This is a genomic window from Aquimarina sp. MMG015, from assembly GCF_018100855.1.
Taxonomy (GTDB): Bacteria; Bacteroidota; Bacteroidia; order Flavobacteriales; family Flavobacteriaceae; genus Aquimarina; species Aquimarina latercula.
This window is the reverse complement of sequence record NZ_JAGJEB010000003.1, coordinates 173015-230685: the sequence shown is the minus strand read 5'-3', so window position 1 is coordinate 230685 and position 57671 is coordinate 173015. Positions and strand designations below refer to the sequence as shown.

37 protein-coding genes (2 of these 37 running past the window's edge) are annotated in these 57671 nt (G+C 32.6%); 27 read left to right on the top strand and 10 right to left on the bottom strand.

The annotated features are described in order from the left end of the window. Both J8L88_RS07740 and J8L88_RS07735 read left to right on the top strand, forming a co-directional pair. Positions 1 to 1359, top strand: partial view of a GNAT family N-acetyltransferase gene (locus J8L88_RS07740; protein ID WP_247666440.1) — the 3' portion only. The gene continues 1092 nt to the left of window position 1, outside the view; 1359 of the gene's 2451 nt are visible here — the last part of the coding sequence; the start codon falls outside the window, past its left edge; the stop codon is at positions 1357 to 1359. A 19-nt stretch (positions 1360 to 1378) separates the two neighbouring features. Then, a complete protein-coding gene (locus J8L88_RS07735) occupies positions 1379 to 2479 on the top strand; it encodes a heparan-alpha-glucosaminide N-acetyltransferase domain-containing protein (RefSeq protein ID WP_211060420.1) in 1101 nt (366 codons plus the stop codon). A 30-nt stretch (positions 2480 to 2509) separates the two neighbouring features. On the opposite strand, the gene J8L88_RS07730 is transcribed toward J8L88_RS07735, so the two are convergent. Further along, on the bottom strand, positions 2510 to 3520 hold the full coding sequence (locus J8L88_RS07730) for a helix-turn-helix transcriptional regulator (protein ID WP_247666439.1): 1011 nt from the start codon (positions 3518 to 3520) through the stop codon (positions 2510 to 2512). A gap of 103 nt (positions 3521 to 3623) precedes the next feature. On the opposite strand from J8L88_RS07730, the gene J8L88_RS07725 reads away from it, so the two are divergent. The 3 genes from J8L88_RS07725 to J8L88_RS07715 all read left to right on the top strand — a co-directional run bounded on the left by J8L88_RS07725 (position 3624) and on the right by J8L88_RS07715 (position 8699). After that, on the top strand, positions 3624 to 6008 hold the full coding sequence (locus J8L88_RS07725; RefSeq protein ID WP_211060419.1) for a TonB-dependent receptor: 2385 nt from the start codon (positions 3624 to 3626) through the stop codon (positions 6006 to 6008). 26 nt (positions 6009 to 6034) lie between these two features. Beyond that, positions 6035 to 7318, top strand: coding sequence for a DUF4374 domain-containing protein (locus tag J8L88_RS07720; RefSeq protein ID WP_211060418.1), 1284 nt, complete (start codon positions 6035 to 6037; stop codon positions 7316 to 7318). A 193-nt stretch (positions 7319 to 7511) separates the two neighbouring features. Further along, positions 7512 to 8699, top strand: a complete 1188-nt coding sequence (locus tag J8L88_RS07715; protein WP_211060417.1) for a PepSY domain-containing protein — start codon at positions 7512 to 7514, stop codon at positions 8697 to 8699. Positions 8700 to 8900: 201 nt separating this feature from the next. Here J8L88_RS07715 and J8L88_RS07710 read toward each other — a convergent pair whose 3' ends face one another. Continuing rightward, positions 8901 to 9932: a LacI family DNA-binding transcriptional regulator gene (locus tag J8L88_RS07710; protein WP_211060416.1), complete on the bottom strand. Its 1032-nt coding sequence runs from the start codon at positions 9930 to 9932 to the stop codon at positions 8901 to 8903. A 122-nt stretch (positions 9933 to 10054) separates the two neighbouring features. Between J8L88_RS07710 and J8L88_RS07705 the strand changes: the two genes are divergently transcribed. The 6 genes from J8L88_RS07705 (at position 10055) to J8L88_RS07680 (ending at position 18448) form a co-directional block, all read left to right on the top strand. Further along, positions 10055 to 12718 carry a TonB-dependent receptor domain-containing protein gene (locus J8L88_RS07705; protein ID WP_211060415.1) on the top strand — a complete coding sequence of 888 codons (2664 nt, stop codon included), beginning with the start codon at positions 10055 to 10057 and terminating at the stop codon, positions 12716 to 12718. Positions 12719 to 12792: 74 nt separating this feature from the next. Further along, entirely contained in the window at positions 12793 to 14097 is a 1305-nt protein-coding gene (locus J8L88_RS07700; RefSeq protein WP_211060414.1) for a trehalase family glycosidase, read from the top strand. A 19-nt stretch (positions 14098 to 14116) separates the two neighbouring features. Continuing rightward, entirely contained in the window at positions 14117 to 14734 is a 618-nt protein-coding gene (locus J8L88_RS07695; RefSeq protein ID WP_211060413.1) for a GNAT family N-acetyltransferase, read from the top strand. After that, the gene (locus J8L88_RS07690) at positions 14731 to 16338 is read left to right on the top strand and encodes a sodium:solute symporter (RefSeq protein WP_211060412.1); all 1608 of its coding nucleotides are present in this window, start codon (positions 14731 to 14733) and stop codon (positions 16336 to 16338) included. Before J8L88_RS07695 ends, J8L88_RS07690 begins: the two co-directional genes overlap by 4 nt. 10 nt (positions 16339 to 16348) lie before the next feature. Beyond that, a complete protein-coding gene (locus J8L88_RS07685) occupies positions 16349 to 17476 on the top strand; it encodes a glycerate kinase (protein WP_211060411.1) in 1128 nt (375 codons plus the stop codon). After that, a complete protein-coding gene (locus J8L88_RS07680; protein ID WP_211060410.1) occupies positions 17477 to 18448 on the top strand; it encodes a type I phosphomannose isomerase catalytic subunit in 972 nt (323 codons plus the stop codon). It begins immediately after the preceding gene. Positions 18449 to 18590: 142 nt separating this feature from the next. On the opposite strand, the gene J8L88_RS07675 is transcribed toward J8L88_RS07680, so the two are convergent. Beyond that, positions 18591 to 20201 carry an isocitrate lyase gene (locus J8L88_RS07675; protein ID WP_247666438.1) on the bottom strand — a complete coding sequence of 537 codons (1611 nt, stop codon included), beginning with the start codon at positions 20199 to 20201 and terminating at the stop codon, positions 18591 to 18593. Between the two features lie 1230 nt (positions 20202 to 21431). On the opposite strand from J8L88_RS07675, the gene J8L88_RS07670 reads away from it, so the two are divergent. The 7 genes from J8L88_RS07670 to J8L88_RS07640 all read left to right on the top strand — a co-directional run bounded on the left by J8L88_RS07670 (position 21432) and on the right by J8L88_RS07640 (position 32719). After that, on the top strand, positions 21432 to 22391 hold the full coding sequence (locus J8L88_RS07670; protein ID WP_118387549.1) for an FHA domain-containing protein: 960 nt from the start codon (positions 21432 to 21434) through the stop codon (positions 22389 to 22391). Between the two features lie 40 nt (positions 22392 to 22431). Then, complete coding sequence (locus J8L88_RS07665) at positions 22432 to 26505, top strand: TOMM system kinase/cyclase fusion protein (protein WP_211060409.1); 4074 nt, start codon at positions 22432 to 22434, stop codon at positions 26503 to 26505. Positions 26506 to 26521: 16 nt separating this feature from the next. Next, complete coding sequence (locus J8L88_RS07660; RefSeq protein WP_118387545.1) at positions 26522 to 26938, top strand: hypothetical protein; 417 nt, start codon at positions 26522 to 26524, stop codon at positions 26936 to 26938. A gap of 6 nt (positions 26939 to 26944) precedes the next feature. After that, complete coding sequence (locus J8L88_RS07655; protein ID WP_211060408.1) at positions 26945 to 27742, top strand: phytanoyl-CoA dioxygenase family protein; 798 nt, start codon at positions 26945 to 26947, stop codon at positions 27740 to 27742. A gap of 39 nt (positions 27743 to 27781) precedes the next feature. Continuing rightward, positions 27782 to 29920 carry a TOMM precursor leader peptide-binding protein gene (locus J8L88_RS07650; RefSeq protein ID WP_118387541.1) on the top strand — a complete coding sequence of 713 codons (2139 nt, stop codon included), beginning with the start codon at positions 27782 to 27784 and terminating at the stop codon, positions 29918 to 29920. A gap of 37 nt (positions 29921 to 29957) precedes the next feature. Further along, a complete protein-coding gene (locus tag J8L88_RS07645) occupies positions 29958 to 31241 on the top strand; it encodes a lysine 2,3-aminomutase (RefSeq protein WP_118387539.1) in 1284 nt (427 codons plus the stop codon). A 1013-nt stretch (positions 31242 to 32254) separates the two neighbouring features. Next, the gene (locus tag J8L88_RS07640) at positions 32255 to 32719 is read left to right on the top strand and encodes a hypothetical protein (RefSeq protein WP_118387537.1); all 465 of its coding nucleotides are present in this window, start codon (positions 32255 to 32257) and stop codon (positions 32717 to 32719) included. Positions 32720 to 32785: 66 nt separating this feature from the next. Here J8L88_RS07640 and J8L88_RS07635 read toward each other — a convergent pair whose 3' ends face one another. From J8L88_RS07635 to J8L88_RS07625, 3 genes are all read right to left on the bottom strand, one after another. Further along, positions 32786 to 33535, bottom strand: coding sequence for a LytTR family DNA-binding domain-containing protein (locus J8L88_RS07635; protein WP_027395246.1), 750 nt, complete (start codon positions 33533 to 33535; stop codon positions 32786 to 32788). A gap of 7 nt (positions 33536 to 33542) precedes the next feature. Further along, positions 33543 to 36587: a two-component regulator propeller domain-containing protein gene (locus J8L88_RS07630; protein ID WP_211060407.1), complete on the bottom strand. Its 3045-nt coding sequence runs from the start codon at positions 36585 to 36587 to the stop codon at positions 33543 to 33545. Positions 36588 to 36869: 282 nt separating this feature from the next. After that, positions 36870 to 37436 carry a hypothetical protein gene (locus J8L88_RS07625; protein WP_027395248.1) on the bottom strand — a complete coding sequence of 189 codons (567 nt, stop codon included), beginning with the start codon at positions 37434 to 37436 and terminating at the stop codon, positions 36870 to 36872. Between the two features lie 197 nt (positions 37437 to 37633). Between J8L88_RS07625 and J8L88_RS07620 the strand changes: the two genes are divergently transcribed. Together J8L88_RS07620 and J8L88_RS07615 are read left to right on the top strand one after the other, a co-directional pair. Then, positions 37634 to 38104, top strand: coding sequence for an RNA methyltransferase (locus J8L88_RS07620; protein ID WP_027395249.1), 471 nt, complete (start codon positions 37634 to 37636; stop codon positions 38102 to 38104). A gap of 92 nt (positions 38105 to 38196) precedes the next feature. After that, a complete protein-coding gene (locus tag J8L88_RS07615) occupies positions 38197 to 39546 on the top strand; it encodes a sodium:alanine symporter family protein (protein WP_118387533.1) in 1350 nt (449 codons plus the stop codon). Here the strand turns inward: J8L88_RS07615 and J8L88_RS07610 are convergent. Beyond that, positions 39530 to 41470: an OmpA family protein gene (locus tag J8L88_RS07610; protein WP_211060548.1), complete on the bottom strand. Its 1941-nt coding sequence runs from the start codon at positions 41468 to 41470 to the stop codon at positions 39530 to 39532. The two genes, J8L88_RS07615 and J8L88_RS07610, sit on opposite strands and share 17 nt — an antisense overlap. Before the next feature lie 311 nt (positions 41471 to 41781). On the opposite strand from J8L88_RS07610, the gene era reads away from it, so the two are divergent. From era to J8L88_RS07585, 5 genes are all read left to right on the top strand, one after another. Further along, complete coding sequence (gene era / locus J8L88_RS07605; RefSeq protein WP_108805163.1) at positions 41782 to 42663, top strand: GTPase Era; 882 nt, start codon at positions 41782 to 41784, stop codon at positions 42661 to 42663. Between the two features lie 390 nt (positions 42664 to 43053). Continuing rightward, positions 43054 to 47865, top strand: a complete 4812-nt coding sequence (locus tag J8L88_RS07600) for a collagen-binding domain-containing protein (protein WP_211060406.1) — start codon at positions 43054 to 43056, stop codon at positions 47863 to 47865. A 155-nt stretch (positions 47866 to 48020) separates the two neighbouring features. Continuing rightward, the gene (locus tag J8L88_RS07595; RefSeq protein WP_211060405.1) at positions 48021 to 49547 is read left to right on the top strand and encodes a choice-of-anchor I family protein; all 1527 of its coding nucleotides are present in this window, start codon (positions 48021 to 48023) and stop codon (positions 49545 to 49547) included. 248 nt (positions 49548 to 49795) lie between these two features. Then, positions 49796 to 51103 carry a ribosome biogenesis GTPase Der gene (der, locus tag J8L88_RS07590; RefSeq protein ID WP_027395255.1) on the top strand — a complete coding sequence of 436 codons (1308 nt, stop codon included), beginning with the start codon at positions 49796 to 49798 and terminating at the stop codon, positions 51101 to 51103. 10 nt (positions 51104 to 51113) lie between these two features. Beyond that, positions 51114 to 51722, top strand: a complete 609-nt coding sequence (locus tag J8L88_RS07585) for a hypothetical protein (RefSeq protein ID WP_027395256.1) — start codon at positions 51114 to 51116, stop codon at positions 51720 to 51722. 22 nt (positions 51723 to 51744) lie between these two features. Here J8L88_RS07585 and J8L88_RS07580 read toward each other — a convergent pair whose 3' ends face one another. The 3 genes from J8L88_RS07580 to J8L88_RS07570 are packed head-to-tail and all read right to left on the bottom strand — an operon-like array spanning position 51745 to position 54178. Next, positions 51745 to 52074 carry a MerR family transcriptional regulator gene (locus tag J8L88_RS07580; protein ID WP_027395257.1) on the bottom strand — a complete coding sequence of 110 codons (330 nt, stop codon included), beginning with the start codon at positions 52072 to 52074 and terminating at the stop codon, positions 51745 to 51747. 2 nt (positions 52075 to 52076) lie between these two features. Next, positions 52077 to 53195, bottom strand: a complete 1119-nt coding sequence (locus J8L88_RS07575) for a CapA family protein (protein ID WP_211060404.1) — start codon at positions 53193 to 53195, stop codon at positions 52077 to 52079. Positions 53196 to 53200: 5 nt separating this feature from the next. Beyond that, a complete protein-coding gene (locus tag J8L88_RS07570) occupies positions 53201 to 54178 on the bottom strand; it encodes a M23 family metallopeptidase (RefSeq protein ID WP_027395259.1) in 978 nt (325 codons plus the stop codon). A gap of 174 nt (positions 54179 to 54352) precedes the next feature. On the opposite strand from J8L88_RS07570, the gene alaS reads away from it, so the two are divergent. Next, positions 54353 to 56983, top strand: a complete 2631-nt coding sequence (gene alaS, locus J8L88_RS07565) for an alanine--tRNA ligase (RefSeq protein ID WP_211060403.1) — start codon at positions 54353 to 54355, stop codon at positions 56981 to 56983. 50 nt (positions 56984 to 57033) lie between these two features. Next, a protein-coding gene (locus J8L88_RS07560) for a GSCFA domain-containing protein (protein WP_118389985.1) crosses the window boundary here: on the top strand, positions 57034 to 57671 show its 5' portion. It continues 310 nt past the right edge of the window; 638 of the gene's 948 nt are visible here — the first part of the coding sequence; the start codon lies at positions 57034 to 57036; the stop codon falls past the right edge of the window.

Below are 57671 nucleotides of genomic sequence, written 5' to 3'. Positions count from 1 at the left end.
TTTGTTGCAAATAACGGAAGAATAGGTTTTGATGGTCAGGATTATTTGCAATATGCTCCAGAAACCAATTTACCTTTTAAAATATATTGGTTAGCGGGTCATAAAAGTAAAACCACTTTTACTTCTGTACACAAATTTGAATACAAATCTTTAATGCGAAAAGAGTTAGGGGTTCAGTTAATTTCAAAATTTAATACCAAATTGGAATCCTTAGGATTAGATACCAGTTCTTATATTTTTATTCCTGTACATCCTTGGCAATGGAATAATAAAATACTTCAGGTGTTTGCTGCAGATATTGCGAATCAAAATTTAGTATTCTTAGGAGAAGGAGATGATTATTTCTCTGCGCAACAGTCGATTAGAACACTTTATAATAAAAGTAATCCTGAGAAAATGTATACCAAAACCGCCTTGTCGATTCTAAATATGGGTTTTATGAGAGGGCTTTCTCCATCTTATATGAAGAGCACACCACATATTACGGAATGGATAACGGATTTATTAGGTAGGGATGTATATCTAAAACAAAAGGGTTTTACTATGCTAGGAGAAGTTGCTACGGTTGGTTTCCAAAATACTTTCTACGAAGTGTTAGGAAAAACGAATGCTCATAACAAAATGCTTTCCGCTTTATGGAGAGAAAGTCCACATACTAAAATAAAAAAGAATCAACAATTAATGACGATGGCTGCATTTCTTCATTTGGATTCAGATGGAGATTCATTGATAGGATCATTAATCAAAGCTTCTGTTTGTGATGTTGGTGACTGGATTAGAAGATATTTAGAAGCATATTTAACACCATTACTACACTGTTTTTATACCTATGGGTTTGTTTTTATGCCGCACGGAGAAAATATTATCATGGTATTGGAGAATCATATTCCGGTAAAAATCTTAATGAAAGATATCACAGAAGAAGTAATTGTTTTTAACGAGGAATTAGAATTACCCGAAAAAGTAAAACGATTATATACAAAGACTTCTGATACAATGAAAGTGTTATCGATTTTTACAGATGTTTTTGATTGCTTTTTTAGGTTTATGGCTCCGATTTTAGAAAGAGATCTTGACTATATGGAGAATGATTTTTGGCAAGAAGTAGCCTTGTGTATCCATTCTTATCAAACAGAACATCCAGAATTGCAATCAGAGTTTGATCGATATGATCTTTTCGTTTCAGAATTTGACAGGTGCTGTTTGAATAGATTACAACTGAAAAATACTCAGCAAATGTTAAATCTAGCGGATCCCATGGCAAGCTTAATTCTAGAGGGAACCCTAGAAAATCCTATTGCTAAGTTTAAGAATACAAAATTGAATACTCGAAAGTCTGAACTTGTTGAAGACAATTAATATTACTAAAAAAAATCTTATGTCAACTATAAAACCAAATAGAATTTTAGCTATAGATTTTGGAAGAGGATTTAGTGTTATTGCTATGATTATGGTTCATACATTGTGGATTCATGCTAGACAAGATGTGCAATCCGATACTTTTCTAGGACATTTTATTCATTTTATTGGAAGAGGTACACCAGTTTTTTTAATAACAATGGGAGTATCTTTTATGATATCAAGGAATCAAGATGTAAAAAGCGCAGTAAAAAGAGGGATAACGATTCTTGGAGTAGCTTATTTAATGAATTTTCTCAAGTTTTTAGCACCTATACTCGTAGGGTTAATGCCTGATAGTTTTATAGTCGCTTATGGATGGGAAATGCCTTTGAAGTTAGAAGAATACACATATTTATTATTAACAGGTGATATATTACAATTAGCTGGAATATCATTGATTATATTAGCACTGATCAGAGCATATTTAAAAAATAAATTTATTCTATTAGGACTGGCTATTTTAATAGCATTCATATCTCCAGAATTAAGAGGTATTCAATCAGAAACATTCGGATTAAACTATATAACTCAATTGTTATGGAGCGATGGTTATTGGGTCTATTTTCCTGTTTTTCCTTGGATATCATTTATATTATTAGGAATGTTTTTTGGGAAATGGTATGTGGAAAAAGGATATAATCAAAATGAGTTATTTAAACGAATGGGTATCGTAGGATTACTATTTATTGCAGCTGGAGCCCCATTGGTATTTATGAATGAAGCATATCATTTTAATGATTTTTTTCATTTAGGACCTGGAGGAGTAATTTATCTCGCTGGATGGAACTTTTCTGTGTTGTCAATATTCCATTGGATATTATCGAAAACTAAGGACAATTTCTTATGTAAAACCTTTTATTATTGTAGTAAACATGTAACATCACTATATGTTATCCAATGGGTTTTGATTTGTTGGGGAATGGTGATTTTTGGTTTTCAAAGTAAAAGTGAACTTGGTACATTACTATTAATGCCAATATTTATGGGATTAACATTTGTTATTCACTTCTCCGTGGGTAAAATCAGGAATATTTATAGGTCAGGTAAAACAATTCCTAAAGGAAGATTGACATCATAGAAATAGAATGACTACTAGAGAACTGAATTTTCAGTTCTCTAGATTACTACGATACTTTTTTGGAGTAGTCCCTTCTATTTTTTTAAATGCTGCAGTAAAATGTGTAGAGTTTTTATAACCAACTAATTCTGATATCTCATAAATGGGTTTTTTGCTATGTAACAGGAGTTGCCTTGCTTTTTCCATTCGTAATTTGGTAGCATATTCAAAAATTGTTTTGCCAAATAGAGCTTTAAATTCTTTTTTTAATATAAAATCATTTAATCCAATTTCTCTGGATAACTGATGAATTGAATATTGAACAGAAAGATCTGAAGAAATCATATGCTGCACTTGGTATAGCTTTTTTACTAAATTATCAATGGGAGGAATGTTATTAGTTATAATATTAGTAGTTGCAGTGTCTATTTTTAAAGTTACTAATTCAAGGACTTTAGATTCTAAAAATAATCGTTTTAACAACCCTTTCCTTTGATCCGACAAAATTTCGGAAAGAATATTTTGAGTTTTTGAACATAATGGTTTTAAAAATTTGCTTTGTAGTTTTAACAAAGAATGTTTTTCTAAGATATTATATTCTTCATCTAGTTTATGCCTTTTTATAAAATCTGTACTCATTCTAATTTTAACTTCCTTAAGCCGCTTTCTTTTGTGATATGAGATAGAACCTTTTATATTTTCTAGATACAATAGATAACACTCTTGACTTTCGTAGATTAGATCTTTAGTTATTCCTTCAATTTTAATGATCTGCTCGCCTTCAATCAGGAAGGACATTTCTAAGAAATTGTCATAAAGCTTACCTTCTACTATTAGATTTTTTTCTAATAATACATCATAGATAGTAATAGATAGACCTTCAAACTTATGTGTCTGATAATAACCTATACCATATTGAGGTAAGAATTGGAATTTTTTAGTAATAATTCCGCAACGTTCGCCAGAACCTATTAGCTCTGTAACAGTAGATAAGCTAACTGTTTTTTTAGGGTCTTGTATTTCGGTTTTAATTGACGTCTTTTTGCGTCTTTTTTTATCCATAATGCGTCATTTTTCTCTTCCCTTAGATACTAATTTTGCACTTTAAATTTATTTAGACTAATTATAAATAATAAATATTTAGGTCGCAAAAATAAATAAAAAAATGTTACAGTCAGTGGTTATTTTAAAAAGAAAAAATAGTGTCTTTTTGATGCTTTTGATTACTCTATTTTGTCAGAGTCAAGAGGCAATAAAAGGTGTCATTGTGGATCAGAATTCTAATCCGATACCCGAAGCAGCTATCCAAGTAGTAGAATTAGAAAACGTAGGCGTAATTACTAATTTTGATGGAGAATTTACCCTTTCACTTCCAGAAGGAACATATACACTAAAAACTAGTTTTATTGGTTTTCAAACTCGTTTCTATAAGATTACTACGAATGCTTCTAAGGAACAATATATCCGTATTGTTTTAAAACAAAATGTAGAAGAATTAAATGATGTAATTGTTAAAGGGAAAACTGCTGCTCAAAAGGTAAAAGAAAAGGCTTTTGAAGTGGAAGTTATAGAAACCAAAGGATTAAAAAATAGTAGTGTAGATATCAATGCTATTTTAACAACGATACCAGGAGTAAATGTTCGTCAAAGAGGAGGATTAGGGGCTGCGTTTGATTTCTCTTTAAATGGATTATCAGGGAAGCAAGTAAAGTTTTTTATCGATGGTATTCCAATAGAGAATTTTGGGAGCTCTTTATCTCTAAATAATTTTCCTGCTACACTCGTAGAAAGAGCAGAAGTTTTTAAAGGCGTAGTTCCGATACATTTAGGAGCAGATGCACTAGGCGGTGCAGTTAATATTATTACTAATCAACGTAAAACGGATTTTCTTGATGTGTCTTATGATATAGGATCTTTTAATACACATCGTGCTACTATAAATGGACAACATTATAATAAAAATGGATGGATGTTTCAGTTGTCCTCATTTTATAATTATTCTGATAATAACTATACTATTGATGATATTGAGGTTAGGGATGAATTAGGAAATGATACCGGTATCCGCAGAGATAATGTAGAAAGATTTCATGATGCATATAATTCTCAGATGATACGGATACAAACTGGATTAGTTGATAGATCATACGCAGATAGATTAATTTTAGGTTTTACTGCATCTGCAAACGAAAACGAAATACAGCACCCTATTGATCCGCAGAATCCATTTGGGGAAGTATTTACTGAAAATGATATTATTTCGGGATCTATTGAGTTTGAAAAAAACAATCTTTTTAATGAAAAGTTGAAACTAAAAATTTATGGTGCTCTAACAGAAAATAATGAAAGGGTCGTAGATACTTCTTCTAGGAAATATGATTGGTTTGGAAATTTTATAGAACGAGGAGATCAAACGCTGGGAGAATTTGAAGCCAGTAAGACGTTATTTAAGTTTAAAGATAACCTACATTTAATAAACGCATTAGCCACATACACCTTTAATGACGTACATTCTCTAAGCGCTAACTATACCAAAAATTATATTCGCCGTAGAGGAGAAGATGATGCCAGAACTGGAAGAATTGCATTTCGGGACCCTCATATAGTTAATAAAAATATACTTGGTCTTTCTTACGATATTGATCTTTTAGATACACGATGGCGTACTTCTTTTTTTTCTAAAGGATATCTTCTAAACTCAGAAGGAATTTTGGAAGACCTATTTACCAATGTAGAAGAAGATCGGTTTACCAGGTTCGAAAATACTTTTGAAGAACTGGGATATGGCTTTGCTACTACTTATAAAATCCTTGATAATTTTCAGATTAAAGGATCTTTTGAAAAAACATTTAGAATTCCTGAAGGTTATGAGGTATTTGGGGATGGATTTTTATTGAAATCTAATCCAGCGTTATTACCAGAAGAAAGTTACAACGCCAATCTAGGAGCTCTTTTTAATACAGATATTAATGGGTTAAAACTTCAGATTGATACCAATGTATTTTTTAGAGAATCTGAGAATTTTATAGCTATTAGATCCGAAGGAATCTTTTCTAGATACTTCAATACTGCTGATGCTAGAAGTACAGGTGTAGAAGGAGAAATAAGAATGTTGTATGATGCATTCTTTTTGGATCTGAATGCCACCTATCAAAACATCATTGATAGAAATGCTGGAGAAAATGCAGGTGTTGATTTTTTGAAAAATCAACGAATAGCAAATATTCCATATGTATTTGGAAATGCTCGTATTGGAGGTAAATTCAATAATGTACTTGCTGTAAATGATCAGTTAAACGTTTCCTGGAACACCTATTATGTGCATGATTACCCGCTTACCTCTTTTGTAGAAGGAAATCCAGAAGATAGAGATATTATTCCCGAACAAATTTCGCATAATGTAGAGCTTGGATATTCATTTAATGAAGGGCGTTACAACATTGCTGTTTCGGCCAGGAATATCTTGGATTCAAAAATTTATGACAATTTCGAAATACAACAACCCGGAAGAGCCTTTTATGTAAAACTACGATACTATATATCAAATTAAATATTAAACATCAAAAATCATATAAAATGAAAACAATAAAATGGATGAAAAATGTAATGCTACTTTTAGCAATAACCGCAATGGTTATATCATGTAGCAGTGATGATAATGGAGATACACCTATTGATCCGGATCCGGATCCAATTGCAGTATCTAAATATGTTGTAGGATTTGAGGCATTTCCTGTTGGAGATGCAAGTCCTGTGGATTATATTTTGGAATTACCATCATTAGAATCTTTAACAACCGGTGAAATTTCGGTAGAAGGTCAAGGAATTCCATTAAAAGGTTGGAGATTCTTCCACGGAGCAGGTAATACGATATTTACCGCGGGATATTCTGATGATGATACTTGTATTGCTTATCATTTGAATGAAGAGGGAACATTAGAAGAAAAAGCAAATTTTGCTTTTCAATCTACACTAGATAATTATGCAGCATTAGACGAGAATACATTATTGGCTGTGGAATTAACATATGGAGGACTTTCTGATAAACGTTTTCATATTGTAAATGCAGAGACAGGTTTATTAGAAAAGATTGAAGAGCATCCTGTGGATATCGATATGGGTGATGGAACCGCAGAAAACCCTGGATCAACTCCTTGGGTGACCGGTATGGTACTTAGAGATGGAAAATTATTTGTTTCATATCATAAGTGGTTGGCTGATGGTTCTTTTATTACTCCAGATGTAGATCGTGCTTACGTGGCAGTATTTAACTATCCAGAGTTCGAATTAGAAAAAATAATTGAAGATGATAGAACCAGTCCAATTGGAGTAAACGGTCATAGTACAGGTATTGAACAAACAGAAAATGGAGATATTTATTCTTTCTCTACATCTGCATTGAGTGCTGGTTTTACGGCTGCTTCTAAGCCTTCTGGAATTTTAAGAATTAATAATGGAACCACTGAGTTTGATTCAAGTTATTTCTTTAATGTAGAAGAAGCTATTAATGGCGGAAAGTTGTTCTGGATGGATTATGTCGGTAACGGAAAGGCAATTGCAAGAATAATTGTAGATGACACTAATGGAGCTGGAGAATGGGGTGCATTCTTTAAAAAAGATGTATTTAAAATGGTTGTAATAGATTTAATAAACCAAACTGTTACGGATATAGCTGGAGTGCCAACTCACGGTCATCGATATACGTCTCCTATGTTTGTAGAAGATGGCAAAGCGTATATTAGTAGTTCTACTGATACAGATACGTATGTGTATATAGTAGATCCTGAAACCGCAACTGCAACACAAGGTGCTAAAGTTCTTGGACTAGGACTTAAAGGGATCTTTAAAATTAGTAATTAACTCAACTAGACTCTATGTAAATATGGGTTCTGAGAAATTTCAAAAACTTTTGTTCTGACGCTTATACCCCCATTTGAAGCTCAGAAAGATCAAAGTCAAATTAATAAGTAGTTGTGTTTTATTTAGTGATTTTGTTCAGAGTAAAAGGACTAAGTAGAGGTTTTTCAGACCCATGCATTTAATAAATCCATAAATGACAAGAAAAAAAAGAAATAATAGACGTAAAAGAATTTTACAACTTCATAAAATACTTGGATTAGTTACAGGTGTAGTGCTTTTTATTGTTTCTGTTACTGGTTGTTTATGGGTTTTTAAAGAAGAAATAGAAAGTCTCTATGATGATCATAAATATGTTACCCCTCAAGATCAAGAGTTCTTAGAAGCCTCTATGATTAAAGAATTGGCAGAAAACGTGATTCCTAAAAAGACGATTCATGGGGTTATCTATGGGAAACCAGATGAAGCGATTGAGGTTGTTTTTTATGAAGCAGAACCAGAAATATTTTACCAAAGTGTATTTTTAGACCCTTATTCTGGGAAGTTTATTAAAAAGATAGATAATCAAGCAGGTTTTTTTGGATTTATATTAAAAGGACATTTAAGATTATGGTTGCCAGATGCTATCGGATCTAGAGTTGTATCGTATTCTGTTTTATTGTTTTTAATTATTATAATAAGTGGTCTTTTTCTTTGGTGGCCACGAAATAATAAGAATTGGAAACAAAGACTAAAATTTGATTGGAATAAAAAAACCAGATGGAAAAGGAAAAATTTTGATCTCCATACGGTAACTGGGTTTTATATCTCATCATTTGGTTTGATATTAGCTTTTACCGGATGTGTGATGGCTTTTAACTGGTTTTATTTTATAGCTTATAAAGCTACAGGTGGCGATAAAGACCCTCGGTTTGTGATTCCAGAGAGCGAACAAGGAATAGTATCCAAGGAAACTACTAGTTTTGAATATGATAAGTTGATTCCTATTTTACAACGTAACTATAAGGATGCACATAGTTTTGAATTACATTATCCAGAAAATGATTCTACTTCAATTCTTGTTGAGGTTAGTAATTCAGAAGGATTGTATTATAATATGGATTATCTGTTTTTTGATCAAAATACTTTAGAAGAAATAGAAACAAATAGTATTTATGGTAAATATAAAAATACCAATTTTGCAGATAAAGTAATTCGAATGAATTATGATATCCATATTGGGGCGATCGGAGGAATAGTAGGCAAGATCATTGCCTTTTTAGTGAGCTTAATTTGTGCATCATTACCCGTTAGTGGGATTTTGCTTTGGTATGGAAGAAAGTATAAAAGAAAGGAAAAAACTAGATCTACATTCATAAAAAATGTTCCTAATTTAGGAGCGTAACCTGAAGTTAGTTTTAAATCTATTAAAGTATTTTTTTAAATCTATAGGTTTGCGGTATTACGTTAAATAATAAATCTTAGTTCATTTAACCCTGTAAAAGCTAATACATGGACTATGTTTTAACTTTTTTGTTAGTAAGAAATATTCTTTATTGAGAGGTCAGATAAAGCAAGATTTTTCTTGAATCATTTTTTTAGATAATTAAGAAATCTTGAAAGTAGATTCTCTTACAATTAAAGATGTTTTTATTTCTACAGTTTTGTTCATAGTGATATCGTTTGTATCGTCATTTTCAATTTCCCTAATTAAATATTTAATCGCAGTTTTTCCAATTGTATTGCCTGGTTGATCTACCGTAGTAAGTTTAGGCTCAATAATCGTGGAGTGCTTGGAGTTACTGAATCCAACGACTGCTATTTCTTCTGGAATTTTAATATTAGATTTATTTAATGTTTGAATTACACCTATAGCTGCACTATCTGTAATAGCAAAGATAGCGTCTGGTCTTTTTTTATTACTTAGTAAGGTATTAGTCATTCTTTTTCCTTGCTGCAATGAGATGTCATCAACGCTAATAATAATTTTTTCATCAATTTCTATTTGATTTGCTTTTAATGCTCTTAAATATCCCGCATACCTTTTTTCCGAAGTATAAGAAAATTCCCTTTCTTTAATTATAGCAATTCTTTTTTTTCCAGTATTAATAAGGTGTTCAACAACATTAAAAGCAGCCTCTTCATCATTGATCGTGATCTGTGTACACGGAATTTTATCAGATACTTTATCAAATAAAATTAAAGGAAGTGTATCAATAATAGGCAATATATTGTCTATGTCTCGGGTCATTTTTGTTAAAGAAGCCAATATACCATCTACACCAAATTGTATCATAGTATTAAGCATTTCATTTTGCTTAATGACATCATTATTAGACTCAGAAATAATAACACGATATCCTTGTTTAGACGCTTGTTCAAGTATTCCACGAACTATGGTAGCGGTAAAATAATGAGTGATATTAGGAACGATAACACCAATAATATTGGATTTGTGTTTTCTAAAACCTTTTGCAAAAATATTTGGAATATAGTTCATAGATTTTGCTAAACGTCTCACTTTGTCCTTGGTGTCAATATTTATGTCTGGGTGATCGTTTAGTGCTCTGGAAACTGTAGAAATTGACAGGTTTAAGTTTTGAGCTAACATTTTTAGAGTAGTAACTTCTTTTTTCATATCATAAAATTAAATTGCAATCGTTCCCGCAAACGTTTGCATACAAATATTGCAATTTTTTAGCATTTTTGTTAGTGATATAACAATAGATTTGACTTAAACATCACATAAATCTATTCGAAATGAAAAAATATATTATTACGCTATTATATGTATTTAGCACTTTCATAGCGTTCTCGCAAACTGAGATTTCAGGAACTGTAAAAGATAATGGAGGTTTACCTATACCTGGAGCAAATATTTCTATTCTAGATAGTAACTCGGGATCAATATCAGACTTTGACGGAAATTTTAATTTCTCATCAGATTTCATAGGTTCAAAAACACTACAGGTTTCTTATGTAGGCTTTAAAACTCATATGGAGTTAATAGAACTAAATGGATCACCAATAAATCTTCAGATTGTTTTACAAGAAGGTAATAGTTTAGACGAAGTTGTACTTACTGCCTCTTCTACTTTTAGGTCACAAAAACAGGCACCTTTATCTATTAGTTCTAAGGGAATTGAAGAAATCACTAAACTTTCGGCAAATAGTCAAGCAGATATTCTGCGAGATGTACCAGGTATAACTGCCGAAGGTGGGGGTGGAGAGACGGCCACAAATTTATTTGTAAGAGGTCTTCCATCGGGTGGTCAATATGTATTTAATCCATTGCAGTTTGATGGAATGCCATTAATGAGTACATTCGGCCTTAATTCTTCTGCACATGACGTGTACGCTCGTCCAGATATTGGATTCAAAGGTGTTGAATTTGTAAGAGGGGGAGCAGCTGTGCTTTATGGAGCCGGATCTGTTGCTGGGATTATAAATTATACCAGTAAAACAGGAGATACTAATAACGAAAATGTAATTAACCTTGAATATGGAAATAGAGGTAGGTTAAAAACTGACTTTTATACAGGAGGTAGATTAGGTGGTGAAGATTCTAATACCTACTACGCGTTAACTGGTTTTGTTAGAAAAGATAACGGTCCAATTGAAACTGGATTAACTACAAGAGGTGTTCAGTTTAGAGCTAATATTAAAAAGAAATTTGAGAATGGTTCTTTTACGATACATGGACAATTTATTAATGATAGAGCACAATTCTTCTTGCCATTACCACTTCAAGGAGGATCAAGAGAGCGTATTAATGGTAATGATGGTGAAGAAGTCGAACAGCTTTTATCCGGGGAATTAGCTAATACCTCTTTCTTGACTCCTGGAGGAGTTTATGAAAGCCCGATTGATGACGGTGTTTTTACACAAGGAGGATATTTAATGGCGGATTTTAAATACAACTTGACCGATAACTTAAAATTCAAAGCGAAAACTAAATATGCTAATTATAAACATAATTTTGCGCTTTATGTTGGTGGGAATGGTGATTTCGGAAATCCTATAACATTATCAAACTACATTGCAGAAGTTGCACCAGGAAATACAGCTGTAGATGCTACATATCAAGGAGGTTCTGGAGAACAAATTAACCCTAATGATTTAGTAGTGGAGAACTTGCATGTTGATCGTTTAAGACCAATGACGGATTATTCTGGAGAGGTAAACTTAATATTTAAACCGGAGGGAGGTAATCATACGTTTACGTTGGGTACTTATTTAGCCAGAACTGAGGCTGAAGATGTTAATTATCAATACAGAGTACTTTCAGAATTCAATAATAATCCCCGTTTAGTAAATTTAAGTTACACTGATGGTGTGGGAGCCAATGTTATTTACTCTGAAAGTGGTTTATACAATAGAATTGGTATGACATCCAATAATTTTTTGACGCAAAGCAGAACTGCATTTTATTTGACAGATGAAATGGTGTTTGATAAATGGCGTTTTGATATTGGTATCCGTATTGAAAATACACAAGGAACTTTCCGAAGAGGTGGTTTAGAAGAAACCCAAGTTTATGATAACCCAGAGCTAACGGGAGCATTACAGAATGTTAGCTTTGCAGATGGTAGTTTTACAACTGGTGAGATTGATGATACGGATTGGGCTATTTCATTGGCAGGTCTATATGAATTAACTGAATCAACTAATTTATATGCTAACTTTTCTAGAGGATTTTTCTTTCCGCAACAAAGAGGTTTTGCACCAACACCTGGGATTAGGGAAACCAATTATGAAGCAGAAACAATTCTTCAAGGAGAATTAGGGGCTAAGTTTGGAACTTCCAATTTTTCCGGCTCAGTTGCAGGTTATTTCGTAAACTTAAGTGATCGTATCCGTATTGATCAGGCAATATCTGGTGGTCAATTAGTTGATCAAGCCAGAAGTGAACAAACTACAAGAACTTTTGGACTTGAAGCTACAGGGAAATACCGTTTGTCTGATGCATTTAATATCAACGCCACACTTACGTATCAAAATCATGAGATTACTAAAAATGAGACTACAGATTTAGTTAATAATACAACTTCTACAATTAATGAAGGAAATGAGATAGGACGACAACCAAATTTCTTAGGAAATATAGGTGTTAATTACGATGATGAAAAGTTCGATGCCAATTTTAGTGTAAACCATACAGGTGCAAAGTTTACGGATGACACGAATAATGTAGAATTAGATGCTATTACTATTGCGAGATTAGGAGGGGGTTATACTTTTAATATACAGAGTGATAACTCCGTTAGATTTGGGCTTTCTGTATTTAATTTATTTAATAGTTCAGGGCTTACCGAAGGTAATCCAAGAGCAGGTATTGCTGGACAATCAGATGATGGAGAGTTTTTCTTTGGAAGACCAATCTTACCTCGTAGAGTTTTCCTAACAGCCACGTTTAGTTTTTAAATTGTTTTAATTAGGATTCGTCACTTACTGCTGCGTGTAGGTGATGAGTCTTATTAATTATATATCAAGATTCTATGAAATTATTAGAGAAAAAAGCAATCGAAGTTTTGAATAAAAACTGGAAAAATGGTTTTAGTATACCTTGTGCAAATTTGTATCCTTTTCAGTGGTTTTGGGATTCGGGTCTGATTGCTGTAGGTTTTGCGCACTTTGATATGGATAAAGCCGAAAAAGAAATAGAAACTCTGCTAGATGCTCAGTGGGAAAACGGGTTTATTCCTCACATTGTTTTTCGTAGTGAAACCGATTCTTATTTTCCTGGAGCAGATTTCCACCGTTCGGACTTACATCCACAATCATCTAAGAAATATAAGACTACTGGAATGACCCAACCACCAGTTACTGGATTTGTATTAAAAGAATTATATAAAATCAGCCAAAATAAAGTAAAAACATTATCCTATATTAAAACAGTTATTGATAAAGTTTATCTTAATCACGAATACTTTTTTAATAATAGAGATCCTAAAAATGAAGGCTTAGTTTATATTTATCATAATTGGGAGTCAGGTACAGATAATTCTCCTATTTGGGACGATGTTTGGGATACTATGAACCCTCCAGAGTATACTTTTGAAAGACGAGATACAACCCATGTTGACGCTTCACAACGCCCTTCAAAAAGAGAATATGATCATTATTTGCATATCATAGAGATTGCTAAAAAGCATAATTACGATGACAAAAAAATAGCGGAGTTATCTCCTTTTTTAATTCAGGATCCACTGTTTAATGCGGTTCTTATAAAATCGAATAGAAGTCTTATTGAATTGTACACGCTGATTGGAAATAATAAGGATAAAATTAAGCAATTACAGAATTGGCAAGAAAAGAGTATTAAGTCATTTAATGATAAATTATTTGATAAGAAATTAGGAACTTATGTACATTATGATTTAAGAAATGAGAAATTACTTAGTTATATTTCTTCATCTTCTTTTTCTCCATTGTTTGCAGGTATCCCGACCAAAGAAACAGCAAGGTCTATGGTTGAAATTATGATAGATAAATTTGGTGGAAGTCATCAATATTTATGTGCGTCTTTCGACCCAGATAGCGAAAGATTTAATCCAAAAAAATATTGGAGAGGCCCGGTTTGGGTGAATTTAAATTGGATGCTATACAGAGGCTTGGATGAATATGGATATAAAGATATCGCAGAACGAATAAAAAAGGACACTATTGAAATGATAACTCAAAATGGATTTTATGAATATTTTGATTCTAGAAAAGAAATTCATCAAAATGGAAAAGCTGGATATGGAGGAGACAATTTTTCTTGGAGTGCTGCCTTGTTAATAGATTTAATTCATTCATAGGATCATTAAAATTTGAGATATGAAGGCTTTGGATTTTTCAAAAGAGTATATTTTAGAAAATGATAATGTGAGACTAGCACCGCTTCATCTAGATCACGTAAAAAACTTATTAAAAATTTCTAATGATCCGGATATTTGGACCTATTTGCTGGAAAAAGGCAATGAATACAAGCAATTGTTGACGTATGTCTCAAAGGCCGTAGATAATCGGAAAATTGAAAAAGAATACCCTTTTATTGTTTATGATAAAACTAAAAAGGCGTATGCAGGAACAACAAGATTCTATAATTATTCGAAGGAATTAGGAGTGATTAAGTTAGGACATACTTGGTATGGTAAAGATTTTAGAGGCACTCAGTTAAATAAGAATTGTAAATATCTTTTGTTAGAATTCACTTTTGATAATTTGGAGTTAGAACGGATAGGGTTCGGAGCCCATATAGAAAATGAAACCAGTATTGCTGCAATGAAAAGTATAGGTTGTAAAGAGGAAGGGATTTTAAGAAGTTTTATCCCTTCATTAAATGGGGAAGGAAGAGTAGATATTATACTATTTAGTATTTTAAAGAATGAATGGCAGGCTTTTGTAAAATCTAAATTAAGCCAAAAGCTGAAAAGTAAAAGCATAGAATTATGAATTATATAGATTACATCATCATCATAGTTTATCTGCTAGTATTCCTTGGTATTGGCTATTTCTTTAAAGAAAATAAAAATTCCAAGGACTATTTTCTGGGAGGACAATCCTTGAGCTGGTTTCCGCTTAGTTTGTCTACGATGGCAACACAATTATCTGCGATTAGCTTCATCTCCGCACCTGCATTTGTTGGACTTAAAGAAGGTGGTGGTTTACAATGGTTAACCTATGAATTTGGAGTTCCATTGGCTATGGCTTTTTTATTAATAGCAATTATACCTACACTTTATAATTCTGGTATTGTTAGTGTCTATGAATATCTAGAAAAACGATTTGATGCATCATCGAGGTTACTTATAAGTTTTGTATTTCAAATAAGTCGTTCCGTGGCAACAGGTGTTATGGTTTATACTATGGCGCTTATTTTACAAGCGACTATTGGCATAGATTTTTGGATTTCAATAATACTTATTGGTGTTATTACAATGATATACTCATTTCAGGGTGGTATGAAGGCAGTAATTTGGGGGGATGTTATACAAATGTGTATTCTTTTTTTCGGAATAATTATTTGTTTAATTTATGGTATAAGTGAATTAGGTGGTTTTGAGAATTTTTTGACACATGTGGATAAAGATAGATTGACAGCTGTAGATTTTTCTAAATGGGGATTCAATAATGCTGATAAAAATGATGAATTTGGATTTTGGCCAATGGTCATTGGGGGATTCTTTTTATATGCGTCATATTACGGTACAGACCAAACACAGTCGCAACGATTACTTTCCGCTAAGGGAATGCCAACAATTAAGAAATTATTGTTAGCAAATGGGTTATTTCGTTTTCCTATTACGCTTACATATTGTATTATGGGATTGGTACTGGGAACACTTCTTTTTCAGGATGTAGGATTTCAAGAATTGATGGAAAGCGTTTATCAAACCAATATAAGTAGTTTGGAGGGTAAAAAAGCTGATTTAATGGTGCCGGTGTTTATTATAAAATACCTTCCTAATGGTATTATAGGAATTTTGATTGTAGCTATTATGTCTGCAGCAATGTCTTCATTAAGTTCAACAGTAAATTCATTGTCTGCAGTTACTTTAGAAGATTTTATTAAACGGTTTAAACCAGGTATTTCAGATAAAAAATACGTCGTCTATTCAAGATTTCTTTCGGTTTTTTGGGGATTGGTATGTTTGTTTTTTGCTTTTTTCGCGGGAAACATCGAAGGTACGGTTATAGAAGTTATAAATAAGATTAGTTCTATATTTTATGGACCAATTTTAGCGGCATTTATATTGGCTATTTTGACAAAGAAAACACATGCATTAGGAGCTAACATTGGTATTGTTGCTGGTGTGATTTTTAATATGTATTTATGGTTATATGTTTCCGAAATTTTTTGGTTTTGGTGGAATGCTATTGGATGTTTGGTGACCATAATTGTAGCATATACGATTAGTTTGATAATTAAGCGCGAAAGAAGAGAAGGACTAGAAGTTGTAATCTATAAGACAGGGAAAAGAGAAGTTGCTATACTCTTAGTGTATTTTGTTATTATATGTGTTTTAGCAATGTCTATATCCAAGATATTAAGTTAAATCAATTGATGTGAAAATAGTACTTGCTCCAGATAAATTTAAAAATTCCTTGACGGGAATTGAGTTTTGTGATGTGGTTGAAATCGGAATTAAACAAGTAAGATCAGATGTTAGCATCGTGAAGCTACCATTGGCAGATGGAGGAGATGGTACTATTGAAGTAGTAAACTATTATTTGAATGGAGAAATTATTACTATCGAAGTAAATAACCCCTTTTTTCAACCTATAAAGGCATCATATCTATATTCGGAATCTACTAAAACTGCTTTCATTGAAATGGCTGAAGCTTCTGGTGTAAAATTGTTAAAGACCAATGAATTGGATTGTAAAAATGCAACAACATTAGGAACAGGAGAGTTGATTGCTGATGCTTTGAAAAAAGGAGTTTCTAAAATTATTTTGGGGATTGGTGGTAGTGCTACAAATGATTGTGGTATTGGTATGGCGACTGCTTTAGGGTATCAATTCTTGAATGAAAGGAATGAACAAGTAAAACCTATTGGAGCCAACCTGTCTAACATTGTATCGATTAACTCTAGCGTGGTACATCCAAAACTAAATGATGTTACATTTGAAATTGCTTGTGATGTTAAAAATCCGTTATATGGCAAAAACGGAGCTGCATATGTGTATGGCCCTCAAAAAGGAGCAACACCAGATGATGTTATGATGTTAGATAAAGGCTTAGAAGATTTTTCTAAAGTACTTAATACTTTTTTTGATGTCGATGTCCGACGGATTAAAGGCGCTGGAGCCGCAGGCGGTATGGGAATAGCTTCAAAAGTGTTTTTAAATGGGGTCTTAGAACCGGGTATTGAACTTATAAAAAATTTAGCCAAATTTAATGAACAGATTCAAGGTGCAAGTTGGGTTATTTCGGGAGAAGGAAAATTAGATAAACAAACACTTTCGGGAAAAACAATACAAGGTATTTTGGCTTCGGTAAAAGATGAGGACATCGGATTAGCAGTGTTTTGCGGAGCTATTGATTTAAAAGAAAGTGTTATCAAAGATTTTGGGATTGCTTATGCAACTTCTATAATAGAACAAGCAGTTAGTTTAGACGATGCTATGTCTAATGCAAGTGAATATTTAAAGAATATAGCTGTCTCATTTACTAAAGAAATATTAAAATAAATGGAATTATATCCTTTGAAGTTTAATCCTGTTTATAGTTATCGAATATGGGGCGGAAACAAGTTAAAAACAGTGCTGAATAAAAGTTGTAGCCAAGAATCGATAGGAGAATCTTGGGAAATATCTGATGTTGAAAACAATGAAACACTTGTTAGTGAAGGCCATTTGGAAGGTAAATCGTTAAAAGAATTGATCAATGAATTTCAAGAGGAATTAGTTGGTCATAGTGTATTCGAAACTTTTGGAAATAATTTTCCGCTATTAATTAAGTTTATTGACGCAAAAACACCTTTGTCAATTCAAGTGCATCCAAATAATAAATTAGCAAAAGAGCGACATAATTCTTTTGGTAAAAATGAAATGTGGTACGTTATGCAAGCAGAAGAAGATGCAGAGTTAATAATTGGGTTCAATCAAAAAGTAAAAAAGACTACATATAAAGAACATCTTGATAATACTAGACTAAGTGATGTTTTAAATATTGAAAAAGTGACTAAAGGAGATACATTTTATATTCCTGCGGGTAGAGTTCATGCTATTGGTGCAGGTGTATTATTAGCAGAGATTCAACAAACCTCGGACATAACCTATCGAATTTATGACTATGATAGGGTTGATAAGACTACTGGAAAGAAGAGAGAACTGCATACAAATTTGGCTATTGATGCGATTGATTTTAATTATTATACAGATTATAGAACAGTATATTCTAATAAAATTAATTTGACTAATGAATTAGTAAACTCACCTTATTTCAAAACAAATTTTGTGAATATTAAGGGAGAAATGTTGAGAGATTTATCATCCGTTGATTCTTTTGTGATATACATATGTGTTGAAGGTAGTTTAGAAATGAAATGTAAAAATCAAAATTATGTGTTGAGTATGGGAGAAACTATATTAGTCCCTGCAACTATTTTTTCTTTAGAATTAAGTGGGATCAATACAAAATTAATAGAAGTATTTTTATAAAGTATCTTTTTTATATCGTGTATCAATATTGCACTTACAATATTATATATGTTTACGACTTTCTATTGTTTTATTTTTTTAAACTATAAAAAAAGGTGACCTATTATAGGGTCACCTTTCTTATTTAATTCAAATATGAGTCTTATTTATCTAAGGCCATTGCAGGTTCTTTTGTATTTGTTTTAACTTCAAACTGATTACTCGTGTTTTTCTCACCACCAGCTTTCAGAGCTTTTTCACCAGCAAAGAACGTTTTATGGTCATCTCCTAAATCTGAGCCTGCCATACGTTGGTGTTTTACACACGATACTCCTTTTCGTATTTCCTGACGTTGAACAGAATCTACATATTCTAACATTCCTCTATCTCCAAAATACCCTGCTACAAGATCATTCATATGTAGTGCAGTCGTATGATATGTTGGTAATGTAATTAGGTGATGAAATACCCCAGCATCACGAGATGCTTCTGCTTGGAACATACGAATCATTTCATCTGCTCTTTTAGATAACTCGGTATTGTCATATTTTACATCCATCAATTCTTCGCGATTATAAGCTGATGTGTCTTCTCCCGCTGCGGTCATAAGATCAAATGCTTGTTGGCGGAAATTGATTGTCCAATTAAAAGATGGCGAATTATTGTAAACTAATTTAGCATTTGGCACCTTTTCCTTTACGCGATTTACCATATGAGCAATTTGTTTAACATTTGGAGTTGGTGTCTCTATCCACAATAAATCTGCACCATTCTCTAAACTTGTAATACAATCTAATACAACACGATCAATATTTGAGCCTTCTTTAAATTTATATAAACCATTAGGTAATCTCACTGGGCGAACTAATTTACCATCACGTTTAAATAATACATCATTTTCATTTACTTCGGTAATTAGAACTTCTTCCGCTTCAACAAAGTCCATATATTGAGAAGCTAGATCACCTTCTTCCATTGATACAGGTAATTTTTGTGTTAAACCAGCACCTTCGGAATCTGTTCTTGCTACAATTACACCTTCTTCTACACCTAATTCTAAGAAAGCATATCTAAGTGCATTTAGCTTAGCGATAAAATCTTCGTGCGGAACTGTAACTTTACCATCTTGGTGACCACATTGTTTAGCATCGGATACTTGGTTCTCTATTTGTAGTGCACAAGCTCCTGCTTCGATCATTTTTTTGGCTAATAGGTATGTTGCTTCTTCATTACCAAAACCTGCATCAATGTCTGCAATGATTGGTACAACATGTGTTTCAAAATTGTCAATCTCATTCTGCACATCTTCTCCTTGATCTAAACGACGAAAAAGATCGTTTAATTCTACGGCATCTGCTTGACGTAAAAAGGTATAGATTTCTTCAATCAACTTAGGAACCGAAGTTTTTTCGTGCATAGATTGATCTGGTAAAGGTCCTAATTCAGAACGTAATGCAGCAACCATCCAACCAGAAAGATATAAATATGTTTTATCGGTAGTGCCTTTATGTTTCTTTACAGCGATCATTTTTTGTTGGGCAACAAAACCATGCCAACAACCTAATGATTGTGTATATTTTACACTGTTAGCGTCATATTCAGCCATATCTTTACGCATAATAGAGGCTGTATATCTGGCAACATCTAATCCTGTTTTAAATCTATTTTGTATAGCAATACGCGCTGCATTTTCTGGGCTTATGGTTGCCCAAGTACTTCCGTGTTTAGCTTTTAGAGTACGTACCGTATCAAGTGCCGAATTATAAGTAGTCATAATGTAATGTTTTATATTTTATTTTAAGGATAAAGTCTTTATTTTGAGTTGTTTGTTTTTTGTAGGCTGTAGACGTACGAATTGTAATCAATCGTGTTATTAATAGCCCAATTGGTAACCAGTGTTTTAGTTTTTACTTGAGATTTCATCTTCTTAGATCTTTTAATTAATAATTCGAATTCTAATTGCTACTTCGTAGCGTCTACCAGATTCCTTTTTTAGTAATACGATTTACTATTTGTTGTAAATTAATTACAGGACAATATTATAAAAAAGTTTTTGATTAAAAAAGCGAACGTTCGCTAAAAATATTAAAATTATAAAATTTTAATAGTTCGCAATATGCCTTATTGATTTATTTTAGCACCTATTAAACGATGTTGTTTTTTGATTTAATTAATTGATAATCAAATATTAAAACTTGTATCCTTGTGCAAATATGGAGGTGCTTTTATAATTAAAATATGACTTTAATTAATTTTTTAAGACGATGGGATGTTTTAGAAATGATATGAGTTTTTTATGTTTTCTGAAAAATTAAGCGGCTTTTTTCGTAATGGTTTACTAAAAAAATTCATAAGTTTTGAGATTAGTTATGAGTTGTTTTACATCTAAATTTTAGGAGCTTTATTTTTTGATCACTAATAATTACACATTAATACTAGTAAAATATATCAGGTTATAGGTCAAGAACATAAACCTAAGATGTTTGATTTTCAATAGAAATTTGATTTTCAAAAATTAAAATGGTCTATTATTTCACAATAAAAGGGTAAAACAATAACTTGAATATGGCATAGCCGCATTGCGTCAATGTTTTATAAAATATTTACCGATTTAAATGATTTTTAATGGGAAAAAGCAATCTTGTTTTTTATATATTTGAGAAGCACAATATTACTTATTAATAAACTAACGTAATGATACTACTACTATTCCCCTCTCCCCAAAATACGTGTTCAGATATTCTAAGATCTATGGTTTTTAGACAACACTTTGTTAGGTAGCTTCTTTCTATAAGGATAGAAAGCTATTTGTTTTCAGTGATGTTGTAAAAAAAAGAGTCTAGTGATTTTTACTTCAGAGTGTAGTTTAATATGGTTGTTTCGAAATTTAGATATATAATTATTACTAATAGTTATAATCTAAATTAGTAAATGTATAGATCATTAGTGTTAAACTTATTTTGAAATTAATCACTTATAATTTTATAAATGAAATAGTTGAAACATGGCTATTATCAAAAATAATGAAACAGCGGAAATAGTATGTTTAAATACACAACATACTTTTGGGAGAAACCAAAACACTGCTCATACGTATATTCCTGAAAAAGATATTTCTCAATCGCACGCATTAATATCTTGGCGAGGTAGTAATTGGTATATACAAGATCATAGTAGAAATGGTACTATAGTAAATGGGGAGTATATAAATAATACAGCTATAAAACTAGCACAAGGCTTTAAGATTCAATTTGGTGAAAATACTTCAACCTTATGGGTAATAGTAAACCTCGACCCTCCATCTAGTTATCTCAAATCGTTAAAAAATAAAAACAAAATAATAGAACTTACTACAGGTCATGCATTTCCTAATGAAGAAGAACCTGAAGTTCTTATTTATCCAGAAGATGCAGCATGGAAATTAGAGAAAAATGGAGTGATTGACAATTTGGTTCAAAACAGAATTTATGTATTTGATAATGAGGAATATGTTTTTGTAGAAAATCAAGTATTAGAGGATACTATGGATAATGGACATATAGTTAATAATGCTTATTTCCAGTTTGTTCTCAGTTCGGATGAGGAGCATATCCGTATTAAGATAATTACGCAAAACTTAGAATTAGATTTAGGAGAAAGAGTTCATAATTATATTTTATTATCACTTGCCCGTAAAAGATTAATTGATGTAGATAACGGTTATGTTTATGGAGACCAAGGTTGGATGGCTATTGATGATTTATTAAGTGATATGAGTAAGGAATTTGGTAAAGAATTAGATACCTATTATTTAAATCTAAAAATTTATAGAATCAGAAAATTATTATTAGAAACGAAACCTTATGGATATCTTTTTGCGAATAGTATCGAAAGGCGATATGGTGAAATTCGGTTTGCTCACAGATTTTTTCAAATTTTAAAAGAAGAACGATGCATTGGTGAGGTGCTCGCAATAGCCAATTAAAACAAAAGATTTATATATAAAATAATTATAAAACCTAATCATGGAAAACCCCTCGACTAAAAATGCCCCAAATGTCGATATTTATCTTGAAAATTATACTATACTCGAAAAGATTGGAGAAGGAGGTTATGGTATTGTATACAAGGCTACTCAGTTGAGCACTGGGCAATTGGTAGCTATCAAGATACTCAAATTTAAAGAAACTCCTGATCAGAAAACGATAAAGCAGCAAATTGCACGTTTTGACCGAGAAACGAAACTTTGTGCAGAACTAAATCATCCAAATATTGTTAAACTCTTAGATAAGGGTTATACTTCTAACAAAGAACCTTTTGCCGTTTTTGAATATATTTCTGGAGAAACCTTAAAAGATTTAATTACGCTTCAACACGGATTACCAGCTGATGTAACGGGTACGTTAATGGGGCAAGTGTTAGATGCCTTGGTAGCAGCTCATGCTCAAGGAATTATTCATCGGGATCTTAAACCTCATAATATCATGGTCACGCAAACAGGAAAGAGATCATATATTAAAATACTGGATTTTGGAATTGGAGCTTTTACCAATGATTTTAAAACAAATGAGTATAAAGATATTACACTTACTCACGAAGTAATTGGAACTCCCGCATACAGTGCACCTGAACAGTTAAGAGGGGAACCACCCACTGCAAAATCTGATTTATATGCTTGGGGACTTATTGTATTAGAATGTCTCACTGGACAGACTGCTATACAAGGAAATAGCGTTGCCGAAGTGTTTCAAAAACAACTCAACCCTGCCGATGTTCCACTACCTCCTTCCATTTTTGGGCATTCATTAGGTAAAGTTTTAAGCGGGGTCTTGGATAAAAATCAAAATAGGCGAACAGCTACTGCTGCTTTAGTCTATGAAACCTTTTCAAAAATTAACTTTAGTACATTAGTAGGTCAAGTACAACCACAAGGAGAAACTACCTTACGTACCGAAGATGCCACGGAAGTTAATCAATTAGTATGGCGCAGTGCTCATAGTGAAAAAAGACAGATTACAGTATTATGTGCTAAGCTTGCCTTATCGGTTTCAGAGCATTCTATGTTGGATTTGGAAACCTTGGATACTCTGCAAAAAGATCAGTTACACCTTTGCAAAGATGTAGGGATTCGATTTGGAGCACATATTTCTGGAATTATTGCGGATACAATCGTAATGTATTTTGGATATCCTCAAGGAAGCGATAATGATGCGCGTAGAGCGGGCAGAACGGCGCTAGAACTGATTGGACAATTACAAAAAAGAGACGCTTTACTTTCTGCGAAACAAGGTGTTGGGTTAGAAATTAGAATTGCTTTAAACTCAGGTACCGTTCTAATAAAACACAATAGCTCTCCCGAAGGCTTAGTTACTAATACAGCTTTTAATCTTTTATATTCTACACCTTCAGGACAAATTTTGGCAACCGAAAGTACTAGAAGATTACTAGAAGCTCATTTGGAGTTTGAAGCTCTAATAGTGAACGATTTTTCGAATATTGATCGACAAACTAATGCTTTTCTACTTACTGGAGAACGACAAACAGAAGCGCTTTCTAATTTAAGCCCTCGTAGTGCCGATCAAAAAATGATCGGACGAGAAGAAGAGCTTGTCAAAATTTTTCAAACTTGGGACGGTATCCGAAAAAAAGGAGGAAAAGCTATTTTGTTAAGAGGACAAGCAGGTATTGGGAAATCCAAATTGATTTATGAAACTAAAAAGCAACTAATTAATCAAAACTTTGCCGTAAGAGAATGTCGTTGTCTTCCAGAATATCAAAACAATGCCTTACATCCTATTTTTGAGATGCTAAAAAGGGATATAGGAGTTCATGATAATGAAACCTTAATACCTCATTTGGAAGAAGCTTTACAAAAAGTAGATATTGATTCAAGTAGAGCGATTCCCGTACTTTGTTCCTGGTTTTCGATACCTTTAAATGAAACCTATCAGATTTCTCAAGAATCACCGGCCGAACAAAAGAAGGTTCTTTACGACGCTTTAGAAAAGTTAATATTTCATATTGATATAGATAGGAAATTTACGTTAATCATCGAAGATTTACATTGGATTGATCCTACGAGTTTAGATTTTTTAAATACAATAGTCACGAAGATCGATCAACATAATTTTCTATTCTTACTAACAACACGTCCAGAATTTGAATATGATTGGAACTCAAAACATATTGAGGAAATAGTATTACAAACATTAACTGAAAACGCGACGCAATCACTTATTAAAGAATTTATTCCACAAAAATCGATAGCGGATAAAGCACTTAATTATATTGTAGAAAAAGCGGATGGGATTCCTTTATTTATTGAGGATCTAACCAGAATGTTATTAGAAGAGCAATATTTAATATTAGAAAATGACACTTATGTCCTTACCAAAAATTTTGATGCGACGGCTGTTCCTGTAACTTTAAAAGGCTTATTAAATGCCCGTCTAGATCATATAGGTTTTGCTAAAGAAACAGCTCAAATTGCTGCATCAATAGGTAGAGAATTTACTTATGATTTGTTGGTAAAATCCTCATTACAAGATGAAGGCATGGTACAAACCAATCTAAATGCTTTAATAGATGCAAACTTAATTTATCACCATCGGAGAGTACAAAATGAAAAATATATATTTCGCCACGCCTTAATTCGTGATGCTGCCTATGAAAGCATGGTTTCTTTATTAAAACAAGAAGTACATGGAAGGATTGCTGAAACCATAGAAAATGATTTTGAAGATTTGGTGAATGAGAATCCTTTTGAATTAGCATACCACTTTGCAGAAGCAAACAACTATGAAAAAGCATCTGAATATGGTATAAGAGCAGCTCAAGAATCTTTGAAACGCTCCGCTAATCTTGAAACTGAATCTATAACTTCTGCTGCTTTAATTTGGGTTTCTAAGATTTCGGATGCCACTGAAAAGCTTGTGCTTGAGTTTAGATTAAACGCAATGAGATTCCCTGCCTTACTAGCAATCCATGGAATGGGAGCAAAAGAATTAATTCAACTTACGGAAAGAAATAATGAAATAGACAAGCATTTATCTATTGAGGAATTTACTGATCATAGAGAATCCAGCGATAATTTCCGATTTGTTAGCCATTTTACAAATATTCAAAATGCGCATTACACTGGATATTTTGATGATGCTATCAATTTAATAAACCAAGTAATCTCTGAAGCAGAAATATTGAAAAATAGACAAAATAAAATTCTTGTTTTACCGAATATAGCTCAGCTTAGTCATATTAAAGGAGATTTAAAATCATGTGAAAAATACTTGAAAGAATGCTTAAGCTTATATAATGATGAAGAAGATAGTGAACTGTGGAAAACATTTGGGATAGAACCTAAAGCCAACGCCCTTTATATTCTTGGATTTCTAAAAGGTTGTATGGGAGACTTAGAGGAAGCCTATGAATTATGTGAAAAAGGGTATCAATGGTCCATGAAAATTGGATGTACTCTATTTAGTGATTTTGGAAAAGTATTTGAAGCATGGGTAGCCTATATGTACGAAGATAAAGCTAGAATCAATGATATTGTAAACAAGTTTCTTAAGAAAAAAGATGAAGAATGGTCTGGATCATATAGTGCACTTCTTTATGAATGGGCAAATCAAGATATTGAACATTCCGAATCATTTTTGGACACGCTTATAGATCAAGGTAGAATAGGTGGTGGTTTATCAATATGGGAGCCACTTCTTTCAGAAACACAAGTATGTCTTGGAAATGTAGATAAAGCTATTGATAGAATGAATGAAACACTTTCAAGGGCTCAAAAACTTGAAGAACAATGGAGTTTCCCGTTTATAGAAAAAGTCTTAGGACTTGCTGAATATTCTAAAAATGGAAAGCTGACATCTAAATGTGAAGAACACTTTAGAAATGGAATCATGTCTGCAGAAGAACAAGGAGCACCTGTAATGGCATTAAACGCAGGGTTGTCTTATGCTAAAATTTTGATTAAAGAAAATCAACCGGATGTAGCAACACAGACGTTAAAGCCTTTACTGGATAAACTTCCAAATCACCATGATATACCTCTATATTATGAATCAATAAAAATTATTAATAACCTGAAAAATTAACTTTAAAATTTAAATTATGAGTATCAAAGAAGGAATCACAGGAGACGAAAATTATGTAGCTGGTCTTATTGGTAATGATGCTTGGAGAACAGCTTTTTTAAGACTTGTAGCTGATATTTGGGAAGGAGAACATTCCGATATCTACAACAAGGGCTATAAAGAAGTTGAAGAAATATTCTCTAAGGAATACGGCTTTTCAGAATTTTCAAATCTTAGATTGAAAATTAGTGAGTATGAAGGAGAAGAAAAATACAACCATGAGGTTGAAAAAGATGCTACTCCGACTAATGGATGGTTCAAGGTTTTGGACGATGATAACTATTATGCTACAATTGAAATGATGATTCCGCCTAAACCTGAAGAGAAGTATATGGCATCTGCTCTTGCTTCGTTTATGGCAGCAGGTAAGGCATATCCTTTTACTATAGGATAGTCTGCAATGAGTATAACAGAATTATTTTATAAGCAAGGATATCTTCTTTTTAATGAAGATATCCTTCTTAGAAAAGATTACTTAGAACTTTGTGATAGATATACAAAAATATTTGAAGGGAAATTATCTCACAATTTTCCTGCTTATAATTGTTGGGGTATTGGTACTGATGAAAAAATAAAGAAAATAGATCAAGCACATCTTTTTGACTCTGTAATCTTAGAAATAATCTCAACTCCAATTCTTGGAAAACGAATTTCTGAAATAACCTCTGCAACAAGAGTATCTATTGCAGCAAGTCATGTATTTTATAAATCACCTTTTAGTGGAATTGAAGGAAGTGTAGGTTGGCATACTGATACTAAATATGTAAATTTTAAAAATGGAGATTTACTTAGTATGTATATACCTTTAAGCGTTATAAACGAACGATCAGGAACTTTAACTTTTTTAAAAGGTTCTCATCTTTGGGAAAATAACAATATTAGTTTGGTTAATGATGGAGCAGAAAAAAACACGGACAAACAAAGGCAACAAATAATAAAAGATTTACCTCAAGATTATATCTGGAATGAGGAAAAAGCAATTATTAAACAAGGAGGTGTAAGTTTTCATCATGATAATATCTGGCATTTTAGTGAGGGAAATAAAACAGAAAAACCACGTATAACTATATCAGTAGCGTTGCATATTGAAAAAGGAAATGATCTAAGTGAAAAAGTATCTATAAAAAACACAATCTTTCCAATTTTTTCAAAAAACAACGAACCAAAAATTATATATGATGGAATTAAGAAAATATAAAGTTCTAACATTGTTCACTTAAAAAATTCATATTTAATAATGATAGACTTCAATCAGACATTTGACTGGCATCCAAAGTATAAACAATTTGTAATTTCTGAAAATGAGTTGATATTAATTAGCGAAACAGAAAATTACTGTCTGTCTGGAGAAAAGTATAAAGAATTTATTAAATACATTGATGGCGAAAAAAACATTAACCAAATAATTAAAGAAATTTCTGATTTTTATAGATGCGCTTTATTTATACAAGGAATAAAATCTTTAATTAAGAGTGAAATTCTACAAGTTAAAAAACAGGATAATTTATATTCTTTAAATAAAAGAAAGCAACAACTTCCTGAATTTTTTATAATTAACGAAAAAATAAAGGTTTACAATTTTTCAGAATTAATTAGTAATGAAATACTTCAGGTGTTTTTAAATCTAAAATTTCCATTTAGTATTGTTTTTGTAGATGATTATTTAGACCCTAGGCTTGAGAAACTTAACTTAAAATATTTAAAATCAAAACGTTCCTTCATTCTTATCAAACCTACAGGTGAAAAACCGCTAATTGGTCCTTTGTTTTCTGCAAAAGACAATCGCCCTTGTTGGAAATGTTTATCAGACCAAATGATAGCAAATCAGCCCGTAAAAAAATGGATTCAACAAAAAAAGGGTTATAAATACATCCAAACTCCAACTTTTTTTGAAACAGAGAAATTTGATAAAGAATGGTTTATTTCGTTACTTTTTCAAGTTTCTCAACAAGAGGACACTTGTTTTGAAATAAATAATTATTCAAAATCATTTTTAAAACATAAGGTTAACCATCGACCGCAGTGTTCTGTTTGTGGAGATATTTCATTAATGAAAACACAAATACAAATGCCAATTGTTTTAAAAGATACATTTAAAATAGCAGGTCTTGATGGCGGTTCTAGATCTGTAAAGCCGGAAAACACAGTTCAAAACTTAAAAAAATTCATCAGTCCTCTTACTGGTGTTATTACGGATTTAACCTTAATATCCGAAGAAAGTAACACGAACATTTCCATTTATAAATCTTCATTTTTTAGTACTCCTCCTCACTATTACAAATCAGTAAGTGAAGACTTGTTTGTGCAATTTTCTTTAGGCAAAGGAGTAGCAGATGTACAATCAAAGGTGAGTGCTTTATGTGAGTCTATCGAAAGGTATTCAGCGCAATTTAAAGGAGACGAATACTTTTTACAAGCAACACCTGATTTATTAGATTCTAGGTTTTATCTACCTAATCAACTTGCACCTTTTAGTGAAAAACAATATAAAGAATTTGAAACAGAAAATTCTTACTTAAATTCTAAAAACCACGCTGTTAAAAGATATTTGACTGATGAGCCTCTACATTGGGTGCCTACTTGGTCCTTGCTGAAAGAAGAAAAAGTATACTTGCCGTTTACATATTGTTTTAGTAATGCTCCTTTGGAGGATAATAGTTATGTTCGTTGGAATTCAAATGGTGCTGCAGCTGGTAATACCATTGAAGAAGCTATTTTACAAGGGTTCTATGAAGTTATAGAAAGAGATGCTACAGCCATTTGGTGGTATAACAAAACGGTAAGACAAGAAATTGAAATTCAGGGTTTGGATGAAGATGACTTGCAAAAAGTAAATTATACTTTAAGCAAAGAATGGGATTATTGGTTGCTGGATATTACTACTAATTTCGGAATACCAGTTGTAGCTGCAATTGCACAACATAAGGATACTAAAGAGTTTTGTTTTGGTTTTGGGTGTCACTTAAATATCAAAACTGCATCTTCTAGAGCCCTTACAGAATTATGTCAATTAATTCCTATTAGACATCAAGATGATGCCCCCTTTGATTTTAAGGCTATAAAAGAAGAGTCTTTTTTAAAAGGATATAAAAAAAGGAAAATGGCTGATTTTTTAAATTTTGAAAGCAAAAATATCAAACAAGATGTTTTATTCTGTGCTTCAAAAGTTGAACAGTTTGGATACGAAACATTAGTTATTAATTACAGTCGTCCTGAAATACCTATAAAAACGGTAAAAGTCATAATACCAGGTTTGTGTTTTATATGGCCTCAATTAGGGAATGAAAGGTTGTACAAAGCATCTTTAGAATTAGACTTGAGTCAAAAAGGAATACTAACTGAAAATGAATTGAATACAATGGGACTATATGTGTAGGTTCTTAATAAAGTAAATTCAAACAAAAAAAATTAAAATGGAATTTAAATCATATCATAGTAAAGCCTTCAAACAAACAATTTATTTTGAAAAATTACCTCACGAAGAACAAGTTACTTTTAATGCTTTAGCGAATGTATTTCATTTTAAAGTAAATAATTATGTATTGGAAAAACTAATTGATTGGGATAATATACCTAATGATCCGATGTACAAATTGGTTTTTCCCAGAAAAGAGATGCTTCCCGAAGAAGATTATGAAAAACTATTACGTATTCTTAGTAAAGGTAAAAAAGAGGAATTAAATGACTTTGCTAAAGCTTTAAAACTTAAAATGTTCCCTGAAATCAATTACCACCAAAGTTGCATTCCCATTTATAAAGGTAATCTTGTAAAAGGAGCTTATAGAGTTTTTAACACTAGTTTGGCGTTATATCCTTCTCCAATGGTAAGAACTTGTCATAGTTATTGTACATATTGTTTTAGGTGGGTAGCTTTTAATGACACAGAAATGCAAAACTCTTCTTCTTATATAGAACCGGAATACCCTATAGATTATATTAAAGAGCAACCAGAAATTCAAGAAGTAGTTTTTTCAGGTGCGGATCCATTAGTTTTAAAAGCTTCGACTATAAAAAAATACATTGATCCTATACTTGAAATTAATTCGGTTAAAATTATAAGCATTACAACCAAATCAATAGCTTGGTGGCCTTATCGTTACTTAACAGATCCTGATATTGATGAGTTATTCGAGTTATTTACATACATTAAATCTAAAGGAAAGCACCTTAATATTATAGCGCATTTTACACATATACGTGAATTGGAAAATGAAATAGTGCAGCAAGCTATAAGGAATATTAATACTACCGGAGCTGTAATTCGTTGTCAAGGTCCTTTAGTAAATGGAATAAATGATACTGCAAAAGATTGGAGTAATTTGTGGACAAAACAAATAGAACTAGGACTAATTCCTTTTTATATGCTTATGGAAGCAGATCATAATAAAGAAAGTTGTTTTCGTATTCCTCTTGCTGAAGCCTATACTATTTTTAATGAAGCTCAAAAGCTTTCTTCTGGTATGGCAAGAACGGTTCGAGGGCCCGTATTTGTAAATGATATTCATAGAATTTTATTAGATGGAATAACAGAGCTTAACGGAGAAAAATATTTTGTTCTTAAAAGTCTACAGTCTCCTCCAGAAACTAATGGAGAGGGAAAAATCAAGCTTATTCCTTTTGATGAGCACACCAAAGATGCAGGTGACTTATTTGAATTATTCAAAGAAGATAAGTTAGAAGTGAGTTCGGTATATTAGGTTCATAATAAGATCTTTTTTTCGTATCGTAGCGATACTTCTTAAAAATAGTGCCGAATAATATAGAATAAGTAGTAGTCTAATTAAAGACTACTTTTTGGCATGAAATATGATGAAATATTATACCTTAAGTGTTAGGCATATATTTGTCTCATCAGAGCAAAATAACTGTAAACAATTATTAGGAATAACATCAGATCAATCTATACTGGGGGTAAACATAAGTAGGGAAAACGATTTGATGTTAAGAAAAGCTAGAATCCGTTAAGTCGAAGGGGAAAGACTTTACGGATTTCGGCATTTTTATATGCTATACAAAAGTAATTGGAGGGCTTTGTGAAATATGATGAAATATTATTTTTTAAGTGTTCGGTATATATTTGTCTCATCAAACAATAGATAATTAAAAAATACATCAAGTAGATTAATTGTGAAATTAAGATGTATTTGAAAGGTTATAATTTTTGGTGAATAGCCAGAATAATAGGTTAGATTATTGAGCTGTAGAATCAATGGGGTAGATTCTACAGCTCTTTTGGTATTTGTAGCTTTTGATTAATAAATGAAGCAATGAAATATGATGAAATATTATTTCGTATATGTTCAATATATATTTGTTTCATCAAACATTAAGAATTAATCATATACTATAAAATAATGACTGGAAACACACAAAACTCAGATAAAAAAAGTTTAGCATTTTGGATGGTTAGAATATTCTTATTGTTTGTTAGGTAAAGTCAAAATATTAAGAAGTATTACATCAAATTAACCACAAGGGAAATTAGTACTTGTGAAAGTGATTTGATGTTCATAAAGCCAAGCAGATAATCCAAGATAATCGTGCTATAGAGTCAATGGGGTAGATTCTATAGCACTTGGCATTTTATGTAGTTTCTAAATGATATATCTGAACCCGATGAAATATGATGAAATAGTTTTGAAGAGAGGTATTTTTTAGTTTTACCTCAATGATTTGATACTGTATAATTATTAACGTAAAACTTGAAAGTATGAAATATTCTGTTGTTAATACAAAGACACAAAAAGTGAAGTTTGGTAGTTGGCCATTTCAAAAGCGTTTAAAAACAAAGCTTCAGTTAGTAAATTTGGGGGATGATTATTACAGAGTGTATTACTCAAGTGAATTCAATAATATAAATACAGGAAAGATTGAAAAAATTAAAGTGCCTTGTAATGGGTATGTTAAAACGCAAATTAACAATGAACCAGGTATAAAAGTCGAAATATATAATTGTAGTTCTGAAGGTAATTACATTGCTATACATGTAAAGATAAAAGCAGATATGGGCTCTTTAGGAGTTAGAACAATATATGATCAAATTTTAGACTGCTATACGGTACAATCCAAAAATTGGAATGCGCTTGATATTACAGGTATATGGAAAAACCTTGGTAAAATTAAAAAGCAAATCAGCTATACATTCGTAGACCAATATGCCCAAATTTTTAGTTAAAATATGGACTAAAGGATAGAATAGTAGTAAAACGTATTTCGCTATAAAACAGTTGCTTGTTCTACATTATCTATGCATGCGATCTAAGATCTCCATTACTTCTACCTTTTTTCTAACAGAAACTGGAACATTTTCTCCATTTTTAAGCATTAGATAACCGCCATCTGCCTTAATAAAAGCACTAATACATTGGAGGTTAATTAAATGGCTTTGGTGTACACGTAAAAACTGATAGTTTTTAAGCATATCAGCAAAATATTTTAAAGTTTTCGTTACAAATACCTTTTGGCCATCTTGTAGGTAAAAAATAGTATTATTACTATCGGATTCACATCTAACAATATCATCTAAGCTTACAATAATAATTTTGTCTAAAGTGTGTAAAGATATTTTATCAGGTTTTTGCTCTGGTGCAGATAATGTATCTTTAAGAATATTGAGTCTTTCTTTATTAGGCTGAATTTGTTCTTTAGCTTTGGATATTGCTTGTGCTAGTTCTTCATTAGAGTATGGTTTTAGAACATAATCAATAGCTGCAAATTTAAAAGCTCTTATAGCATACTCATCACTCGCAGTTACAAAGATAATTTTAGATTTTAATTCTGGAAATATCTCTAATACGTCAAAACCTGTACCATCTCCTAGCATAATATCCAGAAATAAAATATCAGGAACATTGGTTCTAAGGGATTTTGCAGCTTCTACTACGCTTCTTGCTGTATCTATAATTTTTATTTCGGGATGATTTGTTTCCAGGTCACTTTTTAAAAGTTGAAGTGCATCTGGCATATCTTCTACAATAATCGCTGTAAGCATAGTGTCTTTAATAATCGGTTAATAATGGTATTTTAAACGATATCTCAGTTCCTTCTACAGAAGAGTCTTCATTTAGAATTTCTTTTATCTGTAATGCATCTTTTCCAGAGATAGACTCCAGCCTTTCTCTAGTTACTGTTAATGCCATGGATTGATGATCCGTCTTGGTTTTGGTTTTTTGGGACTGGAAAATACCCATTCCGTTATCTAATATTTTACAATGTAAGAATTCTTCATTAGTATCAAAAAATACTTTTAGTTTTCCATCTCTATTTCCTTTTAGGATCCCATGTCGTATTGCGTTTTCAACAAATGGTTGTATTAGCATTGGAGGAATTAATACTTCTTCTGGATCAAATTCCGAATCGATAGAAATGGTATATTCAAAAGGCTTATTTGCCATTAGTTTTTCTACTTCAATATAATGTTTCAGGGTTTTCATTTCCTGATCTAATGTAATATTGTCTTTTCTGGAGTTATATAATGTTTCTCTTAATAAAGTGGCAAAAGTGTTAATAGTACTATTCATTTTGGATGGGTTACTCGTTCCCATCGCTTTAATCCCATTAAGTACATTAAAAATGAAATGCGGATTCATTTGTAATCTTAATGCCTTTTGTTCTAAAGAAAGCAAGTGATTTTGCATTTGCAATTTTTCTCGTTCTTCTTTATTCTTAAGCTTTACTTTTCTAATATATAACAATGTAATTATTGTAAGTACCAGAAGAATAATCCCTAGTGTAGCAAGTTGAAACCAGAGTTTTTTGTAAATAGGGCTATCTATGAATATTTTAAAAGTAATAGGCTCACTTTCTTCCCATCTATAATTTCTGGATTGTGCAGAAAATGAATGAGCACCATATGCTAATCCAGCTAAATTTTGCTTTTTTTCTGATGACCATGGACTCCAAGCTGTGTTATTTAGTTTATAACGATATTCTATGTCATTTGGATGATCTAGGTCAATAGTTTTATAGTTAAATGAAAGCTCGGTTTGTTCTGGAGTTAGCTGTAGAACGTTGTCATTTTTGGCCCATATATCAGGATTTATAGAATCCAATGTTTGGTATGCGATTTCTATATTTTCAAAATGGATTTCTGGTTTTACAGTGGTTTTGTCAGTTTCTCCTGGTTCATATTTAGTAAGTCCATAGATGGCTCCGAACCACAGGTTTCCTTCGATATCTTTACTTATAGCATTGAGACAAGTTTCTATACCTAAAAAGCCATCATTACGCCCAAAATGAAAAACATCTGTAATTTGGTTTATTAAGTTGATTTCTATTCGATCTACACCCCTTTCAGTACCAACCCATAAATTATCCTCATTATCAAATATCATTTGATAGATATTGTTTGAGTATAAATTCTTTTCTCCTTTTATTTTTTTAAAAGAGAGTTTCTCTTCCTCTAAACTGGCCCACCAAATACCTTGTCCAGCTGTACCTAGATATAAGTTATTATTTTTAAAAAGAAAGCAATTGATCGCAATTTTCTGATTGAGTACATTACTAAGATGTGTAACTTTATTCCTTTTAATAAATCCAATACTTCCATTTTCTGTAGCATACCATATTTTGCCTTTTTTGTCAGAGGCCATATGTTTAATTTCAAGGTCTTTTATGCCACGCTTTTTAGTGAATCGTCTAACAGATCTTACTTTGTGTTTCTTGTAATCATATATAAATCTGGTAATTCCAGAAGAATAAGTGGCTGCCCAAATAGTGTCTCCAGAAATATGTATAGATCGAACCCAATTAGAAGATAAACCTCTTCTTTTATTAATGATGTAGTTCTTGATAACCTCTTTGGTTATTGTATCCTTTCTCTGTTTTTTGGACTTCTTATTACGAGTTACGATGCTGTCTTTAAATTTAATTTCTTTAAATAAGATTCCTTTTCCTTCGGTACCTGCCCAGATATTTCCTTTGCTATCATGCGTGATAGTTTTGATTTTTATTTCAGATAACCTTTTGTCTTGCTTGACTTGAACTATTCCCGTAGAATCAATTTTTATTAATCCAGCTTCCGAGTTTGAGGCCCAGATTTCTTCGTTAAAACTATGAACAGCATATACGCGATTACCTTTTAGTCCAGTATCTTGATTATAGTGGGTAAAATTATTTTGAGAATATTTATAGAACCCTCCTCCAGATGTTGCAATCCAAATATTGGACTGACGATCCGAAATGGTTTTTCTAATAGTAGAAACTGCTAAACCGTTTTTTCGATTTATTTTTTTCTTTAATCGATAATTATTGGCATCCAATACAGTAATTCCTTCATTATTCGTAGAGAACCATAATTCTGTATCTAGAACTGAAATGTTATTGACATTTAATGGTTTTTGGATCCATTTATTACCATAACTTTTAGCATTTGTATTTAAAACTAAAATTCCTTGATTTATAGCTGCCGCAAATACTTTTGTTTTGTGATATAATGCCGAAGTAAAATTATATGCACTATGACGTACCATAATGCTAGCATCTTTATGAATTTTATTTAATTTCCAAAGACCTTTATTTGTAGCTATCCAGAATAACTTACCATCAAACACAATTCCATTTACAATGCTGGTATTTATTTTAGGATCTAATTGTATTTTTTTTAATCCATCACTGCGGTTATATATATAGATGCCGACATTAGTAGCTAGATAAGTTTTATTGTGGATCCTAAATATTTTGTTTACTTGTAATCCTTCGAAATTATGAAATTTCTTTTTTGTTTTTATCGATAATCCTCTTCTAGTTCCTATGAATAAACTGTCATTAGAAAAGAGTAAGGAGTGTATGTAGTTGGATAAGAGGCCATCATCTTCGTTCCAGGTTTCAAATTCTTCTCCATTAAATCTACTTATTCCACCTCCACGTGTACCTAGCCACAAATAACCAATATCATCTTGTATAATATCATATACTTGAGATTGAGGAAGCCCGTCTTCTAATGTATATGCCCTAAGGCCATTATTTTGAGCAGATAATAAATGAATAGCACTTATCCATATAATTGAAAAGGATAGTAGATATGAAAAGCATTTGGGGCTCATAAAAAACTATGGTTTGATAACAAATATAATCAAACTGATTCTCTTGTTATGTGTACTCCCATTAAATAATTTGATGAAAATGATGTTGAGTAAAACCGTATACAAGCAGGCAGTTTTTTTGGGAAAAAACAAATTGGAAATAATTGGACGCGCCTGCCGTATACAATAGTTTTATTTTTTTATAAAATATTAAAACTTACTAGGATTGTGAAAAAAAATAAAGCGATACAGTACAATAGAATAATTGAATAATAAATAGTGTTATTTTCTACACCAAATATTCTAGTAACTGGTGATTGCTGTATTCTTTGGAGTATTAACTTTGTTGTCATTCCAGGTAAAGCTTTGTTTTAGGTTTACGTATTTAATTTCTGCTGTTTCTTTATATAAAGTTTCGGTTTCAAGAATGTTTCCTTCTATACCATATTGTTGATTAGGAAAAGTATATTGAGAATCTGTATCTGAATTCTCACAATAAACATTTGTTAATTGTGGTAAGGATACAAGTTCATTTTTGTCTGTTATCATAAAGTAATGTGATTCTACCTGAGCACAACAAGCTAAGTATTCCACTTCCATCTTAATCACCTCAGAGATCCCTTCCAGACCAGGGTTCTCTAAGGTGGTGATAAAGATGTCCTCAAAAAGCTCAATATCATTGAGTGTGAAAGTAAATACGTTTTCCGAAATTCCCCCCAAACGAATCAGATTAACAATGCAAGTCGGTTGTTCTGAACCATTCTCTTTAATTTCGGTAACTGCTGTGTACTTTCCCGTCTTCTGAAAACTTTGTGCTTTCATAAACTGAAATCCTAATATTAGGATGAAAAAAACAATGATCTTTTTCATAACAGTATTATTTTGAGGTTGATTATTTTGTACAAATTTATATGCTATAAACGGTTAAAATAAGTTGGTTTTAGAATTCGTTAGGATCAATTTAGAATTCGTACATCTCATTACGGTTTTAACATAATTGAGGTGTCTGGGTTGGAGTATGAATCATTTTTTATTGCTATTAAAGTGTTACTATTTACTTTTGTAATATGATAGATAATTTTGAAAATGAATTTTTTGGTATCGGTATTCAGAATGGAAAAACTCCTGAGAATTTAGGAGTCCTCTGGAGAACTGCTCAGAATATGGGAGCGAATTATATATTTACAATTGGTAACAGATATGCAAAACAAGCAAGTGATACACATAATGCGGTAAAATCTATGCCATATTTTCATTATGATACTTTTCAAGATTTTTATAAACATCTTCCAAAAGGAGCAATGCTAGTAGGTGTTGAATTAACGAATGATGCGGTGCCATTAGAAACTTTTAATCACCCTAAAAGATGTGTCTACTTGTTAGGAGCTGAGGATCATGGATTATCTAAAACTGCTGTAGAAAAGTCACATTTCTTAATTAAGTTTAAGTCAGAATTAAGTGTTAATGTTGCTGTGGCAGGAAGTATCGTAATGTATGATAGGGGAATTAATAAACCTAGATTTATAAGAGCTACATAATAGTTTTGAGTAAAGTGGTTATTTTACTATAATAATTTACTATTCATTTGTAATTAGAAATATATAGTACCTTTAGCATACTTACAAGGCCTATGTTTAAAAAAATAGAAGAGAGTGTTGCAGTATTTAGTTCATGGATATGGGATTGGCCATTACTTATTCTATTAGTTGGAGGAGGCTTATTTTTTCTTATCTATTCTCGTTTTACGCCATTTTTATATTTCCGACACGCAATAAACATCTTAAGAGGTAAATATGATAATGAAAATGATCCAGGTCAATTGACTCATTTTCAGGCATTATCATCAGCGATTGCGGCAACAGTCGGCATGGGGAATATTAGTGGAGTCGCTATAGCATTAGTAATGGGCGGTCCAGGAGCAATTTTCTGGATGTGGATTAGTGCATTAATTGGTATGGCTACTAAATTCTATACGTGCACTCTTGCTGTTATGTATAGATCAGAGAGTAAAGAGGGTAAGACGCTTAGTGGCCCAATGTATGTTATTACAGCTGGATTGGGACGTCATTGGAGACCATTAGCCATTTTCTTTGCATTAGCTGGTTTAGTAGGGACATTACCTGCTTTTACTGTAAATCAACTTACTCAAACTTTAGTTGATGTTTTGGATTGGAACGAAGAAGCTAAATTATATATAGGGATCGTTTTGGCTATAATGGCATCATTTGTTATTCTTGGAGGGATTAAGAGGATTGGGTTAGTGGCTAGTAAGTTAGTCCCTTTTATGGTGGTTTTGTATTTTATTACAGTCTTTACCATATTGATTTTACGTATGGATTATGTACCCGAGATGTTTGTTTTAATTTTTTCGGATGCTTTCTCTGGGGAGGCTGCTGCAGGGGGAGTTTTGGGGTATTTGATTAAAACGGGAGTGAAAAGAGCCGCTTTTTCTAATGAAGCAGGAATTGGTACTGCACCTATGATGCACGGGACAGCTAAAACTGATGAGCCTGTTAGAGAAGGACTTGTAGCTATGATTGGTCCTGCTATCGATACACTTCTTATATGTACACTAACTGCATTAGCAATTTTATCCACTGGGGTATGGAGATATTCTGACGGTAATGGTATTTCACTTACTTTAGAGGCTTTTAATTCTGTTTTACCTTATGGGATGGGAGATGGTATAGTGATTGTTATGGTTCTTGTTTTTGCCTTATCAACATTATTTTCATTTTCTTATTATGGAGTAACGTGCTTAGGTTTTTTAACTAAGCCCAAGTACGGTAAATATTATAATTATATTTATATAGGGTCTATTATTGTTTCAGCTGTAGTGAAGATTGATTTTGCTATTAATTTAATAGATAGCGCTTTTGCGTTAATGGCAATACCTACAGTAATTTCTGGATTACTATTAGCACCTAAAGTTAATGCTCAAGCTAAGGTTTACTTTCAGAAAATTACTTCCTTACGATAAATTCACTTCTTCTATTTTCTTGGTGTTCTTCTTCTGTACAAGGAATACCGTTTGCACATTTATTAATGAGTCTTCGTTCTCCATAGGCTTTTCCTTTAATACGTCTCCAATTGATTCCTCCTTTACGAATGATATATCTTACTGTAGCTCGCATCCGCTTTACACTAAGTTTTTTATTATACCAATAACTAGATCTGCTATCTGTATGAGAACGCACTTCAATTTTTAGATTAGGATTCTGTTTCATAACAGAAATAACCTTCTGTAAATCAGCAATTGCATCTGATCTAATCTCGTCGGTATCTAGGTCAAAGAAAATAGTTCGTAACTGCAATGGGGCGACAATATCATCACCTATATTAACCGGTTCGGATGTGGTAGACAATAGTTTTTCTTTCTTAAAAGATATCTGAACATTATTAGTAGTTTCAAAAGTATTTTTTGATTTAAAAATAATATCATTGGGATTAAATCCTTCTATAGAGACACGAATAATGTATTGCTTGTCACAATCAACTTCAAAATTATAGGCTCCATCATAATCGGACTTAATTTCATTTATGATGTTCCCATCAGTATCTAATAATGTTACATTAGCATTAGCAATAGTTTCATTTGTTTCATTATCTGTGATAATACCACTTAAGAATTCTCTGCACTCAGTAATTAATTCCTCTGTTTGTCTAAAACTATAGATGTCATCATTTCCTTTTCCACCCCTTCTATTGCTTGCAAAATAACCCGTATTGTTCTCTTCATCTAATACAAATGAGAAATCATCTTTTGGGCTATTTACTGGTTTCCCTACATTGAATATTTCATATAAACCCGTGTCTTTAGTAATAGCAACGAATACGTCTAATCCACCTAGTCCAACGTGACCATCACTTGCAAAATATAATCTTCCGCTCTCACTTACATATGGAAAAGTTTCTCTACCTTCTGTATTGATATTGTCTCCTAGGTTTTTGGGTTTCCCGTATTTTCCATTAGGAAGTATATTTACTACGAATAAATCAGACTTCCCTCTAGTTCCTTTCATATCACTAGCAAAATATAATTGTTTACCATCAGGACTTAAGGCAGGGTGGGAAACTGAGTAATTATCACTATTAAAAGGGAGTTCTTCAATATTAGACCATTTTTCGTTAGAAAGAGTAGCTTTATATAATTTTAATAAAACAACTCCTTTTCTACTTTTACCAAGTTTGTTATTGGTGAAATTATTTCGCGTAAAATACATTGTCTTTCCATCTTTAGTAAAACTTGTAGAAGATTCATGAAATTTGGTATTTATTTTACCTTTTAATTTTTTTGATTCTTGTGTAGAAATATTGTTGTTATTTATTTTTGAAGAAAAAAGATCTAAGAATGGCATTTTATTCCACTCATGAAGCTTGGAGTTTTTACTTCTGGAGGAAGCAAATACTATGTTTCCTTTGTGATCAAAACTTGGAGCGTAATCAGAATATTCAGAATTTATGGTAAGAGTGTATAAATCATATTTACCAGATTGCATTTCTATGAAATCTAAATAATCGCGTTTATTTATAAAAGATTTTGCTCTTTTGTCATTTCCTGTAATTGTATTAAACCTTTCCATAACATCGTCTGCTTCATTATATCGCTCTGTACTTTTAAGGCTTTGAGCATATCTAAACAAATACTCCGGTTTTATTTCTTCAGAAAAATTTGAGATTAATTTTTCGTACCATTGAATAGATTCTTCTGGTTCTCCTGTGAAATAATAGGAGTCTGCTAATTTTCGATAAAGGTCTGAAGAGGAATATCCTTGTTTTGCAACATCTAGATAGATGTCACGAGCGTTTATATAAGCTAATGCTTCAAAACTTTCGTCAGCCTTGGTAAGAAGTTTATCTGTGTTTTGTGCAAAACTGAATTGTGATAGCATGAGTAGTACCATCACAGATACACATGTGCGTATGGTGTGATATGTTTTCGAAATAGTTAAAAAAGAGATAGAATAATTTCCCAAAATAATCCCAGTATTTATAAAATAAATTATCTGTTTTTGTGGGGTTTTAAAAACATACTGGAATTAAATTTACGAAAAATTAACAAAAGGTTTATGGATATAATATTTTTTATGTGTCTTAAATACTGTTTTATAAAGCTGAAATTGTATGTCTAAATCTATTTTAGTATAAAATATTCCTTCTCTAGATTGGACAATTTTGTATAATAATGGACTAACTTTGCAACAAAATCATATATATGGCTCATAAAGCAGGTTTTGTAAATATCATTGGTAATCCAAATGTTGGAAAATCAACATTGATGAATGCTTTCATTGGAGAAAGGTTGTCCATAATCACGTCTAAAGCACAAACAACTAGGCATAGGATTTTGGGAATTGTAAATGGAGATGATTTTCAAGTTATTTTATCAGATACTCCAGGAATTATAAAACCAGCATATGAATTGCAAGAATCTATGATGGGATTTGTAAAGTCGGCTTTTGAGGATGCAGATATTCTTATCTATATGGTTGAGATAGGTGAAAAGGAACTGAAAGATGAAGCATTTTTTAATAAGATTACAAGTGCTAAGATCCCAGTTTTCTTATTATTAAATAAGATAGATAAATCTAACCAAGAGCAATTAGAGCAGCAAGTTCAGTTTTGGGCAGAAAAAGTTCCTAATGCAGAATTATATCCAATCTCTGCCTTAGAAAACTTTAATGTTAAAGAAGTTTTTGGAAGAATTGTAGAGTTATTACCAGATTCACCCGCCTTTTATCCAAAGGATCAATTGACCGATAAGCCAGAGCGGTTTTTTGTAAACGAAGCGATTCGCGAAAAGATCTTAATGCACTATAAAAAGGAGATTCCATATTCCGTAGAGGTAGAAACTGAAGAATTTTTTGAAGATGAAAAAATTATCAGAATTAGATCGGTAATTATGGTCGAGAGAGAGTCTCAAAAAGGTATTATAATAGGTCATAAAGGATCGGCACTTAAAAGAGTTGGAGTAGAGGCTAGAAAGGAATTAGAGAAGTTTTTTGGAAAACAAATTCATATTGAGTTATATGTGAAGGTTAATAAAAACTGGCGAAATAGCGAACGTCAACTAAAACGCTTTGGTTATAATCGTTAATTCTTTTAGGTAAAAACTCCCTTACTTTGTTTGTAGGATTTTTGTGAGCTTTTAAATTTTGATAATTACGGGAAAACTGTATTTGGCGGATAAAATGCTGCAGTTAAACGTTTTTACATCTTTTTATGTGTTTTTTTAGAGGGAAACATATAGTTTTGCATTATTAACATATTTAAAACGCCCTAAAATATGATATGAACAATACTTTATCTTCACACACTTTTTAATAAACGCTTAACTCTAAAATCTAAATAAATTACAAAGGATTTGTTGACTCTTGTAGTCTTAAATCAATGTGTGATTTCTTGTCCCGCGTATTTATCTTATAAAACCCAAAATAAATTAACCAGTTTGAGCTTCTGAAACTCGAACGAAAAAAACAACTACACAATGTCTAAAACTACTAACAAGCTTAACTCATTGAGCGGTAAAGTGAGAGTGACTTCTATAAGTTCTTCTTTCTTTAGCCTAGCAATGATCGTCATTTTTATGTTGACCTCGGGATTTAACACCTTGGCTGACAAGAATAATGCAAGTTTTGATTCAACAACATCTGTTTGTAATAACCCATTAGAAAAAGCATTGGGGTATAATGCATTTGTTAGGTATAATACTATAGTTAATGGTGGAGATACCGAAGGTCCTATTGCATTAGGAGGAGATTTAACTATTGATGGAATCATTACAATAGCGGCTCAAACGCCAGGGACTAATTTTTTTAATGGAGATGACCAAGCTTCATCCTTAGTTGTAAATGGTAAAGTAATTTACATCTCAGGAGAAGGAATACATCTTAATCAAGGATACACCAAAGTAGGTGATTTAAATGGCTCTTCAGTTTTTGATGTAGATTTTAATTTAGCATCAGTTAATACAAGAGTTACTGCTGGAGATTACGATGCTAAGCCAAGAATTCAAGTACAAAGAAAGCAAGATCAAAGTTCAGTTGGTCAGGCTAATTTGATTGATTTTGAAGCAGCTTTTGCAGCGTTCGAATCAAAATCTATCTCATATAGTAATATGTTATCTAATGTTCAGATAAGTAATGATAATAAAATGTTACTTTCTGAAAATACAGTAAACGTTTTGCATATTACTGGGACAGAGTTGCAGAACCTTCCTTATCTAACTTTTGAAAATACTCCAAGTCAGAATACGCCATTAATTATAAATGTTGATGCGGCAGGTGATTTTGAATGGAATATTCTAAATCTTACTGGAATTGGGGATCAGCAAGGAGCCTTTATTATTTGGAATTTTTATAATAATTCAAGTATAACGCTAAAAGGGGGTTCAACGATCATTGGTAGTTTATTTGCTCCTAAATCAGATGTGATAAAGGATTCCTCAGGAAATATTAATGGACAAGTTATCGCAGCAAATTATCATCATATTCAAGGAGAGTTACACCAGCATGTATTTGATTCTTGTACGGATGATGATGTAAGTTGTGCTTTAACTGTAGAAGCTGGTGATGATTCAGAATTTTGCGGAGAAGGAGAAGTAACACTTACTGCAATAGTTTCTGGAGCATCAGAATGTGTAGATTGCGTAGGAGAATATAGTGTGTTAAATACTAATAATTGTAAAAGAGATCAAGATTACGTAATGTGGTTAACGGATGGTAATAATCCAAGATGGTTCTCTAATGTTGATTTAGAATGGAATGAATTGGCAGATGGTACAGCAACATTGACTGGAACTATTTTTGATCATACCTTAACCCAGACTACGTATGAGGTAAATGCAGTCTATTCAGGAAGAACAGATACCACACCAACAAATAGTCCAAAAGAGCATGAGTGTAATAATGAAGATGAATCTGCATGGATTTATTATACAGAGTTAACTGGTACTGTAACAAGTTCTGACGGATCTTGGTCAATTGATCTGTCAAGAAGAGGGCCAGCTTTTCAATTAGGAAATGGAGCTAATGTTACAGAAACTGAAGAAGGAAAATTTGGAGCCTGCGGTTGGTTTAATACAACGGATAATCAATATAATAGAGGAGACTTTAATTTTAACCTAGGAGACTGTGTTACAACTTCAACAACAGAGGTAAGTTACCTGTGGTCTACAGGAGAAACTACTCCATCCATTACCGTAAGTGAAGGAGGAATTTATACAGTGACGGTTAAGGATTGTGAAAATTGCAATGCTTCAGATTCTGTAGAAGTTGTAATAAATGATGTTCCGCAGGTAGATGCTGGAGAAGATCAAGAGATTTGTTTAGGAGATGAGGTTACTTTAACAGCTATTACAGATGGAAATGAAAATTGTGAGAGTTGTATCGAATATGGTATACAAAATACTGATTATTGTAAGGGGAATCAAAACTATGTATTGTGGTTAGATGGTGGAAGATTCTTTTCTAATGTTGATTTAGAGTGGAACGAACTTGCAGATGGAACTGCAACTCTTAAAGGTACTGTTTTTGATTATACAAATACACAATCAAATTATGAAGTTGATGCAGTGTTTACAGGGAAAACTGCAATTGCTCCTGCCAATAGTCCAAAATCACATTTATGTAATGATGAAGATGAATCAGCTTGGCAATATTACACAGAGTTTACTGGAACTATTACTAGTGAGGATGGATCTTGGTCTACAACTTTATCTAGAAGAGGCCCAGCATTCCAGATGGGTAATGGAGCTAACCAAACTGAAAAAGAATTAGGTAAGTTTGGAGCTTGTGGATGGTTTGATACTAATGATAGTGAATATCCAGTAGGAGATTTCAATTTTAATTTTGGAGATTGCATTACTTCCGAGACAAATAATACTAGTTTCTTATGGTCTAATGGAGAGACGACAGAAAGTATTACTGTATCGCCAGAAGAAGATACAACATATTCTGTAACAGTAACAAATTGTAATGGTTGTTCTGCAACAGATGAAGTAACGGTAACCGTTAAATCTGCTGTTGTTGATGCTGGAGATGATCAAAATATATGTTTAGGAGAGACAGTTACATTATCTGCTATTGGAGAAGGTACATTTAGCTGGTCTAACGGAGAAACTACTGAAACAATTACAGTATCTCCAACTGAAACAACAACATATGTAGTTACTGCAACAAGCGGTAGTTGCGAGGCATCTGATTCAGTTACTATTGTAGTAAATGATCCAGTTATAGTAGATGCAGGAGATGATCAAGAAATATGTTTAGGAGAAGAGATTACATTAACTGCTCAGGCTACAGGTATTAATTGTGGTGATTGTGTTGAGTATGGTATTAAAGATACGGACTATTGTAGAGGAAGACAGCACCAGTTTGTTGTTTTCATAAATGATAATGGTACTAGATTATGGTTTAGAAATGTAAACCTTGTTTGGAATGATAATACTACAGATGGAACAGCTACACTAAAAGGTGAAGTATTTGAGTATAACTCTACAAATACATCGTTCTTAGTGGATGCCACGTTCTCTGGTTTAACTAATACTCCACCTGTTGATAGTCCTAAAGATAGTTTTTGTCAATCAGAAGATGCAACCGGTTGGGAGTATTACACAGAAATTAGTGGAACTATTACTCAAATTGGAGGTGCATTAAGTTATGATATTTCTAGAAGAGGAGAGGCATTTCAAGTAGGAAATGGAGCAAATGTGTTTGAATATACACCTCAGGTTTATGGAGCTTCAGGATGGTTTAATCTAGAAGGAGATCCTGATTCTTTTGGAGATTTTAATATAAATATAGGAGAATGTATTTCTCAAGAAGAAGGACAGGTTCAATATTTGTGGTCTAACGGAGAAACTACACAAAGTATTACTGTGTCACCAGAAGAAGATACAACCTATTCTGTAACTGTTACAAGTTGTACGGATTGTGTTGGAGAAGATGAAGTGGTTGTAACTGTAAATTCTGCTACGGCGGATGCAGGAGATGATCAGGATATTTGCGAAGGAGAAATAACAACACTTACAGTAGTTGGAGAAGGTGATATTTTATGGTCAACAGGAGAGACTACTGCTACTATTGAAGTTTCACCGTCTGATACTACGACATATAATGTAGAAGTGACCAATGGTAATTGTTCTGCTACAGATGAAGTGGTTGTGACTGTAAATTCGGCTACAGCAAATGCAGGAGATGATCAAGATATATGTAAAGGAGAAACAGCAACGCTCATAGTAGTTGGAGAAGGTAATGTTTTATGGTCAACAGGAGAGACTACTGCTGCTATTGAAGTTTCACCATCTGATACTACTACATATACTGTAGAAGTTACAAATGGTAGTTGTTCTGCTACAGATGAGGTAACTGTTACAGTAAAATCGGTTACTGCTGATGCGGGAGATGATCAAACTATTGCAGTAGGAGAGACTACTATGCTTACCGCTACGGGAGGTGATACTTATGTATGGTCAACAGGAGAAACTACTTCAACAATTGAGGTTTCTCCAGAAGAAACTACTACATATACTGTTACTGTTTCTGCAAATGGATGTTCTGCTGAGGATGAAGTAACTGTTTCGGTAGAAGGTTGTACCCTTGTTGCAGATGCAGGTGATGATCAAGAAATATGTTGGGGAGAAGAAGTAGTGCTTACAGTAGCAGGAGAAGGAGATGTTCTTTGGTCTACTGGAGAAACTACAACAAGTATAACTGTATCACCGACAGAAACAACGACATATTCTGTTATTTTAACAAATGGTAGTTGTGAAGCCATAGATGAGGTTGTTGTTGGAGTTACTATTGTAGAAGTAAGTGCCGGAAGAGATAAGTTTTTATGTGAAGGTTTTGGAGAAGAAGCAACTTTAACTTCCACTACTATTGCTGATGCGTATTTATGGTCAACAGGAGAGACAACAAGAAGTATTGTCGTATCACCAAGCACTACTACAAGTTATACGTTAACTATTACTGTAGGTAATTGTAGTGATACGGATGAAGTAACAGTTTTTGTTCAAGATTGTGATGAATCAATTATATCATCCACTGTATATCCAACAGTATTGAGATCAGGAGAAACACTAACGGTTGATGTAGCATCTAAGAAAGACCAAAAAGTATATGTGTCTTTTTATAGCTTGTCTGGTTCAACTATGATTCCTAAAGTTGCTGAGAATGAAATTAAGAAGGGTAAAACATCGTTAACTTTTGACACATTAAGTTCAATGCCTTCTGGAATGTATTTAATTAAGATTGATAAAGAAGAAGGAACAGAATACAAGAAGTTTATTGTCAAATAAATAGTATTCTCAAAATAATTAAATAAAAAACTGCCTAAAGAATATTCTTTAGGCAGTTTTTTTTGAAGTTTAAGTTATTTATAATTTATTCTTTTCATAACATTAAAGATATATACATTATTGAATTTAGCTAGCTAACGCAAATCAAATTAATAATGAAAATCTTTAACAAATCAAGTCTAGTTGTAATTGGGGCTTTAGGATTATTTTATTCTTGTAATCTTGATGATTATCAAGGGGGAGGTGGCAGTACTGATGATCTTACGTTTAACAAAATCGGAGGTTTTATAAATGGAACCGGAGACGAAGGTTTTGCAGAAATTTCTGCCTTTGATCCAGAGACAGCTAAGTTATTTGTAGTAAACCCAAATGATGTGGAACTTTCTGTTTGGGATATATCTTACCCTTCCAATCCTATAGCGGGGACAGATATTGCTTTAAATGGAATTCCAAATAGTGTAGCTGTGCATGAAGGAATTGTGGCTGTCGCGCTAGAAAATCCAGCTAATAAACAAGCAAATGGTACGATTGTAACTTATGATGCAACATCACAAACTCTTTTAAATACCTATCCTGCCGGAGCACTGCCTGATATGGTGACTTTTAGTCCTAATGGTAAGTATATTGTTGCAGCTAATGAAGGAGAACCTAATGATGAATATACTTTAGATCCAGAAGGATCGGTTACAATAATTGAAGTTGGTACTGGAGAAGTAAATCAAGTAAGTTTTACTGGTTTTAATGGAAGGACTATAGGTAATGACTTTAGAGTATTTGGTCCTGGGGCAACGTTAGCTCAGGATATAGAGCCAGAGTATATTGCAGTTTCAGATGATTCTAAAACTGCTTATGTTGCATTGCAAGAAAATAATGGTATTGCGACAATAGATTTAAGAACTAAGACAGTTAGGTATATTACAGGTTTAGGGGTAAAAAATTATGCGCTTAGAGAAAATCAAATAGATGCTAGTGATAGGGATGATATTGTAGGGAATTTTCAAAATTGGCCTGTATTGGGATACTATCATCCTGATGCCATGATTTTCGCTAGAATACAAGGAGCTAGATTTTTAATTACAGCTAATGAAGGAGATGCAAGAGATTATGATGGATATTCAGAAGAAGAAAGAGTAAAGGACTTAATTTTAGATCCTACTGTATATCCTGATGCAGAAACTTTACAGTTAGATGAAAACTTAGGAAGATTAAAGACTACAATTGCTAATGGAGATATAGATGGTGATGGTGATGTAGATCAAATTTATGCTTATGGAGGAAGGTCTTTCACAATTTGGTCCACAACAGGAGTTAAAGTATATGATAGCGGAGATCAAATAGCAAAAACGGTATTTGAATTAGATCCTAGCGCATTTAATAGTAACGAGGGTGATGGAGTAGATAATAGATCAGATGATAAAGGTGCAGAACCAGAAGCGGTAGAGACCTTGAGTATAGGTAGAAGTACATTGTTATTTGTAGGTTTAGAGAGAACAGGAGGAATCATGGTATATGATATCTCTAATCCAGTTAATCCTAGGTTTATAGAATGGCTAAGAGATGCGTCTGATATTTCACCAGAAGGTTTAATCACTATAAAAGCCGAAGATAGTCCAACAGGCGATGCATTAGTAATAGTTACTAACGAAGTTTCTAATACAGTAGCAATTTATGAAGTGAAGTAATCACGTCCATAAAAAGTTTGTTGTTTTACAGTAACCAACTTATATAGAATTGTTTTTATCTTTGAAATAAGTAATTATTTCACTGACTGACTATCAATTATGAAAAAGTTCAATAGGTCGATGCGCTGACCGTTGAGCTTTTTCGTTTTTATTACCTTCCTCTTTATTTTTATTTACTTCATATTACGGTTCAATAGTTTAGGAAGAATAAAAAGACTAATTTTGCACAAATTTTAGAATTCAGGATAATGAGCAATATAGTGGCAATTGTAGGGCGACCTAATGTAGGAAAATCTACTTTTTTTAATAGACTGATCCAGAGAAGAGAAGCAATCGTAGATGCGGTTAGTGGCGTTACTCGAGATCGTCACTATGGTAAAAGTGATTGGAATGGTAAAGAGTTCTCACTTATAGACACAGGTGGTTATGTAGTAGGAAGTGATGATATTTTTGAGGCTGAAATTGATAAACAGGTTGAGCTAGCTATTGATGAAGCGGATGCAATCATTTTTATGGTAGACGTGGAGTCAGGTGTAACTGGTATGGATGAAGAAGTTGCTAACTTACTTCGTAAAGTTGATAAGCCAGTTTTTTTGGCAGTTAATAAAGTAGATAATGGTAAAAGGGCTGAAAATGCTGTAGAGTTTTATAGCCTAGGTCTAGGGGAGTATTATACGATTGCTAGTATTAATGGAAGCGGTACTGGAGAATTATTAGATGCTTTGGTAGAGGCGCTACCTGAACAAGAAGAAGAAGAGGTTTCAGAGTTACCACGTTTTGCAGTGGTAGGAAGACCTAATGCCGGAAAATCATCTTTTATTAATGCGCTTATTGGCGAGGATCGATACATCGTTACAGATATTGCAGGAACTACTAGAGATGCTATTGATACCAAGTATAATCGTTTTGGTTTTGAGTTTAACCTAGTAGATACTGCAGGTATAAGACGTAAGTCTAAAGTTAAAGAAGATTTAGAGTTTTATTCTGTTATGAGATCCGTTCGTGCTATAGAACATAGTGACGTATGTTTATTACTAGTGGATGCTACTCGCGGATTTGATGCTCAGGTTCAAAATATATTTTGGTTAGCAGAACGTAACCGCAAGGGTATTGTGATTTTAGTGAATAAGTGGGATTTAATCGAAAATAAAGAAAGTAATACTTTAAAAGATTTTGAGAAGTACATCCGTAAGCAGATAGAGCCTTTTACAGATGTACCTATTGTTTTTATTTCAGCATTAACTAAACAAAGGCTTTTCAAAGCTATAGAGACTGCTGTAGATGTATATAAAAATCGTTCTAAAAAGATCAAAACGAGTGTAATGAATGATACAATGCTTCCTATTATAGAGAGGAATCCACCTCCAGCATATAAGGGAAAGTATGTAAAAATAAAGTATTGCATGCAGTTACCTACACCTCAACCACAATTTGCGTTTTTCTGTAATTTGCCTCAATATATTCGAGAACCATATAAACGATTTTTGGAAAATAAACTGCGTAAAGAGTTTGATTTTCATGGAGTGCCCGTAGCGGTTTATTTTAGAAAGAAGTAAGGTTCTGAATATGAAAAAACCTCTTTTGATAATACTATTGTTGCTAATATTTATAATTTCAGGGATTAGTTTTCTTGTGGTTAAGAGTAGTAGAGATGTTGTTTCTGCATTCGGTAAAATGGATGAAGCTTTGCAACAAAAGAATTATTCAGTTCAAAAAAACAATGATTCTTTATTAGCATTAATAGAGAATGAAGAACTTTTGGTTAAAGCATTACGTGTAGATTCTATAACAACTAGTTTTAAAGAATATATAGAGTCCATAAAACAGGAGATGTTAGGTGAAAAGGACCCTCAGAATTATGAACTAATGGGGGAACCAAATACTATTTTTTTTACGGGAAACGGTTTTTCAGAAAAAGGGAAAGAGTTTGTTGAGAAAATAGATCAACTTAGAGAAACACTTTTGATAATGGCAGAAACATCTGAATTAAAATCCGAAATAACTAATGCTTTAAGTACTGGACAAGTACGTGATAGAGATGGTAGAAGAAGGGATTGGTTAATGTTTAATTTTAAGGATTTTCCGTTAGTAGCAAGTATAACAAAACTCACACAAATGCAATCTGATGTTACTTCGATTGAGTCAAGTATATTTCTAGGTTATATAGAGAAATAAAGTACTTTCGTAGTATGAAAAATTAAAGTTGTTCCTTAATCTTCAATAATTGACCTCTAATAGATTCCAGCTTCCTAATAATATCAAAGCTGTCTAAAGCTTCTTGTTTTTGTTCTTTTAGATGAATTTTGGCCCCTTCTAGGGTAAACCCGCGTTCTTTTACTAAATGATAAATCAGTTCTAGGTTTTTGATGTCTTCTGGAGTGAATTTTCTATTTCCTTTAGCGTTCTTTTTTGGCTTAAGGATGTCAAATTCTTTTTCCCAAAAACGAATCAGAGAAGCATTCACGTCAAATGCATCGGCTACTTCGCCAATACCATAGTACATTTTTTTCGGTAAGTCAACATACATAGTTAATTCTCGTTTTTTTGAGTAAAAGTTCCATCTTGTTCAAAAACCAAATTACTTTCAGGAAAATCTTCGCCAGTTAATTTTTTAATTTCCTTTAAAGCTCTTTTCTTATCATCCATAAAAGGATATATCTCATCAATCTGTTTTGCAGAATGCAGTTTTCCTTTTATGAAATTACCTTTAGGGTCTACTTCAATTTCAGCAATAGGTGCATATCCCTTTATTCCAGTTAGATTAAATCTAGAGTAGGTGCAAAAATTACCTAAACTATAAGCAATGAACTTATTGTTATATACTTCAAACGCTCTTGATACATGCGGTCCATGTCCAAGAATAATATCTGCTCCAGCATCTATTAAAGTATGTGCAAAAAGATATACATTACCTCGATCTTCACCATAAAAACGTTCAGTTTTTCTTGTTACGTGTGTGTGATCAGCTCCTTCTGCTCCTCCGTGAAAAGAAACAATTACAATGTCTACTTTCTCCTTTAGTTCCTTAACAATTCTTTTTGCTTTGGTTAAGTTATGAATTTTTACGCAATCTTTATTTGGGGCAAAGGCACAAAATCCATACGTGATTCCATTTTTTTCGAATATAGTAGATTCTTGTGCAAAAATACCGGCATATGCAATGTTATGTTTTTCGAGAGTTTTGGCTGTGTTTTTAATGCCAATGGCTCCAAAATCACCAATATGATTATTTGCAATACTCATTACATCAAAACCTGTTTCTTCTAGATATTTACCAAAATACTCCGGAGAACGAAAGGAGTAACATTTAGAAGGGTCAGAACATCGTTTCGCATTTTCTCCAACATCAGTAAGTGTGCCTTCTAAGTTTCCGAAAAGAATATCTGCTTGTTGTAAAACAATATTAACATCATCAAATGGACCTTTATCTTTTGGTGGTAAATAACTTTCGTTAGGAAAATTAGTTCCCATCATAATATCTCCAACCGCCATTAGCTTAATGCTTTTGGGGATTGAAAGTTTTTCCATTTCTAGTTTAAAATCCTCAACGATAGTAATCATTGAGTCAATAGTTTCTTTAGAAAATTTCTGTGCTTGTATACTAAAATTAAAACCAATTAAAAATACAAGAAGAAGTGCTTTGCGCATAGGAATTAATCTAGAGTTTCATTAATTAAAGAAGAAGCTTTTAGCATTTCATTAAATTCTTCAGAAGTTAAACTTCCATAATAAAAATTACGTGGATTAATACGTTCTCCATCTTTAAATATTTCGTAATGAAGATGAGGAGCTACCGATCTACCCGTACTTCCTACATAACCAATAACATCACCACGCTTTACTTTTTGACCCTTTTTAACATTGTACTTGCTAAGATGTGCATAGAGACTTACATAATTAAAGCCATGGTCTATCCTAATATGTTTACCATAACCGCTAGAATTTGCATCAGCTCTTGTTACTGTTCCATTCCCAGATGCATATATTGGTGTTCCTGTGGCCGCAGAAAAATCCATTCCGTAATGAAATTTTCTAGCCTTAGTAAAAGGATCACTTCTCCATCCATATCCAGATGCCATTCTTTTTAAATCAGAATTTTGAATTGGTTGGATTGCTGGAATTGTTGATAGTAATTCTTCTTTTTGCTCTGCTAAATTTTTAATTTCATCTAATGAAATAGATTGCACAGCTATTTGTTTTGTAAGCTTGTCTATTTGTTTTTGACTTTCGATAATCATTTCAGAATTATCATAACCTTCATAGCCTTTGTATCTATTAACACCTCCATAACCAGCACCTCTAACTTCTTCAGGAATTGGTGGCGCACCAAAGTATAATCTGTAAATGTTATCATCTCTTTCTGCAATTTCGGCAAGAACAGCGTGATCTTTTTTTAACTGTTTATTCATAAGTTCATACTGCAGCTTCATGTTATCCAGTTCCCTTTTGTAAGCCTTTTCTTTTGGAGTTTCTAGTTGAGGAATGTTTAGATAGATTAATAAAAGCACAAAACCAGCCAAAAAAGCACCAAGAATTCCTAAAATGGCGAAACCAAATTTACGTCCTTTCTTTTGCTCAATTCTACGATAAGATAGCGTCTCGCTATCGTAGTAATATTTAACCTTTGACATAATCTAAAATATACTATTTTTGCAGGATATTAGCCAAAAATAGGCTTGTTTATACTTTGAGGCGAGAACAAATATAATAAATTGTCACAAAGTCCAGAAAAAACTGACAAATATCGATAGCATATCTTTAGGTTGCTTGCGGTAATTAATTGATTATAAAGAAAATATAAAAAAATGAAATCCCAAGACATCAGAAACCAATTTTTAGCGTTTTTTGAATCCAAAAAACACAGTATAGTGCCTTCTGCGCCTATGGTTATTAAGGACGATCCTACTTTGATGTTCACCAATGCCGGGATGAATCAATTTAAAGAATACTTTCTAGGAAATGGAATTCCTAAGAATAATCGGTTGACCGATACTCAAAAATGCCTTAGAGTTAGTGGTAAGCATAATGATCTAGAAGAAGTAGGGATGGATACGTATCATCATACCATGTTCGAGATGTTAGGGAATTGGAGCTTTGGTGATTATTTTAAGAAAGAGGCAATCGAGTGGGCTTGGGAATTGTTAACCGAGGTTTACGGTATAGATAAAAACATTCTATATGTTTCAGTTTTTGAAGGAGCAAAAGATGAAAATCTAGAGATGGACCAAGAAGCGTATGATTTATGGAAAAAAATTGTTCCAGAAGATCGTATTATCATGGGAAATAAAAAAGATAATTTCTGGGAAATGGGAGATCAAGGACCTTGTGGGCCATGTTCAGAAATTCATGTAGATCTAAGATCGGAAGAAGAAAAAGCTAAAATACCGGGTCGTGATTTGGTAAATCAAGATGATCCATTAGTGGTAGAAATATGGAATCTCGTATTTATGCAATTTAATCGTAAAGCTGATAGTTCTTTAGAAAAATTACCAGCACAACATGTGGATACGGGAATGGGGTTTGAAAGATTGTGTATGGCTTTACAAGGTGTAAAATCTAACTATGATACTGATGTATTTACACCTTTAATTAGGGAAATAGAAACGATTACAAATGCTGCATATGATAAAGATAGTTTACCAACAGATGAGAATGGTAAAGTTAGTGTAGCAATTCGGGTGATTGCAGATCATCTTAGAGCAGTATCATTTTCTATAGCGGATGGGCAATTGCCAAGTAATACTGGAGCTGGATATGTAATACGTAGGATTTTAAGAAGAGCAATTAGATATGGTTTTACGTTTTTAAATACAAAAGAACCTTTTATATATAAGCTGGTAGATACACTTAGTGGTCAAATGGGTGGAGCTTTTCCAGAATTAAAATCCCAGAAAAACCTAATTGTAAATGTTATTAAAGAAGAAGAGAATTCATTTTTAAGAACATTAGATCAAGGGCTAGTATTGCTTGATAATGTAATTAAAGGTACCAAGGGTAAAGTAGTTTCTGGAGAAAAAGTTTTTGAATTGTATGATACTTTTGGTTTTCCAGAAGATCTTACAGCATTGATATTATCTGAGCAAGGATATGAGTATGAAGAAGATGTGTTTAAAGCTGAGTTGCAGAAACAAAAAGATCGTTCTAGAGCAGCTTCTGAGGTAAAAGCTGGAGATTGGGAAATATTAATTCCTGGTGCTGCAGAAGAATTTATCGGATATGATCATACTTCGGGAGAAACGAGAATTTCTCGTTACCGAAAAGTAAATAGTAAAAAAGATGGAGAATTATATCAGTTAGTTCTAGATAAGACCCCTTTTTATCCAGAAGGTGGAGGGCAAGTTGGTGACAAAGGATATTTAGAAGTAGCTAATGGGGATGTGGTTTATATTGTTGATACTAAAAAAGAAAACAATTTAATCATTCATTTTGCAAAAACGTTACCAAAGCATATTAATGAAACCCATAAGGCTGTTGTAGATGTTAAACAGAGATCTAGAACAGCATCTAATCATACAGCAACTCATTTATTACATCAAGCGTTGCGTACCATTCTTGGTACGCATGTAGAACAAAAAGGTTCTATGGTGCATAGTGGAAATTTAAGATTTGATTTTTCTCATTTTTCAAAAGTTTCTTCTGATGAATTACAACAAGTAGAGGATTTTGTAAATGCTAGAATAAGAGAGGCGTTGCCATTAGAAGAAAAGCGCAATATATCATACGATCAGGCGATTGCAGAAGGAGCGATTGCTTTATTTGGAGAGAAATATGGAGATGATGTTAGGGCAATACGCTTTGGAGAATCTATGGAGTTATGTGGAGGAATTCATGTCCAAAACACAAGTGATATATGGCATTTTAAAATAACATCCGAAAGTGCAGTTGCAGCTGGGATAAGAAGAGTTGAAGCGATCACTAGTGATGCTGCAAAGGATTATTTTACAAATCAATCTGAAGCATTTTCGGAAGTAAAAGCAATTTTGAAAAACCCTAAAGATCCTATTAAAGCAATAACTACTTTACAGGATGAGAATACGAATCTTAAAAAGCAAATAGAAGTATTGTTGAAAGATAAGGCTAAAAACCTAAAAGGAGATCTTAAATCAGAATTTGAAGAAATAAATGGAATTCAATTTTTAGGTAAAAAAGTAGATCTTGACCCAGCAGGAATAAAAGATTTATCTTTTGAGCTAGGAGGAGAAATAGAAAATGCTTTTATGATCTTTGGAGCAGATAATAATGGTAAAGCATTATTGTCGTGCTACATTTCTAAAAACTTAGTAGAAGAAAAAGGATTGAATGCTGGTCAAGTAGTTCGTGAGCTTGGAAAGTATATCCAAGGTGGAGGAGGTGGGCAACCATTTTTTGCCACTGCTGGAGGTAAAAATCCAAAAGGAATTGAGGAAGCTTTAGAAAAAGCAAAACAATATGTTTAATTAAAAACCAATACCCCTCTTACCAATTAAGGTGAGAGTTGGTACTATGTATGAATTTACAAACCAAAATACCCTTAAAGCCTCAGCAACCGAAGATTGATTATAACTCAGAGTTATTGTTGATAGGATCTTGTTTTGCTGAAAATATTGGAGAAAAATTTTCATACTTTAAATATAAATCTTTAGTAAATCCTTTCGGAATACTTTTTCATCCCAAAGCAATTGAAACTTTTCTATGGATGGCTACTCAACGAGAGTCGTATACAGAAACGGATTTGTTTTATCATAATGAACAGTGGCATTGTTTTGACGCGCATTCTAGATTAAGTCATTCGGATAAGGAGTATTTGTTACAATCTCTAAATGGAGCATTAGAACAGACGTATATGAAGATTCAATCGGCAACTCATATATATATTACTTTGGGCACAGCTTGGGTCTATCGTTTACAATCGCTGGATATGGTAGTAGCAAATTGTCATAAAGTATCTCAAAAGGAGTTTAGTAAAGAGCTCCTATCTGTAGAAGAAGTAACTCAATGTTTGCTAAATAGCGTTGGATTAATCAAAAGTTTGAATCCCAATGTAAAAGTGGTGTTTACCGTTTCTCCAGTAAGACATAGTAAAGATGGTTTTGTAGAAAATAATCAAAGTAAATCACATTTAATCGCTGGTATACATCAGGTGAT

Excerpts from the sequence above, each read along its gene's own strand:
- J8L88_RS07730 (WP_247666439.1), bottom strand. The coding sequence starts at position 3,520 with ATGGATAAAAAAAGACGCAAAAAGACGTCAATTAAAACCGAAATACAA.
- J8L88_RS07655 (WP_211060408.1), top strand. The coding sequence starts at position 26,945 with ATGAGTATAACAGAATTATTTTATAAGCAAGGATATCTTCTTTTTAAT.
- J8L88_RS07665 (WP_211060409.1), top strand. The coding sequence starts at position 22,432 with ATGGAAAACCCCTCGACTAAAAATGCCCCAAATGTCGATATTTATCTT.
- J8L88_RS07570 (WP_027395259.1), bottom strand. The coding sequence starts at position 54,178 with ATGTCAAAGGTTAAATATTACTACGATAGCGAGACGCTATCTTATCGT.
- J8L88_RS07635 (WP_027395246.1), bottom strand. The coding sequence starts at position 33,535 with ATGCTTACAGCGATTATTGTAGAAGATATGCCAGATGCACTTCAACTT.
- J8L88_RS07710 (WP_211060416.1), bottom strand. The coding sequence starts at position 9,932 with ATGAAAAAAGAAGTTACTACTCTAAAAATGTTAGCTCAAAACTTAAAC.
- J8L88_RS07680 (WP_211060410.1), top strand. The coding sequence starts at position 17,477 with ATGGAATTATATCCTTTGAAGTTTAATCCTGTTTATAGTTATCGAATA.
- J8L88_RS07610 (WP_211060548.1), bottom strand. The coding sequence starts at position 41,470 with ATGGTACTACTCATGCTATCACAATTCAGTTTTGCACAAAACACAGAT.
- J8L88_RS07630 (WP_211060407.1), bottom strand. The coding sequence starts at position 36,587 with ATGAGCCCCAAATGCTTTTCATATCTACTATCCTTTTCAATTATATGG.
- J8L88_RS07585 (WP_027395256.1), top strand. The coding sequence starts at position 51,114 with ATGAAAAAACCTCTTTTGATAATACTATTGTTGCTAATATTTATAATT.
- J8L88_RS07625 (WP_027395248.1), bottom strand. The coding sequence starts at position 37,436 with ATGAAAAAGATCATTGTTTTTTTCATCCTAATATTAGGATTTCAGTTT.
- J8L88_RS07640 (WP_118387537.1), top strand. The coding sequence starts at position 32,255 with ATGAAATATTCTGTTGTTAATACAAAGACACAAAAAGTGAAGTTTGGT.
- J8L88_RS07650 (WP_118387541.1), top strand. The coding sequence starts at position 27,782 with ATGATAGACTTCAATCAGACATTTGACTGGCATCCAAAGTATAAACAA.
- J8L88_RS07580 (WP_027395257.1), bottom strand. The coding sequence starts at position 52,074 with ATGTATGTTGACTTACCGAAAAAAATGTACTATGGTATTGGCGAAGTA.
- J8L88_RS07615 (WP_118387533.1), top strand. The coding sequence starts at position 38,197 with ATGTTTAAAAAAATAGAAGAGAGTGTTGCAGTATTTAGTTCATGGATA.
- J8L88_RS07675 (WP_247666438.1), bottom strand. The coding sequence starts at position 20,201 with ATGACTACTTATAATTCGGCACTTGATACGGTACGTACTCTAAAAGCT.
- J8L88_RS07660 (WP_118387545.1), top strand. The coding sequence starts at position 26,522 with ATGAGTATCAAAGAAGGAATCACAGGAGACGAAAATTATGTAGCTGGT.
- J8L88_RS07600 (WP_211060406.1), top strand. The coding sequence starts at position 43,054 with ATGTCTAAAACTACTAACAAGCTTAACTCATTGAGCGGTAAAGTGAGA.
- J8L88_RS07725 (WP_211060419.1), top strand. The coding sequence starts at position 3,624 with ATGTTACAGTCAGTGGTTATTTTAAAAAGAAAAAATAGTGTCTTTTTG.
- J8L88_RS07690 (WP_211060412.1), top strand. The coding sequence starts at position 14,731 with ATGAATTATATAGATTACATCATCATCATAGTTTATCTGCTAGTATTC.
- J8L88_RS07695 (WP_211060413.1), top strand. The coding sequence starts at position 14,117 with ATGAAGGCTTTGGATTTTTCAAAAGAGTATATTTTAGAAAATGATAAT.
- J8L88_RS07575 (WP_211060404.1), bottom strand. The coding sequence starts at position 53,195 with ATGCGCAAAGCACTTCTTCTTGTATTTTTAATTGGTTTTAATTTTAGT.
- J8L88_RS07715 (WP_211060417.1), top strand. The coding sequence starts at position 7,512 with ATGACAAGAAAAAAAAGAAATAATAGACGTAAAAGAATTTTACAACTT.
- J8L88_RS07700 (WP_211060414.1), top strand. The coding sequence starts at position 12,793 with ATGAAATTATTAGAGAAAAAAGCAATCGAAGTTTTGAATAAAAACTGG.
- der (WP_027395255.1), top strand. The coding sequence starts at position 49,796 with ATGAGCAATATAGTGGCAATTGTAGGGCGACCTAATGTAGGAAAATCT.
- J8L88_RS07595 (WP_211060405.1), top strand. The coding sequence starts at position 48,021 with ATGAAAATCTTTAACAAATCAAGTCTAGTTGTAATTGGGGCTTTAGGA.
- J8L88_RS07720 (WP_211060418.1), top strand. The coding sequence starts at position 6,035 with ATGAAAACAATAAAATGGATGAAAAATGTAATGCTACTTTTAGCAATA.
- J8L88_RS07670 (WP_118387549.1), top strand. The coding sequence starts at position 21,432 with ATGGCTATTATCAAAAATAATGAAACAGCGGAAATAGTATGTTTAAAT.
- J8L88_RS07705 (WP_211060415.1), top strand. The coding sequence starts at position 10,055 with ATGAAAAAATATATTATTACGCTATTATATGTATTTAGCACTTTCATA.
- alaS (WP_211060403.1), top strand. The coding sequence starts at position 54,353 with ATGAAATCCCAAGACATCAGAAACCAATTTTTAGCGTTTTTTGAATCC.
- J8L88_RS07620 (WP_027395249.1), top strand. The coding sequence starts at position 37,634 with ATGATAGATAATTTTGAAAATGAATTTTTTGGTATCGGTATTCAGAAT.
- era (WP_108805163.1), top strand. The coding sequence starts at position 41,782 with ATGGCTCATAAAGCAGGTTTTGTAAATATCATTGGTAATCCAAATGTT.
- J8L88_RS07735 (WP_211060420.1), top strand. The coding sequence starts at position 1,379 with ATGTCAACTATAAAACCAAATAGAATTTTAGCTATAGATTTTGGAAGA.
- J8L88_RS07645 (WP_118387539.1), top strand. The coding sequence starts at position 29,958 with ATGGAATTTAAATCATATCATAGTAAAGCCTTCAAACAAACAATTTAT.